This is a genomic window from Roseateles sp. (assembly GCF_044373315.1).
GTDB lineage: Bacteria > Pseudomonadota > Gammaproteobacteria > Burkholderiales > Burkholderiaceae_C > JACDQM01.
Window position 1 is genome coordinate 1 of sequence record NZ_JBILQK010000014.1, and the last position, 56,005, is coordinate 56,005.

The 56,005-nt window shown below is 66.9% G+C and carries 50 protein-coding genes and 1 pseudogene (1 of these 51 cut by a window edge); 30 read left to right on the forward strand and 21 right to left on the reverse strand.

What is annotated here, in order from left to right; all coding sequences use genetic code 11:
* Positions 1-166: 166 nt before the first annotated feature.
* Complete coding sequence (locus tag ACIQ67_RS05510) at positions 167-2,959, reverse strand: TonB-dependent receptor (RefSeq protein ID WP_397533355.1); 2,793 nt, start codon at positions 2,957-2,959, stop codon at positions 167-169.
* A 301-nt stretch (positions 2,960-3,260) separates the two neighbouring features.
* On the opposite strand from ACIQ67_RS05510, the gene ACIQ67_RS05515 reads away from it, so the two are divergent.
* Genes ACIQ67_RS05515 through ACIQ67_RS05550 form a run of 8 tightly spaced genes read left to right on the forward strand, consistent with a single transcriptional unit; the run spans position 3,261 to position 10,684 of the window.
* Entirely contained in the window at positions 3,261-4,517 is a 1,257-nt protein-coding gene (locus ACIQ67_RS05515) for a cyanophycinase (protein WP_397533356.1), read from the forward strand.
* A gap of 39 nt (positions 4,518-4,556) precedes the next feature.
* Complete coding sequence (locus ACIQ67_RS05520) at positions 4,557-5,246, forward strand: ABC transporter permease (RefSeq protein WP_397533357.1); 690 nt, start codon at positions 4,557-4,559, stop codon at positions 5,244-5,246.
* Positions 5,243-5,929: an ABC transporter permease gene (locus ACIQ67_RS05525; protein ID WP_397533358.1), complete on the forward strand. Its 687-nt coding sequence runs from the start codon at positions 5,243-5,245 to the stop codon at positions 5,927-5,929. The genes ACIQ67_RS05520 and ACIQ67_RS05525 overlap by 4 nt, the downstream gene beginning before the upstream one ends.
* Entirely contained in the window at positions 5,930-7,045 is a 1,116-nt protein-coding gene (locus tag ACIQ67_RS05530; protein ID WP_397533359.1) for a succinylglutamate desuccinylase/aspartoacylase family protein, read from the forward strand.
* 52 nt (positions 7,046-7,097) lie between these two features.
* Positions 7,098-7,862: an ABC transporter ATP-binding protein gene (locus ACIQ67_RS05535; RefSeq protein WP_397533360.1), complete on the forward strand. Its 765-nt coding sequence runs from the start codon at positions 7,098-7,100 to the stop codon at positions 7,860-7,862.
* Positions 7,863-7,866: 4 nt separating this feature from the next.
* Positions 7,867-8,862, forward strand: coding sequence for a GlxA family transcriptional regulator (locus ACIQ67_RS05540; protein ID WP_397533361.1), 996 nt, complete (start codon positions 7,867-7,869; stop codon positions 8,860-8,862).
* 17 nt (positions 8,863-8,879) lie between these two features.
* Complete coding sequence (locus tag ACIQ67_RS05545; protein ID WP_397533362.1) at positions 8,880-9,938, forward strand: arginine N-succinyltransferase; 1,059 nt, start codon at positions 8,880-8,882, stop codon at positions 9,936-9,938.
* Entirely contained in the window at positions 9,935-10,684 is a 750-nt protein-coding gene (locus tag ACIQ67_RS05550) for an arginine N-succinyltransferase (protein WP_397533363.1), read from the forward strand. Before ACIQ67_RS05545 ends, ACIQ67_RS05550 begins: the two co-directional genes overlap by 4 nt.
* Before the next feature lie 24 nt (positions 10,685-10,708).
* On the opposite strand, the gene ACIQ67_RS05555 is transcribed toward ACIQ67_RS05550, so the two are convergent.
* Positions 10,709-11,191 (reverse strand): GNAT family N-acetyltransferase, encoded by a 483-nt coding sequence (locus ACIQ67_RS05555; RefSeq protein ID WP_397533364.1) that lies wholly within the window; start codon positions 11,189-11,191, stop codon positions 10,709-10,711.
* A 145-nt stretch (positions 11,192-11,336) separates the two neighbouring features.
* Here ACIQ67_RS05555 and fliB point away from each other — a divergent pair, with 145 nt between their 5' ends.
* On the forward strand, positions 11,337-12,590 hold the full coding sequence (fliB, locus tag ACIQ67_RS05560; RefSeq protein ID WP_397533365.1) for a flagellin lysine-N-methylase: 1,254 nt from the start codon (positions 11,337-11,339) through the stop codon (positions 12,588-12,590).
* A 17-nt stretch (positions 12,591-12,607) separates the two neighbouring features.
* Here the strand turns inward: fliB and ACIQ67_RS05565 are convergent, their stop codons facing one another.
* The 4 genes from ACIQ67_RS05565 to ACIQ67_RS05580 are packed head-to-tail and all read right to left on the reverse strand — an operon-like array spanning position 12,608 to position 15,955.
* The gene (locus tag ACIQ67_RS05565; RefSeq protein ID WP_397533410.1) at positions 12,608-13,153 is read right to left on the reverse strand and encodes a LuxR C-terminal-related transcriptional regulator; all 546 of its coding nucleotides are present in this window, start codon (positions 13,151-13,153) and stop codon (positions 12,608-12,610) included.
* Between the two features lie 2 nt (positions 13,154-13,155).
* On the reverse strand, positions 13,156-13,575 hold the full coding sequence (locus ACIQ67_RS05570) for a PaaI family thioesterase (protein WP_397533366.1): 420 nt from the start codon (positions 13,573-13,575) through the stop codon (positions 13,156-13,158).
* An 8-nt stretch (positions 13,576-13,583) separates the two neighbouring features.
* Positions 13,584-14,708 (reverse strand): substrate-binding periplasmic protein, encoded by a 1,125-nt coding sequence (locus ACIQ67_RS05575; RefSeq protein WP_397533367.1) that lies wholly within the window; start codon positions 14,706-14,708, stop codon positions 13,584-13,586.
* A gap of 14 nt (positions 14,709-14,722) precedes the next feature.
* Positions 14,723-15,955 carry a hypothetical protein gene (locus ACIQ67_RS05580; protein WP_397533368.1) on the reverse strand — a complete coding sequence of 411 codons (1,233 nt, stop codon included), beginning with the start codon at positions 15,953-15,955 and terminating at the stop codon, positions 14,723-14,725.
* Positions 15,956-16,063: 108 nt separating this feature from the next.
* Between ACIQ67_RS05580 and ACIQ67_RS05585 the strand changes: the two genes are divergently transcribed.
* From ACIQ67_RS05585 to ACIQ67_RS05600, 4 genes are all read left to right on the forward strand, one after another.
* Entirely contained in the window at positions 16,064-16,768 is a 705-nt protein-coding gene (locus tag ACIQ67_RS05585; RefSeq protein ID WP_397533369.1) for a CoA transferase subunit A, read from the forward strand.
* Positions 16,769-16,779: 11 nt separating this feature from the next.
* Entirely contained in the window at positions 16,780-17,418 is a 639-nt protein-coding gene (locus ACIQ67_RS05590) for a 3-oxoacid CoA-transferase subunit B (protein ID WP_397533370.1), read from the forward strand.
* A 195-nt stretch (positions 17,419-17,613) separates the two neighbouring features.
* Positions 17,614-19,467 carry a DUF1800 family protein gene (locus ACIQ67_RS05595; protein ID WP_397533371.1) on the forward strand — a complete coding sequence of 618 codons (1,854 nt, stop codon included), beginning with the start codon at positions 17,614-17,616 and terminating at the stop codon, positions 19,465-19,467.
* A gap of 8 nt (positions 19,468-19,475) precedes the next feature.
* Positions 19,476-20,873, forward strand: a complete 1,398-nt coding sequence (locus ACIQ67_RS05600; protein WP_397533372.1) for a DUF1501 domain-containing protein — start codon at positions 19,476-19,478, stop codon at positions 20,871-20,873.
* Between the two features lie 13 nt (positions 20,874-20,886).
* Here ACIQ67_RS05600 and ACIQ67_RS05605 read toward each other — a convergent pair whose 3' ends face one another.
* Entirely contained in the window at positions 20,887-22,983 is a 2,097-nt protein-coding gene (locus ACIQ67_RS05605; RefSeq protein WP_397533373.1) for a hypothetical protein, read from the reverse strand.
* Between the two features lie 64 nt (positions 22,984-23,047).
* Here ACIQ67_RS05605 and ACIQ67_RS05610 point away from each other — a divergent pair, with 64 nt between their 5' ends.
* A complete protein-coding gene (locus ACIQ67_RS05610) occupies positions 23,048-24,868 on the forward strand; it encodes a gamma-glutamyltransferase family protein (protein ID WP_397533374.1) in 1,821 nt (606 codons plus the stop codon).
* Between the two features lie 23 nt (positions 24,869-24,891).
* Here ACIQ67_RS05610 and ubiM read toward each other — a convergent pair whose 3' ends face one another.
* The 4 genes from ubiM to ACIQ67_RS05630 all read right to left on the reverse strand — a co-directional run bounded on the left by ubiM (position 24,892) and on the right by ACIQ67_RS05630 (position 29,144).
* Positions 24,892-26,073, reverse strand: a complete 1,182-nt coding sequence (ubiM, locus tag ACIQ67_RS05615) for a 5-demethoxyubiquinol-8 5-hydroxylase UbiM (RefSeq protein WP_397533375.1) — start codon at positions 26,071-26,073, stop codon at positions 24,892-24,894.
* Positions 26,074-26,179: 106 nt separating this feature from the next.
* Positions 26,180-27,811, reverse strand: a complete 1,632-nt coding sequence (eptB, locus tag ACIQ67_RS05620; protein WP_397533376.1) for a kdo(2)-lipid A phosphoethanolamine 7''-transferase — start codon at positions 27,809-27,811, stop codon at positions 26,180-26,182.
* 347 nt (positions 27,812-28,158) lie between these two features.
* On the reverse strand, positions 28,159-28,656 hold the full coding sequence (locus ACIQ67_RS05625) for a disulfide bond formation protein B (RefSeq protein ID WP_397533377.1): 498 nt from the start codon (positions 28,654-28,656) through the stop codon (positions 28,159-28,161).
* Complete coding sequence (locus ACIQ67_RS05630; protein WP_397533378.1) at positions 28,656-29,144, reverse strand: RidA family protein; 489 nt, start codon at positions 29,142-29,144, stop codon at positions 28,656-28,658. Before ACIQ67_RS05630 ends, ACIQ67_RS05625 begins: the two co-directional genes overlap by 1 nt.
* A 609-nt stretch (positions 29,145-29,753) precedes the next feature.
* On the opposite strand from ACIQ67_RS05630, the pseudogene ACIQ67_RS05635 reads away from it, so the two are divergent.
* The 3 genes and pseudogenes from ACIQ67_RS05635 to ACIQ67_RS05645 all read left to right on the forward strand — a co-directional run.
* Positions 29,754-30,068, forward strand: a pseudogene (locus ACIQ67_RS05635) (DUF4131 domain-containing protein); the annotation flags it as partial.
* Between the two features lie 524 nt (positions 30,069-30,592).
* Positions 30,593-31,012 carry a helix-turn-helix domain-containing protein gene (locus ACIQ67_RS05640; RefSeq protein ID WP_397533379.1) on the forward strand — a complete coding sequence of 140 codons (420 nt, stop codon included), beginning with the start codon at positions 30,593-30,595 and terminating at the stop codon, positions 31,010-31,012.
* Positions 31,009-32,403, forward strand: a complete 1,395-nt coding sequence (locus ACIQ67_RS05645) for a type II toxin-antitoxin system HipA family toxin (RefSeq protein WP_397533380.1) — start codon at positions 31,009-31,011, stop codon at positions 32,401-32,403. Before ACIQ67_RS05640 ends, ACIQ67_RS05645 begins: the two co-directional genes overlap by 4 nt.
* Before the next feature lie 119 nt (positions 32,404-32,522).
* On the opposite strand, the gene mltB is transcribed toward ACIQ67_RS05645, so the two are convergent.
* From mltB to ACIQ67_RS05665, 4 genes are read right to left on the reverse strand one after another with little or no spacing between them, the layout of a single operon-like run.
* Positions 32,523-33,662 carry a lytic murein transglycosylase B gene (gene mltB, locus ACIQ67_RS05650; protein WP_397533381.1) on the reverse strand — a complete coding sequence of 380 codons (1,140 nt, stop codon included), beginning with the start codon at positions 33,660-33,662 and terminating at the stop codon, positions 32,523-32,525.
* A 52-nt stretch (positions 33,663-33,714) separates the two neighbouring features.
* The gene (locus ACIQ67_RS05655; RefSeq protein ID WP_397533382.1) at positions 33,715-35,814 is read right to left on the reverse strand and encodes a transglutaminaseTgpA domain-containing protein; all 2,100 of its coding nucleotides are present in this window, start codon (positions 35,812-35,814) and stop codon (positions 33,715-33,717) included.
* Complete coding sequence (locus ACIQ67_RS05660; protein WP_397533383.1) at positions 35,811-36,794, reverse strand: DUF58 domain-containing protein; 984 nt, start codon at positions 36,792-36,794, stop codon at positions 35,811-35,813. The genes ACIQ67_RS05655 and ACIQ67_RS05660 overlap by 4 nt, the downstream gene beginning before the upstream one ends.
* Position 36,795: 1 nt before the next feature.
* Positions 36,796-37,737: an AAA family ATPase gene (locus ACIQ67_RS05665; RefSeq protein WP_397533384.1), complete on the reverse strand. Its 942-nt coding sequence runs from the start codon at positions 37,735-37,737 to the stop codon at positions 36,796-36,798.
* Between the two features lie 61 nt (positions 37,738-37,798).
* Between ACIQ67_RS05665 and ACIQ67_RS05670 the strand changes: the two genes are divergently transcribed.
* The 4 genes from ACIQ67_RS05670 (at position 37,799) to ACIQ67_RS05685 (ending at position 41,638) form a co-directional block, all read left to right on the forward strand.
* Positions 37,799-38,734, forward strand: coding sequence for a histone deacetylase family protein (locus tag ACIQ67_RS05670; RefSeq protein WP_397533385.1), 936 nt, complete (start codon positions 37,799-37,801; stop codon positions 38,732-38,734).
* 66 nt (positions 38,735-38,800) lie between these two features.
* On the forward strand, positions 38,801-40,078 hold the full coding sequence (locus ACIQ67_RS05675) for a mechanosensitive ion channel family protein (RefSeq protein ID WP_397533386.1): 1,278 nt from the start codon (positions 38,801-38,803) through the stop codon (positions 40,076-40,078).
* An 81-nt stretch (positions 40,079-40,159) separates the two neighbouring features.
* Positions 40,160-41,020, forward strand: a complete 861-nt coding sequence (locus ACIQ67_RS05680; protein ID WP_397533387.1) for a hypothetical protein — start codon at positions 40,160-40,162, stop codon at positions 41,018-41,020.
* A 30-nt stretch (positions 41,021-41,050) separates the two neighbouring features.
* A complete protein-coding gene (locus ACIQ67_RS05685) occupies positions 41,051-41,638 on the forward strand; it encodes a methyl-accepting chemotaxis protein (protein ID WP_397533388.1) in 588 nt (195 codons plus the stop codon).
* A gap of 78 nt (positions 41,639-41,716) precedes the next feature.
* Here ACIQ67_RS05685 and ACIQ67_RS05690 read toward each other — a convergent pair whose 3' ends face one another.
* The 3 genes from ACIQ67_RS05690 to ACIQ67_RS05700 form a co-directional block, all read right to left on the reverse strand.
* The gene (locus tag ACIQ67_RS05690) at positions 41,717-42,748 is read right to left on the reverse strand and encodes an NAD(P)-dependent alcohol dehydrogenase (RefSeq protein ID WP_397533389.1); all 1,032 of its coding nucleotides are present in this window, start codon (positions 42,746-42,748) and stop codon (positions 41,717-41,719) included.
* A gap of 120 nt (positions 42,749-42,868) precedes the next feature.
* Positions 42,869-43,036, reverse strand: coding sequence for a hypothetical protein (locus ACIQ67_RS05695; protein ID WP_397533390.1), 168 nt, complete (start codon positions 43,034-43,036; stop codon positions 42,869-42,871).
* 219 nt (positions 43,037-43,255) lie between these two features.
* Positions 43,256-44,782 carry a fumarate hydratase gene (locus tag ACIQ67_RS05700; protein WP_397533391.1) on the reverse strand — a complete coding sequence of 509 codons (1,527 nt, stop codon included), beginning with the start codon at positions 44,780-44,782 and terminating at the stop codon, positions 43,256-43,258.
* Positions 44,783-44,963: 181 nt separating this feature from the next.
* Between ACIQ67_RS05700 and ACIQ67_RS05705 the strand changes: the two genes are divergently transcribed.
* From ACIQ67_RS05705 to ACIQ67_RS05730, 6 genes are read left to right on the forward strand one after another with little or no spacing between them, the layout of a single operon-like run.
* On the forward strand, positions 44,964-47,786 hold the full coding sequence (locus ACIQ67_RS05705; protein ID WP_397533392.1) for a monovalent cation/H+ antiporter subunit A: 2,823 nt from the start codon (positions 44,964-44,966) through the stop codon (positions 47,784-47,786).
* Positions 47,787-47,794: 8 nt separating this feature from the next.
* A complete protein-coding gene (locus tag ACIQ67_RS05710) occupies positions 47,795-48,133 on the forward strand; it encodes a Na+/H+ antiporter subunit C (protein WP_397533393.1) in 339 nt (112 codons plus the stop codon).
* Positions 48,133-49,764, forward strand: a complete 1,632-nt coding sequence (locus ACIQ67_RS05715) for a monovalent cation/H+ antiporter subunit D (RefSeq protein ID WP_397533394.1) — start codon at positions 48,133-48,135, stop codon at positions 49,762-49,764. Before ACIQ67_RS05710 ends, ACIQ67_RS05715 begins: the two co-directional genes overlap by 1 nt.
* A 2-nt stretch (positions 49,765-49,766) precedes the next feature.
* The gene (locus ACIQ67_RS05720; RefSeq protein ID WP_397533395.1) at positions 49,767-50,303 is read left to right on the forward strand and encodes a Na+/H+ antiporter subunit E; all 537 of its coding nucleotides are present in this window, start codon (positions 49,767-49,769) and stop codon (positions 50,301-50,303) included.
* Entirely contained in the window at positions 50,300-50,590 is a 291-nt protein-coding gene (locus ACIQ67_RS05725) for a K+/H+ antiporter subunit F (RefSeq protein ID WP_397533396.1), read from the forward strand. Before ACIQ67_RS05720 ends, ACIQ67_RS05725 begins: the two co-directional genes overlap by 4 nt.
* Before the next feature lie 10 nt (positions 50,591-50,600).
* The gene (locus ACIQ67_RS05730; protein ID WP_397533397.1) at positions 50,601-50,942 is read left to right on the forward strand and encodes a Na+/H+ antiporter subunit G; all 342 of its coding nucleotides are present in this window, start codon (positions 50,601-50,603) and stop codon (positions 50,940-50,942) included.
* Positions 50,943-50,957: 15 nt separating this feature from the next.
* On the opposite strand, the gene ACIQ67_RS05735 is transcribed toward ACIQ67_RS05730, so the two are convergent.
* Together ACIQ67_RS05735 and ACIQ67_RS05740 are read right to left on the reverse strand one after the other, a co-directional pair.
* Complete coding sequence (locus ACIQ67_RS05735) at positions 50,958-52,034, reverse strand: calcium/sodium antiporter (RefSeq protein WP_397533398.1); 1,077 nt, start codon at positions 52,032-52,034, stop codon at positions 50,958-50,960.
* Positions 52,035-52,039: 5 nt separating this feature from the next.
* Positions 52,040-52,666, reverse strand: a complete 627-nt coding sequence (locus tag ACIQ67_RS05740) for a TIGR00645 family protein (RefSeq protein WP_397533399.1) — start codon at positions 52,664-52,666, stop codon at positions 52,040-52,042.
* Positions 52,667-52,821: 155 nt separating this feature from the next.
* Here ACIQ67_RS05740 and acs point away from each other — a divergent pair, with 155 nt between their 5' ends.
* On the forward strand, positions 52,822-54,783 hold the full coding sequence (acs, locus tag ACIQ67_RS05745) for an acetate--CoA ligase (RefSeq protein WP_397533400.1): 1,962 nt from the start codon (positions 52,822-52,824) through the stop codon (positions 54,781-54,783).
* A 119-nt stretch (positions 54,784-54,902) separates the two neighbouring features.
* Here the strand turns inward: acs and ACIQ67_RS05750 are convergent, their stop codons facing one another.
* Positions 54,903-55,214 carry a c-type cytochrome gene (locus tag ACIQ67_RS05750; RefSeq protein ID WP_397533401.1) on the reverse strand — a complete coding sequence of 104 codons (312 nt, stop codon included), beginning with the start codon at positions 55,212-55,214 and terminating at the stop codon, positions 54,903-54,905.
* Between the two features lie 124 nt (positions 55,215-55,338).
* Here ACIQ67_RS05750 and ACIQ67_RS05755 point away from each other — a divergent pair, with 124 nt between their 5' ends.
* Both ACIQ67_RS05755 and lgt read left to right on the forward strand, forming a co-directional pair.
* Positions 55,339-55,584 carry a TIGR04438 family Trp-rich protein gene (locus ACIQ67_RS05755; RefSeq protein WP_397533402.1) on the forward strand — a complete coding sequence of 82 codons (246 nt, stop codon included), beginning with the start codon at positions 55,339-55,341 and terminating at the stop codon, positions 55,582-55,584.
* Between the two features lie 97 nt (positions 55,585-55,681).
* A protein-coding gene (lgt, locus tag ACIQ67_RS05760; RefSeq protein ID WP_397533403.1) for a prolipoprotein diacylglyceryl transferase crosses the window boundary here: on the forward strand, positions 55,682-56,005 show its beginning. 480 nt of this gene lie beyond the right edge of the window; the window shows 324 of its 804 coding nt (coding positions 1-324); the start codon lies at positions 55,682-55,684; the stop codon falls past the right edge of the window.

The window sequence follows — 56,005 nt, forward strand, 5'->3', positions numbered from 1 at the left end:
GCTCCACGCTTCCTCCCCACATTCGGTCGCCCTCGTGCAGTTGCGCTTCGCTTCGTTCGCTGTGATCAACTTACGGCGGGACTTGCACCCGCAAGAGTGCGCTCATGCTGAGCGCACATGAAAAAGGCCGGACCCTGCGGTCCGGCCTTTCACTCAAACGCAGTGATCAGCGGAACGAGTAGCTGAGGCTGGCATAGAAGGTGCGCCCGCGCGGGTCGGTGTAGGTCGGGTCATAGGTGGCCAGGAAGTACTGGTCCTGGTTCGAGAACGGCGGCTGGGTGTCCAGCAGGTTCTGGATGCCCACGCGCACGCGCATCGACTTGTCCACCTTCCACGAGCCGCTAACGTCAAACAACGAGTAGGCCTTGACGGTACGCGGATCGGCCGGCTTGTTCGTCACCGGGTTGAAGATGGTGCTCTGATCGGCATAGCTGGAGTAGTAGGTGTTGCCCAGCGTCACGCCGAACGGGCCCATGTCCCAGTCGATGCTGGCGCGGTGACGCCAGCGCTGGATGACCTGGTCGTTCAGGAAGCGTCCGACGTTGTTCTCGAAGGGCTCGCCCACGCCGAACTGGCGCTTGTACTCGAGCACATAGGTGCCGCTGAAGTTCAGGCCGAAGCGGCCGAAGGCCGTGTTGGTGCCGCGCCAGCTGGCTTCCAGGTCGAGGCCGGAGGTCTTGAGTTCGCCCTGGTTCTCCTTGCGCAGATCGATGTTGGTGATGAGCTCGCCAAACTCGTCGCGTGTGATCAGCTTGCCGTACTTGGTCTGGTTGTTGATGATGGTCTGAATGCCGATGTCGCTGATCACATCGGTCTTGCGGATGTTCCAGTAGTCGAGGCTTACCGTGGTTGATTTGATCGGCTCGAACACCACGCCGAACGACGCCTGCTTGGACTTCTCGGGCTTGAGGTTCGGGTTGCTGTAGCGGGTGACCGGCGGCTGGCCGGAGCAATCGACCGGCGACAAGCCCGTTTTCACGCAGACCGGATCGGTCGGTGAGGCCGAGGCCGAGCCGTAGCTGATCGGGCGATAGAGCTCGCTGATCGTCGGTGCGCGGAAGCCCGTGCCGGCCGAGCCACGCAGCAGCAGTTGCTTGCTGGGCTGGAAGCGCACGCCCAGCTTGGGGTTTGTGGTGCTGCCGACGCCGCCGTAGTCGTCGTAACGCAGGGCGACCTGGACTTCCAGCTGCTTGGTGAAGGGCGCGTTCAACTCGCCGTAGACGCTGCCGATGTTGCGGCTGTTGCTGGTCGCCACCACGCGGTCGCGCTTGGGGTCGCCACCGAAGTTGCCGAGCGAGTCGCCCGAGGTGCCGCGGTCGCCTGCGATCAGGTTGGTGTTGAGCAGGGCCGAGGGCGTGAACGATGTGGTCTCGCGCCGGACCTCCGCACCGACTGCCGCGCCCAAGGGACCGCCGGGCAGCTCGGTGAGCGTGCTGCTGGCCTTGAAGTCGAAGGTGGTGGTCACGCCCTTGGCCTTGCGGGCGTCGTCCTGCACGCGGATGCTGTCCCACAGGGTGCGGCCTGCGGCTGACGAGGGGCCGAACGGGTTGATGGTGCCGTTGAGCACACCGGCCACCATCTTGTCGTAGAGGAAGTAGCCATCGACGTAGGAGTCGTTGGTCTTGTTGACGGCACGGTTGACAGCGGTCGTGTAGTCCCAATCCGCAAACAGGCCGCTCACTCCAAGGACCAGGCGCTCGGCGTCGCTGGTGACGGTGTTGCTGCGATTGCCGGCCTCATCCGCACGCAGACGCAAGGTCATCAGCTGGGTGTCAGGCAGCGGCAGCTTGTTGCTCAGGTTGGCGTTGATGACCCTGACTGGCACGTCGAACAGCTGCACGGGCACCGGGCTGTTGACATACTTGGTCGTGGCGCGGGCCTTCAGCAGCTCTGCGAACAGCTCGGTGTCGGCATTGAGCTTGAGCACGCCGCGGCTCAGGAAGGACAGCTTCTCGCTCTCGGGATAGATCTCGGTGTCCTGGAGGTAGTCGAAGCTGCAGGCCTGGGGCAGGTTCAAGGGCGCGAACACGGTGCCGGGTGGGTTGCAGGTCGGCGCGGCCGGGTTGAAGGTGCGCTCGACCACGTCCTGGCCGTTGACCTTGTAGCCACCGGCCTTGAGCGCGGCGAGCTGAGCGCGACGCGAGCTGCTGCTGCCCTGAAGACGCAGATTGGCCGGGAAGGTGCGCGAGGACAGATACAGCGGCAGGTTCTGGGCCAGCGGGCGTTCCTTGATGAAGTCGCGGTCTTGCGAGTTCAGCGCACCGAGCTTCTGCACATCCAGCACGCCAAACAGATTGAAGCCGTCCTTCCGCACATCGCCAACGCCACCGCCGACCGATGCGGTGGTCTTCTCGGCGCCACCCTCCTGGGTGCGGGCTGCGTAGAGGTTGACGTCCGCGCCGCGGTAGTCCTTGCGGGTGATGAAGTTGATCACGCCGCCGATGGCGTCGGTGCCGTAGATCGCCGAAGCGCCATCCTTGAGGATCTCGACGCGCTCGATCGCACCGGCCGGAATGTTGTTCAGGTCCACACCTGAGCTGTCGCCCGGCGAGGCGAAGTTCGCCATGCGGCGGCCGTTCAGCAGGATGAGTGTGGAAGAGACACCGATGCCGCGCAGGTTGGCGCCGTTGAAGCCGCGCTGGCCGCCCTGGTTGTCAGTGATGCTGGCGCCGTCGGTCAGGCCGGCAGTGTTGCCGCTGATGTTCTTCATCAGTTCGGCAGCGGTGGTCACGCCGGACTTCGCGATGTCTTCGCGCTTGAGCGTCTGCACCGGCAGTGCGGTCTCGCCGTCGATGCGCTTGATGCTGGAGCCGGTGACCTCGACGCGCTCGAGCTTGGCTTCTTGCGCCAGCGCGGCGCCGCTGGCAAGTGCGGCCAACAGGGCGGCCTGGCTGATCTGGCTGAGTGTGTGCAATGTGAGCGCAGCGGTACGGCGGCTCGGCTGACGGGGCTTGGACATCTTGTGAAGCCTTTGGCGATAAGGGGTGGAGGAGGGTGGATGAGGGGCGGGTATCGAACCGGAGGCCACTCTAGGTTTCAGCGCTTTGACTTGCCTATGGGGTTTCGGCGCGGTGGTCGCTTGCACGCAAGTGCGCGTCGCTTGCAGGCAAGCAGCGGCAGCAGCGCGCCTGAACGGTTTGCTTGAATGCGACATGCGCTTGCATGGCGCGGCCCGATCGGCCTGCGCCTGGGTCCATCCCGCTGGCGGCCGCCTGCCTCGGCTGACAAGATGGCGGCCATTGCCTAACCTCTCGCCGCCCATGTCACGCTCACTCCTGCCTCTTTCCCTCACGCCCCGGCTGCTGGCCCTTGTCCTGAGCCTGGCGGCTGCCGGTGCTGGTGCACAGACCGCCATTCCCATTGGCGGCGCGCTGAAGTTCGACAACGATGCGGTGTGGAAGCGCATCGTCGATGAAGCCGGCGGCCCCGGAGTGCGCTTTGCGGTGTTCGCTACCGCCGCGGGCAACCCGCAGCGCAGCGCCGGCCAGATCATCGAGGCCTTGAGCCGTCAGGGTGCGGTGGCCGAGCACATCCCGGTGGCGCCGCGTCTGAAAGACGTGGACCTGGCCAAGAACCTCAACGACCCGGCGCTGATCGAGCGTGTACGCACGGCGCGCGCGGTGTTCTTCTCGGGCGGCGCGCAGGAACTGATCGTCGACACGCTGCAACCCGGCGGCCAGCCCACCGAGATGCTGAAGGCCATCTGGGAGGTCTATCGCAAAGGCGGTGTGGTGGCCGGCACCAGCGCGGGTGCCGCCATCATGAGCACGGTGATGTTCCGCGATGCACAGGACTCGATGCAGGTGCTCAAGGGCCGGCTGCGCGAGGGCAAGGAGATTGATCGCGGCATCGGCTTCGTCGGCCCCGATCTCTTCATCGACCAGCACTTCCTCAAGCGCGGTCGCTTCGGACGCATGCTGCCGCTGATGCAGGCCAAAGGCTACAAGCTGGGCTTGGGCGTCGAGGAGAACAGCGCCGCCGTTATCAAGGGCGACTCGGTCGAAGTGATCGGCGCCAAGGGCGCGCTGTTGGTGGACCTGGGCGCATCCAGCCATGACGCCAAGCTGCCGGCCTTCAATGTGCGAGGCGCGCAGCTGACCTATCTGGACCGCGGCGATAAGCACGACCTGAAGACCGGTCAGACCACGCCAGCGCCGCAAAAGGCGCGCGACCTGCGCATCAACCCGCATGCGGCCGACTTCAGACCCTACTTCAAGAACAAGCCTTTCTATCCGGACATGCTGGGCGACACCACCATCGTCAACGCGATGGGCCAGTTGCTGGACAGCCCACATGCCGAAGTCACCGGCCTGGCCTTCACCGGCCAAGCGGTGGAGGGCGATGACAAGCCGGATCTGGGCTTCGAGTTCCGCCTGCACAAGCTGCCCGCCACGATGGGCTGGTTCACCGGCGGCTTCGGCGGCGAGGACTACACCGTGGTCCGCATGGGCCTGGACGTCACGCCGGTGCGCATGCAGCGCCCGCTGTACGAACGTCTGTCGGCTGACAAGCGCTGATCGACAGCCGCCTCCACACAAAAGTACGGAGACTGATCCATGTTGCACGGCTATGGCGCCAGCCTGCTGGAGGGCGCCCTGATGACGCTCGTCCTGTCGCTGGCTTCGGTGGCGGTGGCGATGAGCCTGGGCTTGCTGGGTGCGCTCGCCAAGCTCTCGCGCAGCCGCCTCTTGCGCGGCCTGGCGCAGACCTACACCACGCTGATCCGCGCGGTGCCGGATCTGGTGCTGATGCTGCTGGTCTTCTTCGGCGGCCAGGCGCTGATCAATGAAATGGCGCTGCGGCTCGGCCACGAGGAATACATCGACATCAACCCCTTTGTGGCTGGTGTCGCCACCATCGGCTTCATCTTTGGCGCCTACCTGACCGAAACCTTCCGCGGCGCCTTCCTCGCCGTGCCGCCCGGACAGCGTGAGGCCGCCCTGGCCTTCGGCATGGGGCGCTGGCCCGTGTTCGCGCGCATCGTCGCGCCGCAGATGCTGCGCCACGCCTTGCCGGCCCTGGCCAACAACTGGCTGGTGCTGGTCAAGAGCACCGCCATCGTCTCGGTGATCGGCCTCACCGACTTGATGCACCGGGCCGGTCTGGCGGCGGGCGCCACGCGCGAGCCCTTTGTCTTCTACGGCGCCGCCGCGCTGATGTACCTGCTGTTCACCAGCGTGTCGGAGTGGGGCTTCGCGCGTCTGCAGCAGCACCTGGCCATTGGCAGCAGAAAGGGGCAGCTGTGAATTGGGAACTTGTCATTGAGAGCCTGCCTCAGTTCTTCAAGGGCGCGCTGGTCACGGCTGAGCTGTTGCTGCTGGCGCTGCTCATCGGCCTGCTTGCGGCGGTGCCGCTGGCGGTGCTGCGCGTGCTGCCGTCGCCGTGGTGCAGCCGGCCGGTCTGGGCCTTCACCTATGCGATCCGCGGCACACCGCTGCTGGTGCAGCTGTTCCTGCTGTACTACGGCCTGGCGCAGTTCGAGGCGGTGCGTGCCAGCTTTGCCTGGGCGTGGCTGAGCTCGGCCTGGTTCTGCGCGGTGGCGGCCTTTGCGATCAACACCTGCGCCTACACCACCGAGATCCTGGCTGGCGCGATGCGTGCCCTGCCGGCTGGCGAGATCGAGGCCGCCCGTGCGATGGGCATGAGCCGCCTGGTGATGCTGCGCCGCATCGTGCTGCCGGGCGCCTTGCGCCGTGCTTTGCCGGCCTATGGCAATGAGATCGTGATGATGCTGCACGGCACCTCGCTGGCCAGCATCGTGACGCTGATGGACCTGACCGGCGCGGCCCGCTACGTCAACTCCACCCACTACCAGCCGATGGAGGCTTTTGCTACCGCGGCGGTCTTCTATCTTGTGATCACCCTGGCCCTGGTGGCCCTGCTGCGCGCCGCCGAAGCGCGCTGGCTGCAACCGATGATGGCGCGCTGAATGCAAGTCAAACACCACCCGCTGGCGCAAGGCACGCCCGGCACCCGCCGCGAGATCCAGAGCCTGCACTACGGCCCGGTCGGCGGCCGCAAGGCCTTGCTGCAGGCGGCGCTGCACGCCGATGAAGTGCCCGGCATGCTGGTGGCCCAGCACCTGCGCGAGGCGCTGGCGCGGCTGGAGCAGCAGGGCCGCCTGTGCGGCGAGATCGTGCTGCTGCCGGCCTGCAACCCCATCGGCCTGTCGCAATGGCAGCTGCTGGCGCATCAAGGCCGCTTTGATGCCAACAGCGGCGAGAACTTCAACCGCCACTATGCCGAGCTCAGCGGCGCCGCCGCGCAGCGCGCAGCCCCGCTGATGGGGCCGGATGCGCAGGCCAATGTGGCCCTGCTGCGCCGCTGCCTGCGCGAGTGCCTGGCCGAGCAGGCGCCACAGACCGAGCTGGAGAGCCTGCGTCAATGCCTGCTCGATCTGGCGCTGGACGCAGATGTGGTGCTGGACCTGCACTGCGACTGCGAGTCGGTGCTGCACCTCTACAGCGCTACGCCGCTGCGCGCTGACGCCGAACGCCTGGCCCGCCATCTCGACGCCGAGCTTTGCCTGCTGGCTGAAGAGTCGGGCGACCACCCCTTTGATGAAGCCTGCTCGCAGGTCTGGTGGCGGTTGGCACGCCACTTCGATGGCCGTCATCCGGTCCCGCAGGCCTGTTTTGCCGCGACGGTGGAGCTGCGCGGCTATACGGATGTCAGCCATGCGCTGGCCGCACGGGATGCGCAGGGGCTGCTGGCCTTTCTGGCCGAGCAGGGCTTCATCACTCAGGAGGCGGCTGAGCCTGCGCCGCTGCGCCGTGCGGCTCGTCCGCTGCAGGGCTCGATGCCGCTGCATGCGCCGCATGCGGGGCTTGTGGTGTTTGCGCGCCAGCCCGGCGATGAGGTGCGCGCCGGCGACTTGATCGTCGAGGTGATCGATCCGATCAGTGGCCAGAAGACGGCCTTGCTGAGCCCGGTCGACGGTTTGCTGTACGCCCGGGAGCAACGTCGCTACGCCAATGCCGGCCTGCGACTGGCCAAGGTCGCCGGTGAGCAGGCCTTGCGCAGCGGCAAGCTGCTGAGCGCCTGAATCTTCAGCTGCACCCGCGCCAGCGCCCCCACTTCAGAACAAGAGAGATCCGATGGAAAGCCTGATCGTTGAAAACCTGCACAAGCGCTTTGGTGAGCGCGAGGTGCTGCGCGGTGTGTCCTTGGCCGCCAAACCGGGCGATGTGATCACGCTGATCGGCTCCTCTGGCTCCGGCAAGAGCACCTTCTTGCGTTGCCTGAACCTGCTTGAGCAGCCCAATGAAGGGTCCCTCAGGCTGGGAGCCGAGAGCCTGAAGCTGGAGCGCGACCGCGACGGCAGCCTGCGCGCCAGCTCCAGCCGACAACTGCAGCAGTGGCGGGCGCGCCTGGCGATGGTGTTCCAGAACTTCAACCTCTGGGCCCATCGCACCGTGCTGGAGAACGTCATCGAGACGCCGGTGCATGTGCTGGGCGTGCCCAAGGCCGAGGCGATCGAGAAGGCCGAAGCCCTGCTGGCCCGAGTGGGCGTGGCGCATCGCAAGAGCGTCTACCCGGCCCAGCTCAGCGGCGGCGAGCAGCAGCGCGTGGCGATTGCCCGCGCGCTGGCGGTCGAGCCGGAGGTGATGCTGTTCGACGAACCCACCTCGGCGCTGGACCCCGAGCTGGTGGGCGAGGTGCTGAAGGTGATGCGCGATCTGGCGGCCGAGGGCCGCACCATGATCGTGGTGACGCATGAGATGGGTTTCGCCCGCGAGGTGTCCAGCCACACGATGTTCCTGCACCAGGGGCGCGTCGAGGAGCAGGGCGATCCGCGCGAGGTGCTGACTCGGCCGCAGAGCGAGCGGTTGAAGGCGTTTCTTTCAAGCGGGCTAAAGTGAGGCTGTGAACCTGATCGACCCGCCCGTTCTTCGCTGTGCCGTCCTGCTGCTGCCGGGCTGCTCGCTGCTGGCCACGTCGGGGGTGATCGAGTCGCTGCAGCTGGCCAATAGCCTGCAGGACGACGCTGAGTATCTGGCCTCGCCAGTGTCGGTGTATGGCGGCCTGCTGGCCTGCAGCGAGGGCGTGCAGTTGCACACCGAGCCCTTCGACGAGCAGCTCGACTGGCATGCCGTCTTCGTCATCGCTGGCCAGCGCGCCACGCCGCCGCCGGCAGGGCTGCTGGCCGCTTTGCGAACGCTGGGCCAGGGCGCTTGCGTGCTGGCTGGCATCGATGGCGGGTCCTCCGTGCTGGCCGCGGCCGGCCTGCTTGATGGTGAACGGGCCAGCATCTGCTGGCCGCTGGCCGAAGCGATGGGCGATGCCTGGCCGGCCGTGCTGTGGAGTACGCGGGTGTGGGAGATCGGCGGCGCCCAGGTGCCGCGCCTGAGTTGCGGCGGCGGCACGGCGGTGCTGGATCTGATGCCCGCCTGGCTGGCGCGCCGTCATGGCGAACGCCTGGCGCAAGACCTGACCCTGGCGCTGGGCCAGGAACGCGCCCGGGCCCGCGATGAACGCCAGCGCCAGCCGCTGGCCGAGCGCATGGGCGCGGCCAGCCCCAAGCTGGCCGAGGCACTGAGCCTGATGGAAGCCAATCTGGCCGAACCCCTGCCCACCGAGGAAGTGGCACGCCTGGTCGGTGTGTCGCGGCGCCAGCTGGAGCGGCTGTTCAAGCAGCACCTGGACGCGCTTCCATCGCGTTACTACCTGGAGCTGCGGCTGAGCCGGGCGCGCCGCTTGCTGCAGCAGGGCAGTCAGTCCATCCTGCAGATCGGCCTGAGCTGCGGCTTCTCGTCCGGGCCGCATTTCTCCAATGCCTACAAGGCGGCCTTCGGCCATACGCCCCGCGATGAGCGCAGCCAGCGCGCCGCGGCCTGGCGCCGGCCTGAGGGTGAATCCTGATGATGAAGAGGACCGAGATGAATCCGCTTGACCTGCTGCTGCGCCCGGTGGCGCCCGGCGATCTGCCGGCACTGGAGCGCATCGCCGCCGCCAGCGCGCATGGCATCAGCTCGCTGCCCGAGGACAAGGCGCAGCTGCGCCTGCGCATCGAACGCTCGCTGGACGCCTTTGCCAGCCCCGACGATGCAAGCGGCGAAGAGACCTATCTCTTTGTGCTGGAAGACCGGGGCACAGGCCAGGTGGTGGGCACCAGCGGCATTGCCGCCAGCGCCGGCTTCCACGACCGCTTCTACAGCTACCGCAATGAATTCGTCGTGCATGCCTCGGCGGCCTTGGGTGTCAGCCAGCGCATGCACACCCTGCATCTGTGCCACGACCTGACCGGCTACACGCTGCTGACCTCCTTCTACATCGACCCGGCCTATGAGCACACGCTTGCACCGCAGCTGCTGTCGCGCGCACGCCTGCTGTTCATCCAGGAGTTCATCGAGCGCTTCAGCGAGCGCATCGCTGCCGAGAGCCCGGGCCTGTGCGACGAGCAGGGTGCGAGCCCGTTCTGGGATGCTGTGGGGCGGCGCTTCTTCAATATGGACTACGCGCAAGCTGAGCGGGTGGTGGGCGGGCGCAGCAAGGCAGTGATTGCCGACCTGATGCCGCATTCGCCGGTCTATGTGCCACTGCTGCCGGCCGACGCACAGTGGGCCATCGGCCAGCTGCATCCGGTGGCTGAGCTGCCGTTCGCCATCCTGCAGGACGAAGGTTTCAATGCCGACAGCTATGTGGACATCTTCGACGGCGGCCCCACGGTGGAGAGCAGCCTGCCGATGCTGCGCAGCGTGCGCCACTCGCGCCGCCTGACCCTGCATGCCGGTGCCTTGAACCTCGGCCTGGCCAGCTGGCATATCGCCTGCAGCCTGGAGCGCGAAGGCTTCATGGCCGTGCTGGCTGAATTGCCGGTGGCGGCGCAAGAACTGGCCCCCGGCCATGAGCTTGCGCAGCGCCTGGGCCTGGTGGACGGCCAGCGCCTGCGTGTCACGCCGCTGGACCCGATGCCGCGTGAAGGAGAGGGCGCATGAGCCGCATGACGCTTGAGACGGTGCTGTACACCGAGGCCTTGCCGGCTGACCTGCTGGCGCGCCTGCAGGGCTGGGCCGATGCCTTGGGCTGGCAGCCCGACTGGACATTGCAGGCCGGCGAATGCTGGCTGCTGCTGCATGACAGCGCCGCCGGCGCACCGCTGGCCGGCCTGCGCCTGCGCGCCCGCCTGGGCCTGCAACTGCCACGTTACAGCTATCACGTGGGTTGCGCGGTGCATGCCGCGCCCGAGCTGGGCCTGTTCCAGAGCCAGGCCACGCTGCTGCTGGGTAACGACCATACTGGCCAGAGCGAGCTGGCGGACTTCTGTGCCGCGCCCGGCGTCGACAGCGCCGGGCTCTGGCCGCCGTTGATCACGGCTGCGCTGGCGGAGATCGCGCGCCGCCCGCAAGACTTCGGCCGCCGCCTGATCGCCGAGCTGGCTGGATCGCGCGATGCGGCCGGCCGCTCAGCGTTCTGGCAGGGGCTCGGGCAGGTCTTCTATCCCGGCGACCCGCGGGAGGCACAGCAGCGCTGGGGCCTGGCCTGGTGCAGCCATCTGGCCACACTGCTGCCGCGGCAGACGCTGTACCTGTCCTTCCTCGATACCGCGGCGCAGGCCGCACTGGCGCAGGTGGATCAGCGCCTGCAGCCCCTGCAGGCCGCGTTGCAGCGGGCCGGCTTTGCCCACGCCGACCATGTGCGCATCGACGATGGCGGGCCGGTGCTGGAGCGAGTGCTGGCGTGAGGCGGTGACGCGTGCTGGCGCCCGTCAGCGGTCGCCGTCCGCCCGGCGGGCGAGGTTCAGGGAGCGTGTCTCATAGCCCAGCTCCTGGTAGAGCCTGAGCGCGGCCTCGTTGAAGGCCCAGACCGTTAGGCGCACCTCGTGCCCACCGAGCTCGGCCACGAAGGCATGCGCCTGGCGCATCAACTCCTTGCCGATGCCGCGGCCCCGCATCGCCTCGGTGACCGACACCGAGCCGACGCGGCCGAAGCGCATCGGTTGAAGCAGCGAGTGCGCTTCGTTGACCAGCACTACAGTGACGAAGCCGACGAGCTGGCCGTCAAGCTCGGCAACAAAGATCCTGGCGTCATCGCGACCCAGGCAGGCGGCCCAGTGTTCTTCGTCCCGGTCTGGCGCGCCGGCGGCGGCAAACACCTGCGGATGGGCGGCATGGTGGATCGCATTGACCTGCTCGCCGAGTGCGCACAGGGCAGGCAAGTCGGAGGTGACAGCACTTCGATAGCTCAGCATGGGCTGATTCTGCTGCACAGCTGCGTGTCGGCTTGCGCGCCAGGGGCCCTGAGCATTGCCGCCGTTTTCCGGCGCTGTTCCATCCATCGGAGCAGCTTCAGGCGCGCTCCAATGCAGTTTTGTTCGAGCCAAGATTGGGTTCAGCATGGGCAAGTTCAGTCCCGTCGTGCAGGCACCGCGTTACATGCAGGAGTTCAAGTGCGTCGGTTCATCCTGCGTGGAGAACTGCTGCACCGGTTGGCGGGTGGCGATCGACAAGCCGACCTATCAGCAGTACCAGACCGTCAAGGTCGAGCCCTTGGCCAGCATGCTCAAGCAGCATGTGAAGAAGAGCCGGGATTCGGCGTCTGGCGGCTATGCGGCCATCGAGTTGAAACCGACCCAGGCCTGCCCCTTTCTGGACGAGGCGCGTCTGTGCCAGATCCACGCCGGACTGGGCGCGCAAGCCCTGTCGGTGACCTGCAACGAGTACCCCCGCGTCTACACCGAGGACGGCGATGCACAGGGCTTGGTGGCCAGTCTCAGCTGCCCGGAAGCGGCGCGGCTGGCGCTGAGCAGCGCTGACGCGCTGGACCCGGTGGACCTGACGCTGGGCTTTGCCAACCGCAGCCTGGTGCCGGTCCGCCGACGTCGGACCAAGGCCGACCCGGCTGAGGTTGATCTGGTGCGCAAGCATGCGCAACTGATCGGCGGCGCGCTGGAAGCCGTGGTCCGCCAGCCGAATCTTGGCGCGGCCCAGGCTCTGGTCTATGGCGGCGTGCTGCTGCGCCTGGTCGCCAAGCTGGCCGAGCGGCCGCTGCCCGAAGCTGAAGCGGGGCTGGAGCAAGCCTTTGGCCAGTACCTGAACCCGCAGGCGCTGGCCCGTGCGCCGCAACTTGTGAGCGGACTGGCTGTTCCCAAGGAGGTGCAGCTGGATCTGCTGATGGGCGCCACCCGGCGCTATGTCGCCGAGCATGGCGGCCGGCCGTCGTTCAAGGCCTTGGTCGATGACCTGCGCGAGGGCCTGCAACTGGGCGCCGACAGCGACCCGGCGCTGAGCCTGCAGCGCTATGTCGAGGCCGAGCAGCAGGTGTTCGCGCCTTTCGATGCGGCCCACCCCCATGTGTTGAAGAACTATCTGCTCAATGCCTTGATGAGCTCGCTGCTGCCGCGCACCGGGCGGGCCGAGCTGGAAGCCGACTTCATGGCCCTGGCGGTGCGCTTCGCACTGATCAAGTTCTTCCTGATCGGCCTGGCGGCGCGCGCTGATCGGCCTTTCGGCGTTGAGGACTGCATCCGCGTGGTCTATGTGATTGCGCGCAATATCGAGCACAACCGCGCCTTTATGCCCAATGTGCTGGACACGCTGCGCGAGCGTGATGCACTGCGCCTGGAAGTGCTGGCGACTCTGGTGCTCTGAAGGCAGCCAGCGGCGTCTCAGGCGAGCATCTTCTTGATCAGCTCTGGCGTGGTCGCGGCGCCGTATTTCTTCATCAGCCGTGCCCGGTAGACATCCACCGTGCGCGGGCTGATGCCCAGGTGCTTGCCGATCAGCTTGCTGGTCAGGCCTTCGATCAGCAGTGCCGCGATCTCGCGTTCGCGTGGCGTCAGATCGGCGGTGAGCTGGCGACGTGCCGACAGGTCCTCGAAGCTCCAGATGCCCTTGGCATGCGGGTCGGCCGGGTCCAGCGTGCGGCCCGAGACATGGCACCAGAACAGCTGGCCGGCGGCCGGGCCGGCCACACGGCGCATCACGCGGTCATCGGCGTACCAGCCCTGCTCGTCCAGGCTAGCGCTGATGCGCTCGCCGGTGCGTTCGAACTCGGCCGGGCTGGGGTATAGCAGGGCGAAGCTCTGGCCGATCAGCTGCTCGCGCCGGGCGCCGAAGATGGCCAGCGCCTGGCGGTTGCAGTCGAGGATGCGGCGCTGCTCTGACAGCACCAGGCCGATGGGCGCCATCTCGAAGGCGGTGCGGTAGTCCAGGTTCACGCGAGCAGGGCGTAGGTGGTGGTGGCCTGCACGGCCAGCTTGCCGTCCGGGCTGCTGATGTCGATGCTGCCGAAGGCCAGGCTCTTGCCGCGTCGCAAGACCTTGGCGCGCACCAGCACCTGATCGCTGCTGACGGGCCGCAGGAAACTGGTCTGCAGCTGCACCGTTGTCATGGGTTTGAACTCGCCCAGCTCGGCCGTCAGCGCCAGCACCATCGCGGTGTCAGCCGCGGCCATCGCGGCCTGGCCGCACATCACGCCGCCGACATGCACATAGTCGGGCTTGACCGGCATGCTGAGCAGCACCTCGCCCGGCAGCACCTCGATCACGCGCAATTCCATCGCGATGATCCAGGGCGCAAAGATTTCCGGAATCTTGGCCTGCAGGGCGGCCGGTGACATCAGGGCTTGGGTCATGGTGGGGCTCAGGACAGGTAGACGATGCGCAGCGAGCTGTCGACCAGGGACAGGGGCAGAAAGCCGATGGCCTCGACATGACGCTGCAGGTGGCTCTTCACCGCTTCGGCGCTGGCCAGCTCGGTGGGCGGGCGGCGCCGGCCGCCGAACTGCTGGGCCGCCCAGGCGGCGCGGAACTGTGCGGCATCGCGCTTCAGCACGGCCGCCATGAATTGGTTGCGTTCCTGCCCGCCGGCCATCACCGGCTCTGGTGCTGAGCCATCGGCCAGGCGGCTGCGCTGGCCCAGGAACAACTCGGTCAGCGCACTGCGAGAAACCTGCCGCAGCGTGCTGCGGTTGGATACCACCACGGCCAGCGGCGGCGCTGTGAGCGAGGCCACGATCTGATCGACGCGGCCGCTGGCCTGCAACTGTTCCAGCGCCGCCACGAGTTGTCGGGCTTCGACGCGGCCGCGTGGCGACAGGGTGCAGCGGTAGGGCCGGCTGCCAACCGGCAGGCGCCAGGAGGCGATCTTGTCGCCGCCATCCTCGGCGGCGAACCATCCCAGCGACTGCCGGTTGCTGATGCCATAGGGATGCCGGTTCAGCACCAGCTTGCGCAGCATGCGCTCGTCGTCCAGCGCATCGTCGCGCTTGAGCTTGCCGCTGCTGAACATCGTCTCCAGCGTTGTATAGGCTTGGCCTTGCAGCGTGCCTACCACGGTGCCGGCAGGTAGCTGCTCCAGGCTGTCGGCGGTGCTGGCGCTTTCATGTCCGGCCAGCATCTCCTGCACATCGAACAGCGCCGGGCCGAGTGGCAGCGCCTCTTGGCGCGGGGTGCTCAGTGGGCTGAGGTTGCAGGCCATGTCCGCCTCACCGCTGGACAGCGCGGCCTCGACGCGCAGGCGCGGCAGCACGAGGAACTCGACCGTGGTCTTGAGCTGCGTCGCGACCGCGCGGGCGATGTCCACATCGATGCCGCCGACCGGCTGGTTGTCCCGCCACAGCACAAAGGGCGGCGCCAGTGAGCGCGACACCGCGACCCGCAGCGCGCCACCAGTCTCGCCAGCAGCCATCGCAGGGCTGATCGGCAGCAGCAGCGCCAAGCCCAGCACTGCAGCGACTGGGAAGCGCGGGAGGAGGTATTTCTTCATCGCCATGCCTCCGGTCAGAAGACGAAGTCCAGGCTCAGCGTCAGCAGGCTGGCGCGTCCGTTCCATTCGGGCGTGCCGGCCAGCAGCACGATCTCGCCGTTGCGCGGTGTGCTGCTGTCCTGGCTGGCCTTCCAGCGCTCGATCTGCAGCTTCAGCGCAGCCTGATCATGCAGGTCCCAGCGCAGGCCAGCGAGGAGAATGTGGCGACCGAAGGGTCGCTGCAGCGACCGGTCCAGCTGCGCCAGGCCAGCGGCGACCGACGTGGGCGTCCCCGGCACGGCCTGCAAGCCCAGGGTCGGCTCGTCAAAGCGCGATGCACCGATGGCTGCATAGGGTGTGAAAGCCCCCAGGCGGTGGGAGAGCTGGGCATACCAGGCCGTGGTCTTGGGCAGGAAGACGGAGTTGCCGCTGCGGCGCATTGCCTCGGCCATCAGCGTCCAGTCGCCGCGTTCCCAGATCAGCCCCAGGTTCAGCAAGCCGCCCTCCACATTGCGGGTGCTGGCCCGTTGCGGCAGCACGCTGGCGCAGTTGCTGCAGGGGCTGCCCGCCTGACTCAAGGCGGCAAGCTGCGCATCGAGAGCTGCATCCAGCAGATTGAAGCGGAATGCAGCCAGGCCGACGCGCAGCGACAGGCCCTCGCGTTGCCAGCGCAGGGCGCCGGTGCTGGCGCTGCGGGTGTCGACCTTGCCACGGGGCAGCGTGACGCTGGCCTTTCCGCTGCCCAGATCCAGGCTGAGGTTGCCGCCCAGTGCGTCGCGGGTCCAGCTGGCATTGACGCCGTCGATCGGTTCGCTGCCGTTGAGGCCGTAGACCGCCGACATCGGCCGCACCGCGGTATGGGCATACCCGACGCGCGTGGTCTCCGAGTGCAAGTACACCGGCAGCGGCTGGCGCCCCAGGCGCAGCGTCCAGTCGGCTGTGGGCCGCCAGGCGGCATAGGCCCATTCGTTGCGGGGGCGGTAGCGGCTGACGAGGTCGTCTCGCGTCTGTACCTGCCAGACCAGCTCGATCTGCTCATGCGCTTCCCAGCGCACCTGCAGGCCCAGCACCGAGTCGCCATCCCAGCGCCACTCACCATCGCGCGAACTGTTCTTGACGCGCTCACCCGGCCGCACCGCCACCAGGGCTTCGTCGCCGCGGTAGGTGGAGAGGCTGCCGAAGCCGCCGATCTGCAATCCGTCGGCCATCGCTATCGGCGTGGCTGCGAGGCACAGCAGCCCAAGGAAGAAGCCTTGCAACGCTTTCATGCACCGCTCCCTGGGCAAAACCCAATGTGCTTAGGCGATTCTACGTAACGCTTTACGTAGGCCGCAAAGGTACGCTGTCACCTGTCCGATGGACTGACGGAGACACTGATGAACAAGGTATTTGCCAGCGCTGCCGAGGCGCTGAAGGATGTGGTCAAGGACGGCCAGCTGATGGCGGTCGGCGGCTTCGGCCTGTGCGGCATCCCGGAGGCCCTGATCGCCGCGCTGCGCGACAGCGGCGTGAAGGATCTGACCGTCATCTCGAACAACGCCGGCGTCGACGGCTTCGGCCTGGGCCAGTTGCTGGAGACGCGCCAGATCAAGAAGATGATCTCCAGCTATGTGGGCGAGAACAAGGAGTTCGAGCGTCAGTACCTGGCCGGCGAGCTCGAGCTGGAATTCACCCCGCAGGGCACGCTGGCTGAGAAGCTGCGCGCCGGCGGCGCCGGCATCCCGGCCTTCTTCACCAAGACCGGCGTGGGCACCATCGTGGCCGAGGGCAAGGAGCTGCGCGAGTTCGACGGTGAGACCTATGTGATGGAACGCGCGCTGCAGCCCGACATCGCGCTGGTCAAGGCTGACGTTGCCGACCGCTCGGGCAATCTGCGCTTCAACCTCACTGCGCGCAACTTCAACCCGGCCGCCGCGATGGCCGGCAAGCTTTGCATCGTCGAGGTCGAGCGCATCGTCGCCACCGGCGAGATCGCGCCGGACGATGTGCACCTGCCGGGCATCTATGTGCACCGCATCGTGCACAACCCGACGCCCGAGAAGCGCATCGAGAAGCGCACCACCCGCGCCCGCAAAGTCTGAGGAGAACAACCATGGCCTGGACCCAAGACCAGATGGCCGCACGCGCGGCCCAGGAGCTGCAGGACGGCTTCTACGTGAACCTCGGCATCGGCATCCCGACGCTGGTAGCCAACTTCGTGCCCGACCATATCGAGGTCTGGCTGCAGAGCGAGAACGGCATGCTGGGCATCGGCCCCTTCCCCTATGAGGACGAGGTGGACGCCGACCTGATCAATGCTGGCAAGCAGACCGTCACCACCATCAAGGGCTCGTCGATCTTCGGCAGCCACGACAGCTTCGCGATGATCCGCGGCGGCAAGATCAATCTCTCGATCTTGGGCGCCATGCAGGTCACGGCCAAGGGCGACCTGGCCAACTGGATGATCCCCGGCAAGATGGTCAAGGGCATGGGCGGCGCCATGGACTTGGTGGCCGGCGTCAAGCGCGTGATCATCCTGATGGAGCACGTGGCCAAGAAGAAGGACGGCACCGAGGACCTGAAGATCCTGGCCGAGTGCACCTTGCCGCTGACCGGGCAGGGCGTGGTCGACCGCATCATCACCGACCTGGGCGTGATGGACGTGACGCCTGAGGGCCTGAAGCTCGTCGAGCTGGCCGACGGCGTGACGCGCGAGTTCATCCAGAGCAAGACGGGCGTGCCCTTGCTCTGACACGCACTCGGACTCGGGTCAAGAAAGGCTGACGGCGACGTCAGCCTTTTTTTCTTACGCACTCGAAAACGCTGATGTGGCGTTCCTGTGTAGTGATTGGCATCAGACGTAACGGCGTGCACGCTTTGGGTGAAACTGACGCAAAGCATGGCTACATTGCGGCCATTGCTGTCCCACAAGCCCTGAGGTCCCGCCGTGAAACACAGCCTTCAAGACAGGCCAGCCGTCGACGTCCTGCTCGACCCTGCTGCCCCACCACCTGAGGCCGGGGGGGGCTTGCGGACCTCATCGGCAGACCAGCCGGCTGAGCACACGGCCGGGCCGCTGGGTGGCGCAGCGCTGCTGGCCTCAGCCTCGGCCGCTTTGCTGGCGGCCTGTGGCGGCGGTGGCGGCGGCGGTGATGCTCCAGCGCCGGCCCCCGCACCTGCACCTGCGCCAGCACCAGCACCAGCACCAGCACCAGCACCATCACCAGCACCAGCGCCAGCGCCAGCGCCAGCGCCGACACCGGCGCCAGCACCGCCGCCTGCGTCAGTCACCGATGCAGAGGCTGCTCGTTTCCTGGCGCAAGCCGGTTTTGCGGCGACCAGCAGCGAGATCACGGCGCTCAAGTCCAAGGGCTTGTCGGCCTGGCTTGACGAACAGTTCGCGATGCCTCGCACCCAGTCGCATTACGACTGGATGGTGGCCAAGGGCTATGCGGTCGAGGCCAATCGCGATGGCTTCAACGGCACGGACAACACGCTGTGGCGCAAGCTGATCGGTGCGCCCGATGTGCTGCGGCAGCGGGTCACTTTGGCGTTGTCCGAAATCTTCGTGGTCTCGATGGCCGGGCTGCCGGTCAACTGGCGCGGATTTCTGACCGCGTCCTATGTGGACTGGCTGGAGCAGCATGCCTTCGGCAGCTATCGCCAGCTGCTCGAAGCGGTCTCGCTGTCGCCCGCGATGGGCGTGTACCTGAACATGCGTGGCAATCGCAAGGAAGAGCCCAGCACTGGTCGCGTCCCTGATGAGAACTATGCGCGCGAGGTGATGCAGCTGTTCACCATCGGCCTGGTGGAGCTGAACCTGGACGGCACACCCAAGCTGGGTGCCAATGGCAAGCCACAGGACACCTACACCCAGACGCAGATCACCGAGCTGGCACGGGTGCTGACCGGTTGGGAATTCGACAACGCCTTGCCGGATGACCCCGGCTACGCACGCCGGCCGATGGTGCATGTGGCCAGCCGCTTCTCGACTGGCGCCAAGAAGGTGCTGACAGCGGACATTCCGGCCACCGCCGATGGCCCGGCAGCGCTCAAGACTGCGCTGGATACTCTGGCCAACCACCCCAATGTCGGCCCTTTCATCGGCCGTCAGCTGATCCAGCGCCTGGTCTGCTCCAACCCCAGCGCGGCCTATGTGCAGCGTGTCGCCAGCGTGTTCAACAACAACGGCGCCGGCCAGCGCGGCGATCTGAAGGCGGTGGTTCGCGCCATCCTGCTGGACAGCGAGGCGCGCACCGTGTCTACGGCACCCTCGGGCGGCAAGTTGCGCGAGCCGGTGCAACGCTTCCTTCAGTGGGCGCGCAGTGTCGGCCTGAACTCGCCGACCGACAAATGGGATGTGGGCAATCTCTCAGACCCCTCCACCCGTCTGGGACAGAGCCCCTTGCGCGCCCCGTCGGTGTTCAATTTCTTCCGCCCCGGCTATGTGCCGCCGAACTCGGTGCTGGGCAACAACGGCATCACCGCGCCTGAGTTCCAGCTCTGCAACGAGAGCACGGTGGCCGGCTACTTGAACTACATGCAGAGCGTGATCGTCAACGGCGTCGGCGAGCTCAAGCCCAGCTACAGCGCCGAACTGGCGGCGGCCAATGACGTGCCGGCCCTGGTGGCGCGCTGGTCGCTGCTGCTGGCGGGTGATGGTCTGAGCGCCGCGACGCGAAGCACCATTGCCACCGCGGTCACCAGCATTGCCGCCACCAACGACACCGGACGGCTCAACCGCATCTACGCGACGCTGTTGATGATCCTGGCCTGTCCTGAATACCTGATCCAGAAATGAGGCGCACCATGACGAGCAAGCCAAGAATCGGACTGGCCGCGCTGCAGCGCCGTGAGTTCCTGCGCCGCGGTGCCGCCTTGGGCATCGCCGGCACCGCCACACCCTGGGCCTTGAACCTGGCCGCCATCGGTGAAGCCGCGGCGCAGACCGCGCCCAGCGACTACAAGGCCCTGGTCTGCGTCTTCCTCTACGGCGGCAACGACTACGGCAACACCCTGGTGCCTTATGACCAGGCGTCCTACAACAGCTACGCGCAGATCCGCCAGACCATTGCCACGCCGCGTGCTGATCTGGCTGCTACCTTGCTGTCGCCGGCCACCGCGCTGGCCGACGGCCGGCAGATGGCCCTGGCGCCGCAGATGAGCCGGCTCAAAGGTGTGTTCGATGCCGGCCGGCTGGGCGTGCTGCTCAATGTCGGCCCGCTGGTGCAACCCACCACGCTGGCGCAGTACAGGGCGCAGAGCGTGCCGCTGCCGCCCAAGCTGTTCTCGCACAACGACCAGCAGAGTGTCTGGCAGGCCTCCAACCCTGAGGGCGCCACCACCGGCTGGGGCGGGCGCATGGGGGATCTGTTCTTGAACTCCAACGCTACCAGCACCTTCACCTGCATCAATGTCTCGGGCAATGCGGTCTTCATGTCCGGCCAGCAGGCGGTGCAGTACCAGATCTCCACCAGCGGCGCGGTGGCCATCAACGGCGTGACGCGGCCGCTTTTCGGCTCGCAGGCTTGCGCCAATGCGTTGCGCACGCTGATCACCGACAGCCGCAGCCACTGGATGGAGCAGGAGCTGAACCGCGTGGTGAGCCGCTCAGTCAATGCGCAGGCCTCGGTCAGCTCCGCGCTGGCCAGCCTGCCGGCGCTGGCCACGGCCTTTCCGGCCAACAACAGCCTGGCCACCCAGTTGCAGATGGTGGCGCGGCTGATCGGCTCGCGCAGCAGCCTGGGCGCCAAGCGCCAGGTCTTCTTCGTATCTCTCGGCGGTTTCGATCTGCACGACTTCCTGCCACAGCAGCATCCGGGCTTGCTGACCAACGTCAGCGAGGCGATGGGTGCCTTCCACGACGCGCTGGTCGAGCTGGGCGTGATCAACAACGTCACAGCCTTCACCGCCTCGGATTTCGGCCGCACGCTGACCAGCAACGGCGACGGCTCCGACCACGGCTGGGGCAGCCACCATCTGCTGATGGGCGGCGCGCTGAAAGCACGAAGCATCTTCGGCAAGTTGCCCGCGGTGAGCGTCAACGGCCCGGACGATGTGGGGCAGGGCCGGCTCTTGCCCACCACGGCTGTGGACCAGCTGGCCGCGTCGCTGGCCACCTGGATGGGCGTTAGCGCCAGCGATCTGCCGCGGGTGCTGCCGCAAATCAGCAATTACACCCAGCGCGACCTCGGCTTGTTCGCTTGAGGCGCTGCGGCCGTCAACGCGCCAGCAGCCCGTCGAACTGACGCGCGGCCTTGGCGCGCCGGGCCTGCTCCTGGCGGCCGAACTGGTCCTGCTGCAGCGCTTCTTCATTGAGGCGTTCGCGCACAGTCATCGGCCGGGCCTGGCCGGCGGCAAGCGCGGCCTGATCAAGGTTCTGACCCCAGCTGAGGCCGCGCCGCAGCTGGATCGGCGCGGCCAGCTTTGAGGCCGAATCTGCCGCCAGCCAGGGCATCAGGTCGGCCAGCACCAGAGCCACGCGCGGCTTCACCGCGGCATCTCCGATGCGCCCGCGCTGGCCCCAGGTGACGATCAAATCAGCGCTGGGCGAGCCCTCCGGCTGACGCGGCGTGATCGCGTAGTCGCGCAACACACCGTAGCGAAGCTGCATCAGCGCTTCTTCCAGCAGCATCGCGGCATCTTCACGCGGCACGCTCTGGCTGGCAGGCAGCGAGTAGCTGTAGTCGTCGGTGACGCGGTCGAGGCTGAAGAAGCGTGTGATGTCGTCCGGCGTGTAGGCGTTCTGCACCGCTGTTGCGGTCTCGCCGAAGAACAGCACGCGGCCAAGCGCCACCATCTCCTGCGAGAAGAAGGGCAGCTGTTGCTGAAGCTGTTGCGAAGCAGTGCTGGCCGGCACCGCTTCATAGACGCGCAGATTAGAGGGCAGCGAGGCATGCACGCGCGGCGGCAGGAAATCGGCCGCATGCGCCAGCTCGTGATAGAGCAGACGCCCCAGCTCGAAGCGCAGCTCGCTAATGTCGCGGCTGCCGCGCTCCCTCACCGGATAGGCCTTGACCGCATGGCTGTTGTTCAGCACATAGCGCCAGGGCGAGCTGTAGGAGAGGGTCTTGCCGTAGGCGCTGCGCGGATCGGGCGATTCGCTGAGCGTGTCGCGCTGGGCCGGGGTCAGCCACAGAAACGATGCGTCCAGATAGATTGCGCCGGTGGCGCTCCAGTAGAAGGCCGGCCGCACGCGCGAGCCGATCACCACGGCGGTGGTGGCGTTCAGCATACGGCGGAAGTCGCCGTTCGGATCCTGCTCGCGCAGGAAGCGCTCGAACACCTCGCCCATCCAGTCGTTGGACACCAGTACCCGCTGCATCACCTGCTCGACGCTGGGCGCAGCGCCGCCGGTGGACTGCCCCAGCAGCGGCAGGCGTCCCAGGGTGCAGAGATTGTTGGGCGAACCGCCGCTCAGGCCCGGGTGGTAGATGCAGTCGGACAGCGCCGCGGCATGCGGGCTGGTGTCAACATAGGGGTAGACGCGGCTGCTCGGGCTGTCGGCGCCGAACAGCGGGCTGGCGGCAGCATTGGGTGGTGTCTGCACCAGCAGGCGGAACTCATCGCTGAAGCTGCGACCATCGGCCAGCGTCAGTTGGGCGCGCAAGCTCAGCAAGCTGTCGCCGCTGACGCTGGGCGCCTTGAATATCAGCAGACTGTCATCGATCTTGTCCAAGCTCGGCGTCGGGCCGCTGAGCACGCTCCACTGATAGCGCGCGCCGCTGAGCTGAGCTTCGCTGAGGCCGCGCGGCCAGGCGCGCAAGGACAGGCTGCCGCCGCTCCACACCGAAGGCTCGCCGCGCACCGTCATGCCGGCACTGCTGTCCTCTGCCTTGGCGTTGAGGCTCAGTTCGCCGCTGAAGGGGCGGCCATTGGCATCGGAGAAGCTGACCGACAAGCGATAGGCGCCGGCGCTTGGCGGCTCGATGCTCAAGGCCGGCGAGCGGGCCGAGCTCAGCGCCAGGGTGGGGCCGGACAGCTGGGCCCAGCGCGGATTCACCAGGCGGCCGCTGCCGCAGGCCAGCAGGCTGATCTCGCTGGCGCGGCCGGTCAGCGGCTCGCTGTCGAAGGCCAGCCTTGCCACCGAGCCGCTCTCGCAACTCTGGCTCAGTGGTGGCACGCTCGGCGCGGGCGGGGTGGGGGGCACCGGCGCCTCGGCGCCTGAACCTCCGCCGCCGCCGCAGCCGGCCAGCACAGCACTCAGGAGCAAGCCCAGCGCGGCCACGCCTCGCGTCGCGCGGCCGCCAAGGCCACGGGGCTTGGTGCATTCGTGGTCATGTGTCGTGGCGCTTTGGTGGGGGGGCAGCTCTCTCACGCGGGTCTCCGGCTTGACGGTGCAGGAAGTTTCCCATGGCGGAGGGGCTGGTTACCATCGGACGATGTCATTCGCTGATCACTCACTCCGTCGCCCGCGCCTGTGCTTGCTGGCGCTTGTTGTCACCCTGACCGCGTGCAGCACGCCGCCGCCCGTGCCCCCATCAGCCGCGCCGCTGCAACCCGAGGGCGCCAGCGGCTACCAGGCCAAGCCGGGCTGGCAGTTCCAGCGTCAGGCGGTGGCGGCGGCCAATCCGCTGGCCACTGAAGCGGGCGCGCAGATCCTGCGCCAGGGAGGCAGTGCGGTGGATGCCGCAGTGGCCGTGCAGATGGTGCTAACCTTGGTTGAGCCTCAATCCAGCGGCATCGGCGGCGGTGCCTTTCTGATGCATTGGGACGGCCAGCGCGTGCAGGCCTTCGATGGCCGCGAGACCGCGCCGGCCGCCGCGGACGAGGCCCTGTTCCTGCAGCCGGACGGCAAGCCCATGCCCTTCATCAAGGCGGTGGTCGGCGGCCGCTCGGTGGGCGTGCCCGGCGCGGTTCGCATGCTGGAGCTGGCCCAGCGTCAGCATGGCCGCCTGCCCTGGGCGCAGCTTTTCGAGCCCGCCATCCAGTTGGCCGAGCAGGGCTTTGAAGTCAGCCCGCGTCTGCATACCTTGCTGTCGACAGAGACGGCGCTGAAGCAGGACAAGCAGGCCTTGGCCTACTTCTTTGATGCCGAAGGCAAGCCCTGGCCGGTGGGCCACCGGCTGCGCAATCCTGCCCTGGCGGCAGTGCTGCGTGCGATAGCCCAGCGTGGCAGTGCGGCCCTTCATGAGCCCGGCACCATCGCCGCTGATCTGGTCGGCCGGGTGCAGAACCATGCTGGCAACCCCGGCCGGCTGACTCAGGCCGATCTCAGCGGCTATCAGGCCTTGGAACGCGAGGCGCTGTGCCATGTATGGCGCGCACGCTGGCGCATCTGTGGCTTTCCGCCGCCTTCCAGCGGCCATCTGACGCTGATGCAGATGCTCTACCTGATGGATGCCAAGGGTATGCCGACCCAGCAACTGGCTGGCGGCGTGCCGACGGCCGAGATGCTGCACCTCTACACCGAGTCCGCCCGCCTGGCCTTTGCCGACCGCGCGCAGTACATCGGCGACCCGCGCTTTGTCGCCGCGCCGGGTGGGCGCTGGGACAGCCTGCTGGACGCAGGCTATCTGCGCAGCCGCGCCGCCTTGATCGGCGAGCAAAGCATGGGCAGCGCCAAGGCCGGCCAGCCCGGCACGCTGCGCCAAGCCTGGGCACCGCAGGCCGAGCAGCCCGAGTATGGCACCAGCCACATCAGCGTGATCGACGCGCAAGGGCGTGCGGTGGCGCTGACCACGAGCATCGAGGCAGTGTTTGGCTCGCGCCTGATGAGCGATGGCGGCAGCGGCCTGCCCGGCGGCTATCTGCTGAACAACCAACTGACCGATTTCGCGCTGGCGCCGCGCGATGCGCAGGGCGTGCCGGTGGCGAATCGGCTGGAGCCCGGCAAGCGTCCGCGTTCATCGATGAGCCCGACCCTGGTGTTCGACGCACGCGACGGCCGCCTGTTGATGAGCCTGGGCTCGCCGGGCGGCCCCGCCATCATCCACTTCACCACCAAGACGCTGCTGGGCACGCTGGCCTGGGGGCTGGATGCTCAGCAGGCCGTCAACCTGCCCAACTTCGGAAGCTTCAACGGACCGACGGTGCTGGAGGCAGGGCGGTTCCCGGCGGCGACCGTCGACACGCTTAAAGCCCGTGCCCATGTGGTGCAGCAGATCCATATGCCCAGCGGCCTGCAGGCGATCGAGCGCAAGTCGCCAGGCTGGTTCGGCGGTGCCGACCCGCGGCGCGAAGGGGTGGTGCGTGGCGACTGAGGTTTTAGCGCGGCTGCAGCGCCTCAGGCCCGCAGGCCGCCTGGCCTGGCCGTCAGCTGCTGGGCGATGGCCGCCTTCAGTGGCGGTAGCGCTTGCGCCAGGCGCAGCACGCCTTGGCGCAGCAGACGTGCCGGCCTGCGCTCGTCGGTGAACAGCTTCACCACCGCATTGGTGCCTTGATATATCGGCCAGGTGTCGCGTCGATGGCCCGTGGCGTAACGCTGAAGCGGCGCGTCGGCGCCCAGGCTGTAGCGGCTGCCAGCCAGCTCGGCCGCCAGGCGCTGCACGCCGTACAGACCGAAGTTGTAGCCATGCGCGGTGACTGGGTGCATGCCCACCGCGGCGTCGCCGACCAGCGCGAAGCGCCGCGCGGCGAAGCGGTGCGCATAGGTGGCCACCAGCGGGTAGTGGTGGCGCGGCCCGGCCAGCTTGAGCGCACCCAGGCGGTTCTGGCTGTGCTGCTGCACCCAGTCCAGCCATTGCCCCTCGCTCCAGCCGCGCTGCAACTCGGCCTGGTCGGTGGGCAGGGTCAGCACCAGCGAGCTGAGCTTGGGCGAGACGCCGCCCAGCGGCAGCCAGGCCATGGTGTGGCCGTGGTGGAAACATTCCAGCGCCTGGTCCTGATGCGGCTGCTCATGCTCGATGCGGGCCAGCAGCACGCTGCGGCCGAAGTCGCGCATCTCGGCGCCGATGCCGGCCAGGCGGCGCAGCGCCGAGAAGCGGCTGTCGGCGGCGATCACCAGCGGGGCGGAAAGGCGCGCGCCATCGGCCAGCATCAGCGTGGCTGCGGCTGAGTCGAGGCTCAGCGCCACCACCCGGGCTTCACAGCGCAGCTGCACCAGCGGCCGACGCTGCACGCCCAGCCAGGCGATGTGGCGCAGCCAGTGGTTGGGCACCAGCGCGCCGAGGTCGCTGCGGGCGTCGGCAAAGTGCAGCGAGTCGGACGCTCTGCCGTTGAAGACGCGGGCCTGGCACAACGGCGAGATGGCCTGCGGAGGCAGGTCTTGCCAGGCACCAAGCTGCTGCAGGATGGCCATGCCACGGTGCGTCAGTGCGATCTCGCGGCCGTCCTCGGCCGGGTCGGCCAGCTCGCGTTCGCTTGCGGATTCCAGCACCGTGCTGGCGATGCCGGCGTCGGCCAGCGCGCAGGCCATGGACAGGCCGACAGGGCCGCCGCCGACGATCAGGGCTTCAACTTTTCTCACAGATGCGCCATGCAAGGGACAGGGCGTTCAGGCTAGCACTCGGGTGTTCGTGGAAGCTTGATGCAGCTCAGTCCAGCTCAAGCCGCAAGCGGGCTGCGCTCGTGGATCAGTGGCAAAGGTTGTCCGATGGCGTGATGCCGCCGTCCTTTGAAGCGACCGACAGGCAGCCGAGCATGCTAGCGAACAACTGCTGGTGTTTCGCAGTGTCGCCCGAGGCCGCACGTTCGCGTAGGCGGTCGAAGGCACTGCGGTGCACGGGATCGCTCAGCATCGGATCCGAGGCCCAGAAGATGAGTGGAACGCGGCGCTGCTCGGGTGGCGCGATCGCCCTCGGCGTGCCATGAAAGTGCAAACCGTCCCCAATCGACTCGCCATGGTCGGATGTGAAGACGACGAGAGCCTTGCGGTCTCGCAGGTGATCCAGCATCTGGGCCACAACGTAGTCGCCGTACAGCACCGAGTTGTCGTAGGAGTTGATGAGTTGCTCGCGACTGCAAGCCTGGTTGGGGTTCAAGCACTCTGGAGTCCAGCGGGCAAAACTGCGCGGATGTCGTTGGCTGTAAAGAAAGTGGGAGCCTTTCAAATGCAGGACGATCATGTGACGGCCGTCCGGATGACGGCGAAGAGAGTTCTCGACTTCCGGCAGCAGCAGGCCATCCAGTGGCTGTGTATGTCCGCTCTGGGCGTCGGCGACGATGAGCTCGCGCATCTTGTAGTAATCGGGGCCGACGCGATGGTAGAAGCCGACCTCGCTCTGCATGGCGAAGAGTTCGGTGGTGAACCCGAGTTCACGAAATACGCTGAAGACCTTCTGCTCATCGATCCGGTCCGGCGCAAAGCCTTGGCCGGGGACAACGCCTTCAGGCCGCACGAACATGCAGGCCAGGGACAGGCGAGTGGATGTGTCACACGATTCGGCCCGGAATGCCACCAGGCTGGGCTCCTTGGACAGGCGAGGCGTCGTGTCTCGCTCGTAGCCCAGCAGTCCGAGGTGGTCATGCCGCGTCGTCTCTCCGATGACCAGCACCACCGTCACTTCATCCAGCGGCGTGCGCTCCTGGTAGGTGTAGTGCTCCGCCGGATCACTCAATCGATGCTCGCGCATGGCCCCTGTGGCGCGATTGGCGGCGGTCATGCTCAGACCGGAGAGCCAGTTCGTCGGCACATATCTGTGGGCTACCAGGCCTGATGGGCTCACGGCTGGCTTCAGGCCGTGGTGCTGCTCGGCTTGATGCCGGACAGCGGCATCACTGGCGAACGCCAGGCCCAGCGCAGCGCCCAGCAGGACCAGGCGATGAAGCCAGGAACGCCAGCGACCCAAGCTCTGATGGCCGGGCTTGTGCCGCACTGCGAAGCGCCACCAGGCCAGCAGTGGCGCAACGCCCAGCAGGAGCAGCCACACCACCAGTTCGTATCCCAGTTTTTCGCGCGAGAGAGCTTGATCACTCGCCAGCACCGCTTGCACGATGCCGTAGCCGATGACAACGTCATACCGCACCATGTAGTAACTGGCCGCGACGGATAGCAGGGTCAGGACCGCACCGCTGACCAGCAGCACGGCGCGTCCCAGGCATGAGAGCGTGACAGTCAAGAGCAGGCAGACGGCCAGAACCAGACCGGCTTCGGCCGCGAGCGTGGTCGCCCAGGTCCCGCCACGGGCACCGGCTTCAGTCAGGGCAAAACCGCGCTCGACCAGCTCCGGGGCATTGAGGCACAAGGCCAAGTAGAGCGCCAGCACGACGGCTGCAGCCAGCGAGCTGGGCTCCAGCTTCGAATAGGCAGCTGGGGTCAGGGGAACTGGTTTCATACGTCGACGGCGCGGCCTGTCATCGGAGGGCCTCAAGCTTACCGGGCGATGAATCTCCGCAAGAGCCTTGCGGGCAAGTTCGTGACAGCCGCGGTAAGAAAGGCTGCGGGCGCAAGCCGAAGCTTCTTGTCGCCGGCATCAATTTGCGAGGGCGCCTGTCGGGCGGCTTCGACTCAGCTTGCCCGTGCGCCTTGGCCCAGCCCGCTCGTCGTCAGTGCCACCTCACAGCCGGTACGCCATGCTGCTCCACGAGCGGGCGGCGGGCCGCCCGGCTTGCTTCAGTAGCTCTTGCTTCGCAGTGCAGAAACAGCGAGCACCGCCAGCGCCGCGTACAGCAGCCCGCTCCAGATCTCGTAAGGCAGGCCCAGCAGCCGGTAGGCCGCGGCCTCGGCGCAGGTGGCAGTGACCATGAAGACGTCGGGCCAGAGTTCTTCCAGATTCAGCGCCACCAGCAGCCGATCGGCAAAGGTCATGTCGCAGGAATCCAGCTTTGCGGCGACCTCGTGCTGATAGTAGGCGGCCACCAGCCCGGCCAGTGTCAGCAGCAGGATTAGCCCCAGCGCCGCATTGCGCAGCGGGCGCTGTTTGCTCGCCAGCCAGCCGAGACCGGCCACCGCGGCGATTAGCAGGTAGACGCCGCGTTGCATCACGCACCAGGGGCAGGGCTTGACGCCAAAGCCATGCTGGGCAAGCAACGCAGCACCGACCGACAACAGACAGGCGAGGCAGATGAAGGCCAGCACGCGCGCCGGCAGGCGGTTCGCAGGCAGGAACATCAGGCCGCTGCGTCCACTTCGGCAATCAGCTCGATCTCCACGCAGGAGCCGCGCGGTATCTGCGCCACGCCGAAGGCGCTGCGGGCGTGGGCGCCGACGGCCGGGCCGAAGACTTCGCCCAGCAGCTCGGAGCAGCCGTTGGTGACCAGGTGCTGCTCGGTGAACTCGGGCGTGCTGTTGACCAGGCTCATCACCTTGACGATGCGCTTGACGCGGCCCAGGTCACCGCCCACGGCTGCCTGCAGCGTGCCCATCAGCTCGATCGCGATCGAGCGCGCCGCGGCCTGGCCGGTGGCGGTGTCAGTATCCAGCCCCAGCTTGCCGACCCAGGGCGTGCCGTCCGGCTTCTTGGCGATGTGGCCGGAGAGGAAGACCAGGTTGCCGGTCTGGACGAAGGGCACGTAGGCAGCGGCCGGCACCGAGACGGGCGGCAGGCTGATGCCGAGGGACTGCAGGCGCTGATAGACCGGATGGGAGGCTTGGCTCATGGGGCTACTCGGACAAGAAGAAAACGGTTAAAACACAGTGGCGGGCATCCTACACCGTGACGCGGCGGCGATTGCGGATACGGCGCGGGTGTCGGGGACCACGGTCGTTCACGCTTGAGCCACGGGAGGGCCATGGCTGAGGACTCCTAGCGCGCCCACCACTGGACGGCGCTGGGTCTGGCCTGGTTGGTCCTGCTGCGGCAATGCGCCGCACTGCCTTCGCCCGCCGTGCAGTTGGGTCTGCTGTCACTGGCCCTGGGCGCCCTATGCTCGGCCTGGCGTTGCGCCCGTGCCTGCCTGCGCTGTGCCCGCCGTGGCGCTGGCGTTGCCGGCCTTCAGCCAAGGCGCCTAGCGTGCCGAGCAGCGTCTGGCCGTGGCGCTGGATCCGGCCGGGGAGGGGCGCGATCTGTGGGTCGAGGGCCGGGTCGCGTCGCTGCCGCAGGCGGTGCAGGGACAAGGTGGCTTTCCGGGCTGGCGTTTCGAGTTCAAGCGCGAAGGCCCGGAGAGCGACCCGCAGCCGGGCGCTGCCCAGCCCGCTGGCGTGCCCGAGCGCCTGCTGCCGAGAGCTAGTACTGCGCGGGCGGCAGCGAGCAGGCGCAGCCGCGCTGGCAGGCTGGCGATCGATGGCGCCTGCTGCTGCGACTGCGCCAGCCCAATGGCCTGGGCAATCCGCAGGGCTTTGACCATGAACTGCATCTGTTCGAGCAGGGCTTGCTCGCCACCGGCGTGGTGCGGCAGACGACGCTGCTGGAGGCGAGCGGGGCGTGGCGGCAGGGCCGGGCGCGGCGGTGGCAGCGCGATGCGATCCACCAGCAGGTTGGCGATGCTTCCAGCGCCAGTGTGCTGGCTGGCCTGAGCCTGAGTGACCAGGCGGCCAGCCGCATCGAGGAGTTGCTGCCCCACCAGTGCCAGCCTAGAGCCTGACGCCGAAGAAGCTGGCGCCAAACGGCAGCGCGACGACGAAAGGATCGATCACATGCGGCTGACGACGACAGCACCATCACTCTCAACCAAATCGTCGCGCGACATATGGTCGCGATGCTCGCCCGTCGGCCGAACTCGGTTCAAGGTGTCGCGGCTAGCCGTACGGTCTTCAAGATTGACGGACTGGACGCTCACTGTTGGGCAGCGCGGCCGTAGCGGCGATCAGTAGGAGAGCCACACTCTTGCCCGCACTGGCGCCGACGAGGTCAGAGCGCCCGATGAGAGCTTGCGCATCAATGATTGGAGTGGTGTTCATTCGCTCATTCCCGGGAATGAGCCAGATACAGCCGCTCCCTCAACTGAATTCAAGTGGGTAGTTGGCAGTGCGTCAGCCTTCGCGCGTCTTTCGTTCGATATGGCAATAAAGTAGCTCCAACGATAAAACTAGCACGTTGATGCCATTTATCGTTGCGTCCGTTGTAGAGCTAAAGTAGTATCTACACAGAAAATACTACTTTGCTACCATGAAAACTATTCGCGATGTCTCAGACGCACTTCGGGATTCGGTGACGCACCAAGCCATTCGTCAGGCCGACCTCAAAGCACTTGCAGGCATTTCCCAGCGAACTCTGACGAATGTTCTCAGTGGGAAGCAGGACTTCAAGGTGAGTACGCTCCTCGCGCTTTCCGACCGATTGGGATTCGAGTTGGTCCTTGTTCCCAAGGGCGTGTCTGCAGCTGTTGAAGCCGGCCCAACCGCCGCGCCAATAGTGAAGTCTCGAGTTGAAGCTGCACTTGAGCGCGTACGTAGGGCCGCTGAGCCAGGCAGTATTCGGGAGCAAGCCAACTCTCCCAAGGACATGCGACAACGAATGGCCGCGGCGTTTGGTCGGGAGCCGCTTGCTCAAACTCCAACTAGCTGGTCGACCCGCAAAGCCAAATGATCATTCGGCCGCTGGGAATCTTTCTGCCAATCGGTGCTCGAGTCGGAGTCCTCTTTCAGTACCGGCTATCAGACGATGCTGTCACGACGCGATTTGTGGCGGACGAAGCGTTCATTGGACTTGCGTCGCAACCCACGCTGTCAGCTTTGTACTTGGCTAACACGCCTGCGGAGCAGGAAACGTTGTGGAGAGATGTCCGCTCGACGGTCATGAACGGGAGCTACTCAAACAAAAATGGATGGCTGCTTCCAGCGTTCTTCCAGAACTTGCTCCCTGAGGGAGTGTTCAGGGACCGCATTGCTGAGACCCGGGGGTGTGACCCGAAGGACCACTTTGAGATGCTGGCAGCCTGCGGGAAGGACTTGCCTGGAGGGCTATATGCGCTCCCAGTGGACCTGTCGCATGAGGAGATGCAACGCTACGTGACAGAGGACAGCGACGCCCTAGAGATGTCGGTCGTTGCACAGCCTCTCGACGAGGGCGTCTCCTTGTCTGGCGTCCAACCAAAGGTTGGGGCCAACTTTCACGATGGGCGCTACGTTGGGCGAACCAAGAACCAAGACACGCGCATCATCGCGAAGCTTCCCGTTGTGAATCAGCCTCTTCTTCCAGAGGTGGAGGAGCTTTCACTCAGGCTAGCGCATGCCGCGGGAGTCGACACTTGTTCGGCGCGTCTTGCGCCGCTAGAGCTGCTCGCAATCGAGCACGGGTACGACTTGGGAGAAACGGATTCACAAACACAGTTCCTTGCTGTGCAGCGCTTTGACCGGACACCTGATGGACGAGTTCATTGCGAGGACATTGCGCAGGTGTTGGGCGTCATGCCGGAAGACAAGTACGGTGAGCTCAACGGAGACGAGCGGACGACGTACTTGGACGTCGCGGCTGTCCTCCACTCGTTTGCGAGCATGGGGGAGGAAGCTGTGCACGAATTGCTTCGTCGAATCGTCGTGAATGAGCTCCTTGGCAATCCCGACATGCATCTCAAGAACATTGGAGTCATTTACCGCGATGGGGTGACGCCGACCTTGAGTCCCGCGTACGACATCGTTGCGTATGCGGCATTCAGCAAGAACACCGGGCACGCACTGCGCCTGCTCCCTAGGAGCCTATATCCGTCGAGGGAGCATTCCCAGGAGGGACTGCCGAGTCCGAAGCAGAAGCTGTCGCCGGCAGTTGTTCGTGCCATGTGTCAGGCTCTGAACATCATTGAGGCACCAGCAACAGCTGCAGTTCGTGAGACCGTGAAGAAGGCGTTCAAGTCGTGGCCACAGATGATTGAAGAATCCGCCATCACAGCTGCGCAGAAAGCGAGGCTACTCGAGCATTTCCGCAGTCACACGATGATTCAATCCCTTCAGCATCGCGCAGAAAGGCACAAGTCATTTTGAACGGAGAGTGGCAATCCTCGTGCGCCCGCTGAGCGCCGGTGAGGGAGGGGGCTGCCCCGACGACGGTCCTGGAGACAGTGATGCAGATAGCCCGGCGCCAGTGCAGCAGCGCCTGCGCTTCAGGACGGCTTGGCCGCGATGCGATAACGCCGCAGCTCACGGCCCAGCTCGATCACCGCCATCGCGTAGTAGGACGACCAGTTGTAGCGCGTCAGCGCGTAGAAGTTGCTGGTGCCGGCCACATAGCTGGGCGCGGCGCTGCCGTTCTGCAGCTCCACCAGGGCCAGCGGCCCGGGGTGTTCACGGCCGCCTTCTGAAAGCTCGGCGCCGGCTTCGGCGAACTGCGCTGCGCTGAAGCTGGGCAGGATGTCGGGCGCCAGCAGGCGCGCGCGGTCGGCGGTGTCGACCGGCGCTGCCACCGTGTAGTGCGTTGGCATGCCGGGCTGCCAGCCATGCTGGGCGAGGTAGTGGGCCACCGAGCCGATCGCGTCCACCGGGCTGTTGATCAGGTCCACCCGGCCGTCGCCGTCGAAGTCGATCGCATGGCGGTTCCAGCTGCCCGGCATGAACTGCGGCCAGCCCATCGCGCCGGCATATGAGCCTTTCAGGCTGAAGGGGTCCAGCCCCTCGCGGCGCGTCAGTTTCAGGAACTCGGCCAGTTCGCCACGGAAGAACTCGCTGCGGTCCCGGCGCCCCTTGGGGAACTCGAAGGTCAGCGTGGCCAGCGCATCGATGACGCGGAAGTTGCCAGTGATCTGGCCGTAAAAGGTCTCGACACCGATCAGCCCGGCCACCAGCTCGGCTGGCACGCCGAAGCGCTGTTCGGCGCGCGCCAGCGCCTCGGCGTGGCTGTCCCAGAAGGCCAGGCCCGCCTGCAGGCGGCGCGGTTCGATGAAGCGGGCGCGGTAGGCGGCCCAATCCTTGGCGGTGCCGGCCGGCGGCGGCATCATCAGGCGCTGCACCAAAGGGATGACGCGGGCCTTGGCCAGCATTTGGCGCAGCGTCTCTTCATCGAAGCCATCGCTGGCGGCCAACTCGGCGCTGAAGCGGCGCAGCGCCTCGCGGTCACCCAGCGGCTGGCTCGGCAGCTCGCGCTTGGCTTCGCGTTTGACCACGCGTTTGGTTTCGCGCTTGGGTTCGCGCTTGGCCTTGGTGGTGCTGGGCTTGGGGTCCTTGTTCGGGGCGTTGGCTTCGCTCGGTGGCGCGGCCAGGGTCAGCGCCAGCGCGGCGCACAGCAGGGGCAGGAATCGGAGGGACATCGGCTACTCGATCAACAGATGGCCTGCAGCATACGTCCAGCGGCCGCCGGGCTCAGACGTCGCTGCGCAGCGTGCGAACCGTCGCTCGGAAATCACGCATCCAGCGCTGACGCGTGTGCCAGCTCTGCGGCTCGGCGCGCTGCGCGTAGCGCTGCTGCTCCAGCCTGTAGAGCAAGGCTGAAGCCGGCGCGGCCGGGGCGTGGCCAAAACGCTGCTCCAGCAGTGCGGCCCACTGGCGCGGCCCCTGGTGCGCCTGCGCCGGCAGGCCGAGCTGCTTCAGCTCACGCAGCACGGCCGCGCGCTGTCGGCTCCAGGCGTCGTGCGGCCGGGCCTGCCAGGCAGCCCAGCCGGCGCCGACCCCGGCCAGCAGCGCGATCAGTGCGGCGCTGAGCTGGCCCAGCGCCTGCCAATCCGGGCTGCTCCAGCCCAATCGTTTGAGCAGGTCGAACTGGTCGCTGCGCGAGTAGTTCAGCACCGTCTGCTGCCAGCGGTTGTTGAGCGTCTCCCAGCCGCGCCGCAGGCTGCGCCACAGCGCCGGGTTCATCTGCGTGAAGGCGCCGGCCAGCGCACCCTGCGGCGGCGACAGCACGCGGCTCAGGTCCACACGCTCGGGCGCGACCGCGGCGGTCGGGTCCACGCGCTGCCAGCCGCGGCCTTCGATCCAGACTTCGGCCCAGGCATGGGCTTGCGCGTTGCGCACCACCAGATAGCCATCCTGCAGCTCCGGGTCGGCGCCCTGGAAGCCGGTGACGATTCGCGCCGGCACGCCCAGCGCCCGCATCACCACCACAAAGCCGGCTGAGAAGTGCTCGCAAAAGCCCAGACGGCGTTCCAGCCAGAACTCGTCGATCAGGTGCTCGCCCGTCTCGCCATAGCGGCCCGGGGTCAGCGTATAGATGAACTCCTCCTGGCGCAGATGCTGCAGCACGGCCGCCACCAGCGCCTCGGCCAGCGGGCCATTCTCCAGGCCATCGAAGCGTGGCTGGCTGCGCAGGGCTGCGGCCCAGGCCAGGGTGCCGGGGTTGCGGCCCTGTGGCAGCGCCAGCTCAGGCTGCAGATCCAGCGGGCTGGCGTCGACGCCGCTGCGGTGCTCCAGGTAGGCGACTTGCTTGCTCAGGCGCAGGCGCTCGGTGATGGGGCGTGGCGCCAGCCATTGCAAATCCAGGCTGCGGCGCAGCGTCAGGCCGTCGGCCAGCAACTCGCTGCCCGGCGCTTGCGGGCTCATTTCCAGCAGCGGCAGCACTGACAGGCGCAGCGGCTCCAGCGTCAGTTCGTAGCGCAGCGCGGTGCCCTCCACCTGGGGTGCGGCGGCCTGGGCCTGCGCCGGCGTGATCGGCGCAGCGGCCGCGATGGCGGCCTGCGGGCTGCCCAGCGCGCGCCAGCGCCGGCCGTCAAAGCGCGTCAGCACCGGGCCGCGGAAGTACAGCGCAGCGGCGGGCGGCGGCGGGCCTTCGAAGCGCAGCCGCATCGCGATGCTGTCATCGTTGGCGATCTCGGCCATGGCGCCGAACTCCATCTCGCTGGACAGACCGGTGCGGCCCACCGAATCGCTGGGCACACCCCACAGCGGCGCGATGCGAGGGAACAGCACGAACAGCAGCGCCAGCACCGGCAGGCCGATGGCGGTGGTGCGGGCTGCCTGGCCGGCAGCCAGCCGCAGGCTGGGCTGGCCCACCGGCATCTGGGCCAGCACCAGGGCCGTCAGCAGGGCCCAGACCGACAGCAGGGTCCACAGCGCTGTCAGCAGCGACTGCGAATACAGATACTGGGTCAGCACCAGAAAGAAGCCCAGGAAGAACACCACGAAGGCGTCGCGCCGCGCGCGCAGCTCCAGCGTCTTCATCGCCATCAGCATCACCAGCATCGTGATGCCAGCCTCGCGGCCCAGCAGCGTGCGGTGGCTGAGCAGCGTCAGCCCGGCCACCAGGGCCAGCATCAAGCCGAGGCTCCAGCGCCCGGGCAGGGTCTGGCCTCGCCAGGCCAGCCAGCCGCGCCAGCCCAGCATCGCCACCGTCATCGCCGAGCACCAGGCGGGCAGGTGATCGGCATGCGGCAGCACGGTGCAGGCGATGGCGAACAGCAGGAAGAGCGTGTCGCGCGTCTCGCGCGGCAGATGGGTCAGGCGCTGGCGCCAGGCTTGCAGCGCGCTCATCGCCGCGGCTCCGCCAGTGCCAGCAGTTCCAGCGCGGCGTGGCGCTGGGCCGGGCCATGCTCGGGCGGTAGCTCCTGGCCGGCCAGCCGCAGGCCATAGGGCAGCAGGCGCGCATCGGCGGCCAGCACCCAGGCGCACAGGCGCGAAAGCCGCTGCTCAAAGTCGCCACCGCCGGCGTCCATCAGGTCCAGCCAGAGCCGGCGGCTGGCCGGCGCCAGGGTGTCGCGTACCAGCAGCGGCGTGTCGGCATCGCCGCTTTGCGCCGCTTTCTTCCACAAGACCTGGCGCAGGCTGTCGCCACGGCGGTAGGGACGTACACCTTCAAAGTCAGGCCCCGGCAGGCGGACACCGGCCGTGGCCTCGCCGCTATCGCCTTGTGCGGCCTGGGCGGGCAGCGGCGGTGCGTCGGACTCGGGCTTTGGATAAACCCAGGCCTTGGCTGCCGGGCGCCACACGCTCCAGGCCCGGAACAGACCCAGCGGAAAGCGCGTCTCGATGCGCAGGCCCGGCACCTGCCGCAGGCCGCGTTGCGCGGCGGTGTAGCGCAGCTGCAGCAGCGCATGGCCTTGGGCCGGTACGTCGCACCAGGCCAGCTCGGTCGGCCCGCCGGGCTGCTGAACGGCGATGCCGATGCCGAAACGCGCGCGCGATGGGTTGTGCAGGCGCACCTCGAGCGTCAGGTCCTCGCCGGCGAAGCCTGGGTTGGGCGCCTTCAGGTCCAGGCTCAGGCCCTTCAGGTTCGAGTGCGTGGCGTGCATGGACGCAAAACCGGCGCCGGCCAGCAGAAAGGTCAGGCCGTAGCCCAGGCTGAGCTGGTCGTTGATCGAGGCCAGCAGCAGCAGCAGCAGCGTGACGCAGAAGAACAGACCCGGCCGGCTGGGCAGGATGTAGATATTGCTCTGCCCCATCTGATGGGTGTCGCGAGCCGGGTGGCGGGCCTCCCACCAGGCCTGGGCGCGGCGACGCAAGGCCTGCAGCATGTCAGGGCAGGGGGATGGCTTCGATCATGGCGCGCACCTGCTCGCGCGCACCGCGGCCGGCACCGGCGCGCGGCCGCAGCCTGTGGGCGATGGTCTGCGGCAGGATGGCCTGGATGTCGTCCGGCGAGACATAGTCGCGCTGGTCCAGCAGCGCGCAGGCGCGGGCGGCGCGCAGCACCGCCAGGCCGGCGCGCGGGCTCAGGCCTTCGACGAACCATTGGCCCGAGCGGGTGGCGGCCAGCAGGGCCTGCAGATAGTCCAGCAGCGGCGGCGCGGCATGGATCTCGCGCACGGCGGCCTGGGCCTGCAGCAGCTCGGCCGGCGTCATCACCGCCTGAAGCGCGCGGATCGCGTCGCGGCTGTCCTGGCCCATCAGCAGTTCGCGTTCCGAGGCTTCGTCGGGGTAGCCCAGCGACAGGCACATCAGGAAGCGGTCCAGTTGCGATTCGGGCAGCGGATAGGTGCCCAGCTGCTCGCTGGGGTTCTGTGTGGCGATCACGAAGAAGGGCTGGGGCAGGGCATGGGTGCGTCCGTCGACGCTGACCTGGTTCTCTTCCATCGCTTCCAGTAGCGCGCTCTGGGTCTTGGGGCCGGCGCGGTTGATTTCGTCGGCCAGCAACACCTGTGCGAATACCGGACCGGGGTGGAAGGTGAACTCGCCGCGATCGCGTTCGTAGATGCTGACGCCGAGCAGGTCCGACGGCATCAGGTCGGCAGTGAACTGCACGCGCGAAAACCGCAGGCCCAGGCTCACCGAGAGCGTGTGCGCCAGCGTGGTCTTGCCGACACCGGGCAGGTCTTCGATCAGCAGGTGCCCACCGGCAATCAGACAGGCCACGCAATCGCGGATCTGTGCGGGTTTGCCCTTGATGATCGTGCTAATCTGGCGTTGCAGGCGCTGAAGCTGGTCCGCCAAACGGGTCTGGTTTTCTGGTCGCGTCATGCAGAGCACCTTAACGCAAAACGAGATGCCGGGTTCGAGACAGACCCCGACAGCCCCACGCATGTCGACTGCCTTCATTAGCCATCCTGACTGCCGCCGCCACGAGATGGGCCCCGGCCATCCCGAGTGCCCCCAACGCCTGGACGCGATCGACGATTGGCTGATCGCCTCCGGCCTCGATATTGCGCTGACGCGTCATGAGGCGCGCAATGCGCGGCTGTCGGATGTGGAACTGGCCCACACCCATGGCTATGTGGCCGAGATCCGCGATCTGCTGGAGCGGCTGGCCTCGACCGGCGAATCGCGCGCCGTCGATCCTGACACGATTGCCTGCCCCCACACCTGGGCGGCGGCACTGCGGGCTGCCGGTGCGGCGGTGCAGGCCACCGACATGGTGATCGACGGGCAGGTGGAAAACGCTTTCTGCTCGGTGCGCCCGCCCGGCCACCATGCGACGCGTGACCAGAGCATGGGTTTCTGTTTCTTCAACAACATCGCCATCGCGGCCCGGCATGCGCTGGATGTGCGCGGCCTGAAGCGGGTGGCGGTGGTGGACTTCGATGTGCACCACGGCAACGGCACCGAGGACATCCTGGCCGGCGACGACCGCGTGCTGATGGTGGGCATCTTTCAGGACCCGCTCTATCCCTACAGCGGCGCGGTGCCCAAGGGCACGAATATGGTCAACGTGCCGATCCCGGCCTACACGCGCGGCAATGAGATCCGCGAGATGGTGGAGGCGATGTGGATGCCGGCGCTGGAGCGCTTTAAGCCCGAGATGATCTTCATCTCGGCCGGCTTCGACGCGCACCGCGAGGACGATATGGCGCAGCTGGGCCTGGTGGAAGCCGACTACGAATGGTTCACGCAGCGCATCAAGGATGTGGCAGATCGCCATGCCCAGGGCCGCATCGTGTCCTGCCTGGAAGGCGGCTACAACCTGGGCGCGCTGGCGCGCAGCGTCGGCGTTCATCTGCGGGTGCTAGCCGGCGTGTAAGACTTCCGCCGGTCCATCCTGCTGCCAGGCCCGGTCGGGCCTGGTTTCGTTTCGAGTCTTCGCCCCATGAACCATTCGCTCACATTTGAAGAATTCCTGCAGCTCGGCAACACCTTGCTGCGTCCCTCCGCGTTGATCGAACTGGCGCTGGCACTGGCCTGCCTGGGCCTGGCCTGGCTGCTGGTCTGGCGGCTGCGCGGGCATCAGGAGCGGCCGCTGTCGGTGCTGTTCGGCACGCATGTGATCGATGGCGCCTTGTTCCCGCTGCTGGCCCTGCTGCTGGCCTGGCTGGCGCTGCGCGGCCTGCCGCTGCTGGGTGTGAAGCCGGCCGTCTTCAAGCTGGTGATCCCGGTGTTGGTCTCGCTGGCGGTGATCCGGCTGACGGTGCGGGTCTTGAGCGCGGCACTGCCGAACTCGGGATGGATGCGCCTGGTGGAGCGCACGGTGTCCTGGCTCGCCTGGGGCGGCTCGGTGCTGTGGATCACCGGACTGTTGCACGAGTTGCTGAAGGAAATGGAGTCCATCACCTGGAAGATCGGTGGCAGCCGCGTCAGCCTGCTGGCCTTGCTGGAGGGCGGGATGAATGCCGTGCTGGTGATGGTGGCGGTGCTGTGGATTTCTGCTGCGATCGAGGCCCGGCTGCTGCGCAACGTCACCACCGATCTGTCCTTGCGCAAGATCGGCGTCAACCTGACGCGTTCGCTGCTCTTGTTTGTCGGCCTGCTGATCTCGCTGACCGCAGCCGGCATCGACCTGACGGCCCTGGGCGTGCTGGGCGGTGCGATGGGCGTCGGCATCGGTCTGGGCCTGCAGAAGCTGGCGGCCAACTATGTGTCGGGTTTCGTGATCCTGGCGGAGCGCTCGCTGCGCATCGGCGACATGGTGCTGGTCGACGGTTTCGAGGGCCGCATCAGCGACATCAAGACCCGCTATACGGTGATCCGGGCGCTCAATGGCCGCGAGGCGGTGGTGCCCAACGAGATGCTGATCACCCAGCGGGTGGAGAACGCCTCGCTGGCGGACGCCCGCGTGCTGGTCAGCACGACGGTGCAGGTGGCCTATGGCACCGACCTGGATCTGCTGATGCCGATGATCGTGGCGGTTGTCGCCAGGGTGCCGCGGGTTCAGAGCGAGCCCGAGCCAGCCGTGCAGTTGCGCGCCTTTGGGGCCGATGGGCTGGAGCTGAACATCGCCTTTTGGGTCGAGGATGCTGCGATGGGCGTGGCGGGTGTGCGCTCGGATGTGAACCTCGCCGTGCTGAGACTCTTCAACGAGCGGGGAGTGGTGATTCCCTATCCGCAGCGTGTTCTGCATCACGCTGCCGGCATGACTGGCGGTGCTTAGTTCCTCTGTTCCTTTGAAGCCCTGGGGCGCTTGAGCCTAGGATCAGCAGGTTTTTCCTGAGTCCTGCAAGCGGAGCGTGCCATGAGATTCATGCAAAGGGTGATGCTGTCAGTCGCGGTGCCTGCGGGCCTGCTGGTCGTGCTGAGTGTGGGCATCGGCATCGGAACGGTGTCGATGGAGCGTCAGCTGAGCGCCTACTTCGCCCAGGAGGACGCGCTTGCCAGCGAGGCTGGCGAGATGCTGGCCCAGGGGCTTCAGATGGGCCAGGCCTTGCGCAATATCGTGCTGGACCCGGCCAACAAGCGCGCCTACGAAAACCTCGACAGTGCCGCCAAGGCCTACGAGGACGCAGCCCAGGGCGCTAGCGCTGCCGCCAAGCCCGAGCAGCAGCTCAAGCTCAAGGCCATGGCCGTGCTGCGCGCCCGGCTGGCCGACGTGCAGAAGCAGGTCAAGGACCTGGCGCAGCAGGATGCCGCGGCGGCTGCGCAGATGCTCAACAAGCAGGAGACCCCGGCCTGGCGCGAGTTGCGGGCCGAGCTGGTCGAGCTGAAGAAGGTCAGCACCGCTAGCAAAGAGTCTGCTGCAGCGGAGGCAGCGGCGGCGATGGATAAGGCTCGCCTGATCGTGATCCTGCTGGCGGTGATCAGTGTGGCGGCCAGCATCTTCAGCATTGTTCAGCTGCGGCGCTGCATTACGCGTGAGCTGGGCGGCGACCCGGCAGCCGCGCGCGAGGTGCTCGAGCGTGTGGCCAGCGGCGATCTGCTCGTCGAGGTGCCGGTTCCGCCGGGTGACACCCATAGCATGATGGCGGCGCTGCAGCGAACCCGAGACGCGCTGCGCGCCCTGGTGAGCGACGTCAATGCCGCGGCCCAGTCCATCGCGCTGGCGTCCAGCGAAATTGCGGTCGGCAATCAGGACCTGTCCAACCGGACTGAATCGTAAGCCAGCAATCTGCAGCAGACCGCCTCGTCGATGGAAGAGCTGTCTTCCACCACGCAGCACAACGCGGAGTCGGCGCGCCAGGCCACCCAGCTGGCCGAGGCGGCCAGCCGCGTGGCTGCCGATGGCGGTACGGCCGTTGGCCAGGTGGTCAGCACCATGCAGGCGATCAGCGGACAGAGCCACAAGATCTCCGAGATCACCTCGGTGATCGACGGCATCGCGTTCCAGACCAATATCCTGGCGCTGAACGCAGCGGTCGAGGCCGCGCGGGCCGGCGAGCAGGGCCGCGGTTTTGCCGTCGTGGCGTCAGAGGTGCGCGGCCTGGCCCAGCGTTCGGCCCAGGACGCGCGCGAGATCAAGAGCCTGATTACCGAGAACGTCGAGAAAGTCGGCGCTGGCGAACAGCAGGTGGCTCAGGCCGGCCGCACCATGGGTGAGCTGGTGGCCCAGGTGCAGCGCGTCTCCAGCCTGATCAGCGAGATCTCCACAGCCACCGGCGAGCAAAACGGCGGCATCCAGCAGATCGGCCAGGCCGTCAATCAGCTGGATCAGATGACCCAACAGAATGCGGCGCTGGTCGAGCAGAGCTCGGCGGCGGCGCACAGTCTGAGTCAGTAGGCCGAGCGCCTGACCGCCTTGGTGAAGGTGTTCCGCGTCTCCTGAAGCGGGTCGGACCCGTTCAGGGAAAGGCCCAGCTCAGCTGAAGTCGGCGTCCAGCACCACGCGGTAGCGGGCGCGGCCGCTGCGCAGATGCTCGACGGCTTCGTTGACGCGACTCATCGGAAAACGCTCCACCTGGGGCAGGATCTGGTGCCGGGCTGAGAACTCCAGCATCCGGGCCAGCAGCGTCGGTGACGGCGTTGGTGAGGCCGACAGGCTTCGCTGCCAGCTCAACAGCGAGCCGCTCCTCAGATTCATCTTCTCCGTCACCACGCCGACCAGGTGCATGCGCCCCTTGGGCGCCAGTGTGTTGATCAGCGCATCCCAGTCCAGGCTGGCGCCGGCGGTGACCAGCAGAAAATCCAGGCTGCCGGCAGCGGCCTTGAGTTCGGCGCGGTCCACGCTGGAGATAGTGCGGTGCGCGCCCAGCGCCAGCGCTTCCTCGCGCTTGGCCGGCGTGGAGGTGAAGGCCGTCACCTCACAGCCCCAGGCGCGAGCGAACTTCACCGCCAGGTGGCCCAGGCCGCCGATGCCGACCACGCCGACGCGCTCGGTCGGCTTCACTTCCTTCAGCACGAAGGGCAGGAATACCGTTCCGCCACCGCACATCAGCGGGCCTGCAGCGGCCGGATCCAGCGCGTCGGGGATGGGCACGGCCCAGCTCCAGTGCGCCCGCAGGCGGTCGGCAAAACCGCCGTGCCGGCCGATGATGGTGGGCTGTCGCGTACCGCAGAGATTCTGCTCGCCGCCAAGGCAGAACTCGCAATGGCTGCAGCTGCCGCTGTGCCAGCCGATGCCGACGCGCTGGCCGAGCTGCCGGCCCTTGGCGCGTGAACCCATGGCGGTAATCACGCCGACCACCTCGTGGCCAGGAACCACGGGGTAGCTGCTCGGAAACCATTCGCTGTCGATCAGCGCGAGGTCGGAGTGGCAGATGCCGCAGTGCTCGACTCGGATCTCGATGTCCTCGTCGCCCAGCGGGCCGGGATCGAAGCTGAAAGGCTGCAGAACGGAGTTGGCGCTGAGCGCTGCGAAGGCACGAATGCTGCTGCTGGTGGTGGTCGTCATCTGGCGGTCCGCTTGGCTGGCTGGATGTCGCCCGATGCTAGTGGGCGATCTGCCGGTGCGCTGTCACCTTGGTGCCCTGCCGTGCGTCGCCCTGCGGAGAAAGGCCGCCCCGTTTCTTCCTCAGGCCTGGCGGCGATGGTCGTAGCGCCACCAGGCAGTGAGCGCTGCGGCCGCCATCAGCAGCGTGGCGCTGAAGGCTGCCGGCGCGCCAAGCAGGGCCAGACTCATCAGGGCTGCCAGCGCGTACAGAGCAGGCAGCTTTTCATACCAGTACTTGGAAATCCACATCGATACGCCCTCCCATGGCGGTCACGGAGGGCCTGGCTGCGCCTCCTTCGATGGCCGTTCACCTTGTGGCCTCCGTGTCTGCATGATCGCCAGCCCGGGCGGCTTGTGGAATCCCCCCTCGGAGGGCGCTCAATCACGGGGGTAGTTTGGCGGCCCGGGGTCGTGCCCCGTGTCATGGGCAGGCGATACCCCGCGCCCGCGTGGCGTTTGGCTGCGCCCTCAGGCCACCGACACCGGAATCTTGCCGATCTTGGCCTGCCATTCCTTGGGCCCGGTGATGTGGGCGCTGGTGCCGCCGGCATCGACGGCCACTGTCACCGGCATGTCGACCACGTCGAACTCATAGATGGCTTCCATGCCCAGGTCCTCGAAGCCCACCACCTTGGCATGCTTGATGGCCTTGGACACGAGATAGGCGCTGCCTCCCACTGCCATCAAATAGGCCGACTTGTGCTTCTTGATGGCCTCGATCGCCACCGGGCCGCGCTCGGCCTTGCCGATCATCGCGATCAGGCCGGTTTCGCTGAGCATCATCTCGGTGAACTTGTCCATGCGGGTGGCGGTGGTGGGGCCGGCCGGGCCGACCACCTCGTCGCGCACCGGATCAACCGGGCCGACGTAGTAGATGACGCGGTTGGTGAAGTCCACCGGCAGATTCTCGCCCTTGGCCAGCATGTCCTGGATGCGCTTGTGCGCGGCATCGCGGCCGGTCAGCATCTTGCCGTTCAGCAACAGGGTCTGGCCGGGCGTCCAGCTGGCCACCTCGGCGGGGGTCAGTGCGTTCAGGTCCACGCGCTTGCTCTTGTTGTAGTCCGGTGCCCAGTGCACATCGGGCCACAGGTCCAGGCTGGGCGGGGTCAGGTAGCTGGGGCCGGAGCCATCCAGCACAAAGTGCGCATGGCGGGTGGCCGCGCAGTTGGGGATCATCGCGATCGGCTTGCTGGCGGCGTGCGTCGGGTAGGTCTTGATCTTGACATCCAGCACCGTGGTCAGGCCGCCCAGGCCTTGCGCGCCAATGCCCAGCGCGTTGACCTTCTCGTACAGTTCGATGCGCAATTCTTCGAGCTTGTTCTGCGGGCCGCGGTCGAGCAGCTCATACATATCGATGTCGTCCATCAGCGCTTCCTTGGCCAGCAGCGCTGCCTTCTCGGCCGTGCCGCCAACGCCGATGCCCAGCATGCCCGGCGGGCACCAGCCGGCGCCCATGGTGGGTACGGTTTTCAGCACCCAGTCGACGATGTTGTCGCTGGGGTTGAGCATGTAGACCTTGCTCTTGTTCTCCGAGCCGCCGCCCTTGGCCGCGACGATGACATCCAGCTTGTCGCCGGGCACCACCTCCATGAAGACCACCGCCGGCGTGTTGTCCTTGGTGTTCTTGCGCTCGAAGATGGGGTCGGCCAGCACCGAGGCGCGCAGCTTGTTGTCAGGGTGGTTGTAGGCGCGGCGCACGCCTTCGTCCACGGCTTCCTGGATGGAGCCGGGGAAGCCTTCCCACTTCACATCCATGCCGATCTTCAGGAACACATTGACGATGCCGGTGTCCTGGCAGATCGGGCGACGTCCTTCGGCGCACATGCGCGAGTTGGTCAGGATCTGCGCGATCGCGTCCTTGGCCGCAGCGCTTTGCTCGCGTTCGTAGGCGCGGGCCAGGTGGGCGATGTAGTCGGCCGGGTGGTAGTAGCTGATGTACTGCAGGGCGGCGCTGACGCTGTCAACGAGGTCGGCGTACTTGATGGTGGTGGTCATGTCGAAGCCCGGTTGCGGGGAGGGTGGCAATGCTGAGGTGATTCTAATGAGCCTGCCTTTGCCGGACCTTTCGCCGCAACTTGCGCTTCAGTTGCCTCTTGCATGAATAGAATCGGCCGCCGCTCACAGGTGATCACCGACGCCTGAGCAGCGCATGCAACCCCTGACGCGACCTGTAGCAATGAGTCTGCTCCTTACCGTGGTTCTGCTGCCGCTCTTGCTGGGCACCGGCCTGTGTGCCTGGCTGGGCCGATCTGGCGGCATGCGGCAAGCGCCCGCCTTGGCGGCGGGGCTAACCACCGTCATGGTGCTGGGCCTGCTGCTGTGGGTCGCGCCGGCCGTGTTCGGGGGGCAGGTCTTGCTGTTCCAGGCGGACTGGGTGCCGGCCATCGGCCTGAACCTGGGCCTTCGCCTGGATGGCCTGGCCTGGATGTTCGCGGCGCTGATCAGCGCCATCGGCCTGCTGGTGGTGATCTATGCCGCCTTCTATCTGGACCGCAAGGACCCGCCGGGCAAGTTCTTCGCGCTGCTGATGCTGTTCATGGCGGCGATGCTGGGCATCGCGCTGTCGGACAACCTGCTGCTGCTGGTGGTGTTCTGGGAGCTGACCAGCATCTCCTCCTTCCTGCTGGTGGGCTACTGGGGCCACCGTGAGGACGCGCGCAGCGGTGCGCGCATGGCACTGGCGGTGACCGGCGGCGGCGGTTTGGCGCTGCTGGCCGGCGTGATCGTGCTGGGCCAGATCGGCGGCAGCTACGAGCTTTCGGTGCTGCTGAGCCTGGGCGATGTGGTGCGGGCGGACAGCCGCTACCCGCTGGCCCTGGCGCTGATCCTGCTGGGCTGCTTCACCAAGAGTGCGCAGCTGCCCTTCCACTTCTGGCTGCCGCAGGCGATGGCGGCGCCCACGCCGGTGTCGGCTTATCTGCACTCGGCCACCATGGTCAAGGCCGGGCTGTTCCTGCTGATGCGCCTGTATCCGGTGATCGGCGGCCCGGGGCTGTTCGAAACCGTCGTCGCCAGCGTCGGTCTGCTGACGATGGTGTTCGCGGCCTTCGTGGCCATCTTCAAGCACGACCTGAAAGGACTGCTGGCCTACTCGACCATCAGCCATCTGGGCTTCATCACCTTCCTGATTGGCCTGGGCAGCCCGATGTCGGCGGTGGTGGCGGTCTTCCATGTGCTCAACCACGCCAGCTTCAAGGCGGCGCTGTTCATGAGCGCGGGCATCGTCGACCATGAGACCGGCACCCGAGATCTGCGCCGGCTGGGCGGGCTGTTCGGGCTGATGCCCTGGGTCGGCTCGCTGGCCTTGCTGGCCGCCGCGGCCATGGCCGGCCTGCCTCCCTTCAACGGTTTCATCTCCAAGGAAATGATGCTGGAGCAGGCGCTGAACGCCAGCTTCTGGGGCAGCGCCTCCTGGGCGATTCCGGTGCTGGCCACGGTGGCCGGCCTGTGCTCGATGGCTTATTCAGCACGCCTGGTGCATGACACCTTCTTCAGCGGGCCGCCGCGCGATCTGCCGCAGCCGCATCCGCATGAGCCGCCCTGGGGCATGAAGGCGCCGGTGCTGCTGCTGGTGCTCGTGGCGCTGGCCGTGGGTCTGGCGCCGATGTGGGTGGCCGGCCCGCTGGTGACGCTGGCGGCGTCCAGCATGCTGGGCGCGCCGGCGCCCGAGTTCTCGCTGGCGCTTTGGCACGGCTTCAATCTGCCGCTGCTGATGAGTGCCGTGGCGGTGGGCGGCGGCGCGCTGGTCTATGCATTGCTGCGCCGCGGCGGGCGCCTGCATCGGCATGAACCAGGGGCCTTCAGCGGCAAGCGTGTGTTCGAGTCGCTGATCGACGGACTGTTCGGCGCCGCCGGCCGCGTAACGACGCTGCTTGAGAACGGCTCGCTGCAGCGCTATATCGCCTGGATGCTGTTGCTGGCGCTGGCGCTGGCGGCCTGGCCGCTGCTGCAGCAGGGCTCTGCCTTGCAGGCCGGCCAGCGGACGCTGCTGCCGGCACCGCCGCTGGCACTGGCGGTATGGCTGCTGCTGCTGGCCCTGTGCCTGGGCGTGCTGGTGCTGCACCGGCAGCGCCTGATTGCGGTGCTGCTGGTGGGCGGCGTCGGTCTGGTGTGCTCGCTGGCCTTTCTGGCGCTGTCGGCGCCGGATCTGGCGCTGACCCAGCTGTCGGTCGACATCGTTTCCACCGCGCTGCTGCTGATGGGCCTGGCCTTGCTGCCGCAGACCAGCCCGCGCGAGAGCAGCACGCTGCGCCGCGGCCGCGACGCGCTGATCGCCCTGGCCTGCGGCGGCGGCGTGGCTTGGCTGTCCTGGCTGGTGCTGACCCGAGACCATGACTCGATTGCCTGGTACTTCTTGGAGAACGCGCTGAGCAAGGGCGGCGGCACCAACACGGTCAACGTGATCCTGGTCGACTTCCGCGGCTATGACACCTTCGGCGAGATCACCGTGCTGGGTATTGCCGCGGTCGGTGTGCTGGCGCTGCTGGACGGCCTGCGCACACGTCGACCGGCACATGATCCGGAAGGCCGGCCCTGGAGCTATGCCCAAGAGCCGCTGATGCTGCGCACGGTGGCGCGCCTGGTGCTGCCGCTGGCGCTGCTGCTGTCGGCCTATATCTTCTGGCGCGGCCACAACCTGCCCGGCGGTGGCTTCATCGCCGGCCTGGTGACGGCGGTGGCGCTGGTGCTGCAGTACATGGCGCGCGGCCAGCAGGCGGCCGAGCAGCTGATGCACGCGGCCAGCGGCCGGCGTTATGTGCGCTGGATCGGCCTGGGTCTGGGCATCGCCTGGCTGACCGGGGTCGGTGCCTTCGTGTTCGGCCGGCCCTTCCTGACCAGTGCCTTCGGCCATCCGGTGGTACCTCTGCTGGGCGAGTTGCCGCTGGCCACCGCGGGTCTGTTCGATCTGGGCGTGTACGTCACCGTGGTCGGCTCGACCCTGCTGATGCTGTCAGTGCTGGGCTCGGCCAGCAAGGAAGGCGTGCGGAGCGCAACATGATGCTTTCAATGGAATTCCTGCTCGCGACCGGCATCGGCCTGGTGACGGCCTCCGGCGTCTACCTTCTGCTGCGTGGCCGCAGCTTCTCGGTGGTGCTGGGCCTGTCGCTGCTGGGCTATGCGGTCAATATCTTCATCTTCGCGATGGGCCGGCTCTGGACCTCGGCAGCGCCCATCCTGGGACAGGGCCAGACCCTGGCCGATCCGCTGCCGCAGGCTCTGGTGCTGACGGCCATCGTGATCGGCTTCGCCACCACCGGCTTCGTCATCGAGTTGGCGCTGCGCAGTCGGCATGACAACGGCAGTGACCATGTGGACGGCGCCGAGCCGCGCGAGGGCCAGCGGTGATGTTGAAAGACGTGCTGATGAGCCATCTGCCGGTGCTGCCGGTATTGATCCCGGCCTTGTGCGGGGTGTTGCTGTTGCTGCTGGGGGACCATGTTGGCAGTGGCCTGGGTGCGCATGACCAGCACAAGCTGCGCTGGGCCCGGCGCCTGTCGCTGAGTGCCGTGAGCTTGAGCCTGGTGGTGGCTGTGGTGTTGCTGCTGCGCGCGAATGCGGGCGAGCTGATGGTCTACCTCGTTGGCGACTGGCCGGCGCCGTTCGGCATCGCCCTGCTGGTGGACCGGCTGGGGGCGCTGATGCTGCTGCTGTCGGCCTGCGTGGCGCTGCCGGTGCTCTGGTACGCCAGCGGCGGCTGGGATGCGCACGGGCGTTATTTCCATGCGCTGTTCCAGTTCCAGCTGATGGGGCTGAACGGCGCCTTCGTCACCGGAGACCTGTTCAACCTCTTCGTGTTCTTCGAGGTACTGCTGATCTCCAGCTATGTGCTGATGCTGCACGGGCAGGGCGGGGCGCGCTTGAAGGCCGGCCTGCACTATGTGGTGCTCAACTTGCTGGCCTCGGCGCTGTTCCTGATTGGCGTGTCGCTCATCTACGCCAAGACAGGCACGCTGAACCTGGCGGATCTGGCGCTGCGCGTGCCCGAGGTGGCCGAGCCGGATGCTGCGGTGCTGCGGGTCGGCGCGCTGATCCTGCTGGTGGTGTTCGGCTTCAAGGCCGCGCTGATGCCGATGGCGATGTGGCTGCCCAATACCTATGCCGCGGCCAGCGCCCCGGTGGCGGCGCTGTTCGCCATCATGACCAAGGTGGGCGTGTACGCCATTCTGCGCGTGCATGGGGTGGTGTTCGGTGAAGGCGCTGGCGCCAGTGCGCTGACGGTGGAGCCGGTGCTGCTGCCGCTGGCACTGGGCACCAGCGTGGTGGGTGTGCTGGGCGCGCTGGCTTCGCGCACGCTGGCCCGGCTGGTGGCCTGGCTCACCGTGGCCTCGGTCGGCACGGTGCTGGCGGGCATCGGACTGTTCGGCAGCGCAGCCTGGGGCGCGGCGTTGTACTACATGCTCAACAGCACGCTGGTGATCGCGGCGCTGTTCCTGCTGGCCGAGTTGGTGGCTGCGCAGCGCGGCGCCGCCGAGGGTCAGCTGGTGCCGGCCTCGCCGGTGGCCCAGCCCACGGTGCTGGGCCTGATGCTGCTGCTCGCGGCAGCCTCCACCGCGGGCCTGCCGCCGCTGCCGGGCTTCATCGGCAAGCTGATGTTGCTGGAAGCGGCCAGCACGCATGCCTGGGCAGCCGGAGTCTGGGCGGTGATCCTGGGCGTCGGTTTCCTGAGCCTGGTGGGGCTGGCGCGTGCCGGCAGCATCCTGTTCTGGCATGTCAGCGACGAGCGCCCCGCGGGCGCGGCGTCCGGCCATAGCGTCAAGCTGCTGCTGGCCAGCGCTGCCTTGCTGGCCGCCAGTGTGGCGATGAGCGTGGGTGCCGCGCCGCTGCAGCGATATTGCGCGGCGGCGGCGCTGCAGCTGCAGGACCGCGCGGCCTATGCCGCTGCGGTGCTCGGCGCGGGCGCGCCGACCAGCACCCGGCCCTATGACGGCCGCCTGGGCAGCCCGCAAGGCACGCAAAGCACAAACAAGGAGCGCTGAGCATGGCTGAACAAGACAGGAAGCCGCTGAACGCCGCAAAGCCGCTCGTGGCGAGCGCCGGTTGGTTCGATCATCCGGTGCTGTCGCTGCTGCTGGCGGGGGTGTGGCTGCTGATGCAGGGCAGCCTGGCCGTGCCGCAGTTGCTGTGGGCGCTGGCCTTTGCCTTGCTGCTGCCTCGGCTGCTGCAGGGATTCCTGGGCCCGGCCGGGCGGCTGCGGCGGCCCGGTGTGGCGCTGCAGTTGTTCGGCATCGTGATGTGGGACATCGTGGTGTCCAACCTGACCGTGGCCAAGCTGGTGCTGTCTCCGCGGGCCGAGCCGCAGCCGGCCTGGGTGCCGGTACCGCTGGCGCTGCGCCACCCCGGCGGAATCACCTTGCTGGCCAGCATCATCACCATGACGCCGGGCACGGTGTCCTGCGTGGTGGATGAGGGCGCGGGGCAGATCCTGGTGCACGCACTGGATTGCGATGACGCCGCGGCCATGGCCGCGCAGATGAAGGCGCGCTACGAGCAGCCGCTGATGGAGATTTTCGGATGAGCACTTTGCTGAGTTCCATCCTTCCGATGGCTCTGGATTTCGCCACCGGCGCGGTCGGGCTGGCGCTGCTGCTGTGCGGCTGGCGCCTGCTGTTCGGACCGGAGCCGACCGACCGCGTGCTGGCGCTGGACACCATGTATGTGAACGCGCTGGCGCTGGTGGTCTTGCTGGGGCTGCGCTGGCAGACCGGGCTGCTGTTCGAGGCGGCGCTGATCATCGCGCTGCTGGGTTTTGTCTCGACGGTGGCGCTGGCGCGCTATCTCAGTCGTGGCGATGTGATCGAGTGAGGCTGCACTGATGCACGAAGACCTGCACTGGACGATTCAAGCGCTGGCAGCCCTGCTGCTGGTGGTGGGTGGCGTGTTTGCGCTGGTGGGCGCGATCGGCATGCTGCGCTTTCGCGACTTCTACATGCGCCTACATGCGCCGACCAAGGCAAGCACGCTGGGTGTGGGCGGCGTGCTGCTGGCCAGCCTGGTGCTGGACTGGGCGCAGGGCAAGGCCGGCCTTGAGGCCCTGTTGATCACCTTGTTCGTGTTCGTCACGGCACCGGTGTCGGCCAATCTGCTGGCGCAGGCGGCGCTGCATCTGCGCCTGCGCTCGAAGGCGCCGGTGCCGCCGGAGCAGCCGCACCCCTGAGGGGAGGCTGCCGGATCAGTTGCCGCTGCTGCTGCGGCCCCGCATCAGCGAGGCCACCATGGCGATGATGGTCAGCGGCAGCACGAAGCTCAGCATGACGCCGCTGTAGGCCTCAAGCGCGTCGTGCTGCTGGGCACGCAGGATCAGGAAGGCGCAGTAGGCGACGTAGTAACCCAGGAAGACGGCACCTTCCCAGCGGGCGATCTCGCGACCGCTGAGCATCACCGGCAGGCAGACCAGCGCGGTGGCCAGCATCACCCAGTAGTCGAAGTTCAGTGCGGCTGCCGCGACCGGCATGCCTTCGGGGGCCACGGCGGCCACCAGGCCCAGGCATCCCAGGATGTTGAAGATATTGCTGCCCACCACGTTGCCGATGGCGATGTCGCGCTGGCCCCGCAGTGCGGCCATGATCGAGGTGGCCACCTCGGGTGCAGAGGTGCCCGCGGCGACGATGGTCAGGCCGATCACCAGCTCGCTGACGCCCAGGCCGCGGGCGATCTCCACCGCGGCTTCCACCAGCCAGCGTGCGCCCAGGATGAGCAGCGCAAGCCCGCCGAGGATCAGCAGCACCTGCACGCTCCAGTGGCGGTCCCAGCGCGAGTCAGGCGGCAACTCGCTGGTCAGCTCGGCCTGCACCTCGGGGCTTTCGTGCGTTGGGCTGCGCACCAGATGCACGATGTAGGCCGTCATCACCAGCATCATCAGCACACCCTCGCCACGGCTCAGGTGGCCGTCCAGCATCAAGGGCAAGAGCAGCAGGCTGGCGCCGATCATCATCGGAATTTCCTGGCGCACGATCTGCGCATGGACGCTCAGCGGCACGATGAGGGCAGAGACCCCGAGGATGAACAGCACGTTGAAGATATTGCTGCCCAGCACATTGCCCAGGGCCAGATCGGCTTGGCCTTGCAAGGCGGAACCCAATGACACGGCCACTTCAGGCGCACTGGTGCCGATCGACACGATGGTCAAACCGACCACCAGAGGCGCGATGCCCAGGCTCAGCGCCAGCTTGCTGGCGCCACGCACCAGCAGTTCAGCCCCTGCCACCAGCAGGACCAGACCGACCAGGAGGAGGGCAGCGCTGGCCATGGTTTTTAGTGCTTGCCGGCTTGGCTGTGGCTCATCAAGCGGTCCGCCGCAGCAATCGCCAGTGCCGAGAACAAGAAGGCGACGTGGATCACCGTCTGCCAGAGCAGCACCTTCTCGGTGTAGTTGTCGGCGTTGATGAAGGTTTTCAGCAAATGGATCGACGAGATGCCGATGATGGCGGTAGCCAGCTTGACCTTCAGCACGGAGGCGTTGACATGGCTGAGCCATTCGGGTTGGTCAGGATGGCCTTCCAGGTGCATGCGCGAGACAAAGGTCTCGTAGCCGCCGACGATCACCATGATCAACAGGTTGGAGATCATCACCACGTCAATCAAACCCAGCACCACCAGCATCAGGATGGTCTCGTTGAGCTTGGCGATCGGCTCGTAACCAATGATGTTGCCCAAAGCATCCTTGATCGGCGTGGCTTTGTAGCCGATGCTCTTGACCAGCATGGACAAGGCATCCTGGTTGCCGAACGCGGCCTCGACCAGATGCACCAGTTCGGTCCAGAACTGGAACACATAGACACCCTGCGCCAGGATCAGGCCCAGATACAACGGCAGCTGCAACCAGCGGCTGGCGAAGATCAGGTTGGGCAGGGGCCGGAGCCGGCGGGTGGGTTCGCTCATAGGGTTAATCCGAAATCGTCTGAAAGCCAGGACTGCGATTCTAGGCGGCACACTGCAGCCCACCTATGACGCGCGCAAGAGTAAGCGGTTCGTCAGAGACGGCAAGCACAGTTGCACGCAATTTCACAAACCCGGTGAACCGAGGAGACAAGTCCATGAGTCAGAGCAAGCAATACCTGCCCAGCCCGGAGTGGTCGGCCCATGCCCACGTCAAAGGCATGGCCGGCTACCAGGCGCTTGTGGACGAGGCCGAACGAGATTACGAAGGCTTCTGGGCCCGGCAGGCGCGCGAGTTGCTGAGCTGGAAGACCCCGTTCACCAAGGTGCTGAATGACAGCGATGCGCCGTTCTTCAAGTGGTTCGAGGATGGTCGGCTGAACGTCTCCTACAACTGCCTGGACCGCAATGTTGAAGCCGGCCTGGGTGACAAGACTGCCATCATCTTCGAGGCTGATGACGGTGCGGTGACCCGGGTCAGCTACAGCGAGCTGCTGGCCAAGGTCTCGCAGCTGGCGAACGCGCTGAAGGCGCGCGGCGTCAAGAAGGGCGACCGCGTCGTGATCTATATGCCGATGTCGGTCGAAGGCGTAGCTGCGATGCAGGCCTGCGCGCGCATCGGCGCCACGCACTCGGTGGTGTTCGGCGGTTTTTCGGCCCAGAGCCTGCGCGACCGCGTTCAGGACGCCGGCGCGGTGATGGTGATCACCGCCGACGAGCAACTGCGCGGTGGCAAGCAGCTGCCGCTGAAGTCCATCGTCGACGAGGCGTTGGCCGACAACTGCTGCCCGACGCTGAAAGATGTGATCGTCTACAAGCGCACCGGCGGCAATATCGCCTGGGTGGCCGGGCGCGATCTGTGGCTGCATGAGTTGCTGGCCGGCCAGTCGAGCAGTTGCGAGCCGGAATGGGTCGAGGCCGAGCATCCGCTGTTCCTGCTCTACACCTCGGGCTCCACCGGCAAGCCCAAGGGTGTGCAGCACAGCACCGGTGGCTATCTGCTGCATGCGGCGCTGACCACCAAGTGGACCTTCGACCTCAAGCCCGACGATGTGTTCTGGTGCACCGCCGACATCGGCTGGGTCACCGGCCACACCTACATCAGTTACGGCCCGCTGGCCCTGGGCGGCACCGAGATCGTGTTCGAGGGCATCCCGACCTACCCGGACGCCGGCCGCTTCTGGCACATGATCGCCAAGCACAAGGTCACGATCTTCTACACCGCACCGACGGCGATCCGCTCGCTGATCAAGGCGGCTGAAAGTAATGAGGCGGTGCATCCCAAGAGCTACGACCTGTCCAGCCTGCGCCTGCTGGGCTCGGTGGGTGAGCCCATCAACCCCGCCGCCTGGGAGTGGTACCACCAACATGTGGGCGGCGGCCGCTGCCCCATCGTCGACACCTTCTGGCAGACCGAGACTGGCGGCCACATGATCACGCCGCTGCCAGGTGCCACGCCGCTGGTGCCGGGCTCGTGCACGCTGCCCTTCCCGGGCATCACCACCGCCATCGTCGATGAGCTGGGCAATGATGTGCCCAACGGCCAGGGCGGCATCCTGGTTGTTAAGAAGCCCTGGCCTTCGATGATCCGCACCATCTGGGGCGATCCCGAGCGTTTCAAGAAGAGCTACTACCCGGCGGAACTCAAGGGCTACTACCTGGCCGGCGATGGCGCGATCCGCGATGCCGAGACCGGCTACTTCACCATCACCGGCCGCATCGACGACGTGCTGAACGTCTCAGGTCACCGCATGGGTACGATGGAGATCGAGTCGGCGCTGGTCAGCTGCACTGAGTTGGTGGCGGAAGCCGCCGTGGTTGGCCGCCCCGACGACACCACTGGCGAGGCGATCTGCGCCTTTGTCGTGCTGAAGCGCCCGCGTCCGAGCGGCGACGAGGCCAAGGCCATTGCCAAACAGCTGCGCGACCATGTCGCCAAGGAGATTGGCCCGATCGCCAAGCCCAAGGACATCCGCTTCGGAGACAACCTGCCAAAGACCCGCAGCGGCAAGATCATGCGGCGTCTCTTGCGCTCGGTCGCCAAGGGCGAGAGCGTCACCCAGGACACCAGCACGCTGGAGAATCCGGCCATTCTGGAACAGCTGGGGCAAGCCTACTGATCCAGGAGTGTGCGGGTAGGGCGGGGCCGTTCAGGCCCCATCAGATGTGAAGCTCAATGAGAAACAGGCCCCGCGAGGCCTGTTCTTTCTTGAGCGAAGCAGCGGGCTGCTTCAGGCGCTCACTTGGTGGCCAGAATCCAGGCAGCGAGTTGCTTGGCTTCGTCGGCGCTGACTTGTGGGTTCGCAGGCATGGGCACCGGACCCCAGACGCCCGAGCCGCCCTTGACGATCTTCTCGGCCAGCTTGGCGGCCGCGCCCTTGTCCTTCGCATATTTGGCAGCCACGTCCTTGTAGGACGGGCCAACCAGCTTCTTGTCGGCGGCATGGCAGGCCATGCAGTTCTTCTTCTGAGCCAGGTCTGCGCTCGCGAAAGCGGCCGGCGCGGCCAGTGCGGTGGCCAGTGCGGCCAGTGCAAACAGGGAGGACTTCATGACTTCCTTTCGAGGCGGTGGACGGGTGTAGAGGACAATGAACAAACGGGCGCGTTCATTGTTGAAACGGTCAACGGGATTGTACGGTTGACCCCGGTGGCGCGCGGGACTCAGGAGTGGCTTGATGTGGTTCATCGTGATCGGTGTCGTGCTGGTTCTCCTCAAGCTGCTGAGCGTTGCGCCGGTGGCCGACTGGAGCTGGCTGTGGGTGCTGTTGCCGTTCGGGCTGGCGGTGCTGTGGTGGGCTTGGGCCGACAAGAGCGGCATGACGCAGCGCAAGGCCATGAAGCGCATGGATGAACGCAAGGAAGCGCGGCGCCAGAAGGCGATGGAGGCGCTGGGCCAGGGCGACAGGCAGCGCCGAAAGTAGCGGCGCCATCTGGCCTGGGCGTTGACCGGGCTGCGGTAGGCATGCCACTGGCGCCCACTATGATGCGCGCCTCTAGCTCACGCTCAGGATCACCGTCATGTGGGTTCATCCCCAGTTCGACCCCATCGCTCTGAAGATCGGTCCGCTCGCCATCCATTGGTACGGACTGACCTATCTGGCCGCGTTCGGCCTCTTTATGTTCCTGGCTGGCCGCCGCGTCGCGCAGCCCTGGAATGCCGCCGCGGGCTGGAGCCGCCGCGACGTCGACGATCTGCTCTTTTTTGGCGTGCTCGGTGTGGTGCTGGGCGGGCGCCTGGGCTATGTGCTGTTCTACAAGCCCGCCTACTACCTTCAGCATCCTCTGGAGATCCTCGCCGTCTGGCAAGGCGGCATGGCCTTCCATGGGGGGCTGCTGGGCGTG

Coding starts and splice junctions, on each gene's coding strand:
- ACIQ67_RS05725 (WP_397533396.1), top strand. CDS start 50,300: ATGAGCACTTTGCTGAGTTCCATCCTTCCGATGGCTCTGGATTTCGCC.
- ACIQ67_RS05625 (WP_397533377.1), bottom strand. CDS start 28,656: ATGTTCCTGCCTGCGAACCGCCTGCCGGCGCGCGTGCTGGCCTTCATC.
- fliB (WP_397533365.1), top strand. CDS start 11,337: ATGGGCAAGTTCAGTCCCGTCGTGCAGGCACCGCGTTACATGCAGGAG.
- ACIQ67_RS05685 (WP_397533388.1), top strand. CDS start 41,051: ATGGAAGAGCTGTCTTCCACCACGCAGCACAACGCGGAGTCGGCGCGC.
- ACIQ67_RS05750 (WP_397533401.1), bottom strand. CDS start 55,214: ATGAAGTCCTCCCTGTTTGCACTGGCCGCACTGGCCACCGCACTGGCC.
- acs (WP_397533400.1), top strand. CDS start 52,822: ATGAGTCAGAGCAAGCAATACCTGCCCAGCCCGGAGTGGTCGGCCCAT.
- ACIQ67_RS05645 (WP_397533380.1), top strand. CDS start 31,009: ATGATCATTCGGCCGCTGGGAATCTTTCTGCCAATCGGTGCTCGAGTC.
- ACIQ67_RS05590 (WP_397533370.1), top strand. CDS start 16,780: ATGGCCTGGACCCAAGACCAGATGGCCGCACGCGCGGCCCAGGAGCTG.
- ACIQ67_RS05690 (WP_397533389.1), bottom strand. CDS start 42,748: ATGACGACCACCACCAGCAGCAGCATTCGTGCCTTCGCAGCGCTCAGC.
- ACIQ67_RS05630 (WP_397533378.1), bottom strand. CDS start 29,144: ATGAGCCAAGCCTCCCATCCGGTCTATCAGCGCCTGCAGTCCCTCGGC.
- ACIQ67_RS05720 (WP_397533395.1), top strand. CDS start 49,767: ATGGCTGAACAAGACAGGAAGCCGCTGAACGCCGCAAAGCCGCTCGTG.
- ACIQ67_RS05610 (WP_397533374.1), top strand. CDS start 23,048: ATGTCATTCGCTGATCACTCACTCCGTCGCCCGCGCCTGTGCTTGCTG.
- ACIQ67_RS05550 (WP_397533363.1), top strand. CDS start 9,935: ATGAGCCGCATGACGCTTGAGACGGTGCTGTACACCGAGGCCTTGCCG.
- ACIQ67_RS05570 (WP_397533366.1), bottom strand. CDS start 13,575: ATGACCCAAGCCCTGATGTCACCGGCCGCCCTGCAGGCCAAGATTCCG.
- ACIQ67_RS05730 (WP_397533397.1), top strand. CDS start 50,601: ATGCACGAAGACCTGCACTGGACGATTCAAGCGCTGGCAGCCCTGCTG.
- ACIQ67_RS05600 (WP_397533372.1), top strand. CDS start 19,476: ATGACGAGCAAGCCAAGAATCGGACTGGCCGCGCTGCAGCGCCGTGAG.
- ACIQ67_RS05715 (WP_397533394.1), top strand. CDS start 48,133: ATGTTGAAAGACGTGCTGATGAGCCATCTGCCGGTGCTGCCGGTATTG.
- ACIQ67_RS05665 (WP_397533384.1), bottom strand. CDS start 37,737: ATGACGCGACCAGAAAACCAGACCCGTTTGGCGGACCAGCTTCAGCGC.
- ACIQ67_RS05680 (WP_397533387.1), top strand. CDS start 40,160: ATGAGATTCATGCAAAGGGTGATGCTGTCAGTCGCGGTGCCTGCGGGC.
- ACIQ67_RS05555 (WP_397533364.1), bottom strand. CDS start 11,191: ATGCTGAGCTATCGAAGTGCTGTCACCTCCGACTTGCCTGCCCTGTGC.
- ACIQ67_RS05585 (WP_397533369.1), top strand. CDS start 16,064: ATGAACAAGGTATTTGCCAGCGCTGCCGAGGCGCTGAAGGATGTGGTC.
- ACIQ67_RS05530 (WP_397533359.1), top strand. CDS start 5,930: ATGCAAGTCAAACACCACCCGCTGGCGCAAGGCACGCCCGGCACCCGC.
- ACIQ67_RS05755 (WP_397533402.1), top strand. CDS start 55,339: ATGTGGTTCATCGTGATCGGTGTCGTGCTGGTTCTCCTCAAGCTGCTG.
- ACIQ67_RS05695 (WP_397533390.1), bottom strand. CDS start 43,036: ATGTGGATTTCCAAGTACTGGTATGAAAAGCTGCCTGCTCTGTACGCG.
- ACIQ67_RS05710 (WP_397533393.1), top strand. CDS start 47,795: ATGGAATTCCTGCTCGCGACCGGCATCGGCCTGGTGACGGCCTCCGGC.
- ACIQ67_RS05535 (WP_397533360.1), top strand. CDS start 7,098: ATGGAAAGCCTGATCGTTGAAAACCTGCACAAGCGCTTTGGTGAGCGC.
- mltB (WP_397533381.1), bottom strand. CDS start 33,662: ATGTCCCTCCGATTCCTGCCCCTGCTGTGCGCCGCGCTGGCGCTGACC.
- ACIQ67_RS05700 (WP_397533391.1), bottom strand. CDS start 44,782: ATGACCACCACCATCAAGTACGCCGACCTCGTTGACAGCGTCAGCGCC.
- ACIQ67_RS05705 (WP_397533392.1), top strand. CDS start 44,964: ATGAGTCTGCTCCTTACCGTGGTTCTGCTGCCGCTCTTGCTGGGCACC.
- ACIQ67_RS05640 (WP_397533379.1), top strand. CDS start 30,593: ATGAAAACTATTCGCGATGTCTCAGACGCACTTCGGGATTCGGTGACG.
- ACIQ67_RS05660 (WP_397533383.1), bottom strand. CDS start 36,794: ATGCTGCAGGCCTTGCGTCGCCGCGCCCAGGCCTGGTGGGAGGCCCGC.
- ACIQ67_RS05575 (WP_397533367.1), bottom strand. CDS start 14,708: ATGAAGAAATACCTCCTCCCGCGCTTCCCAGTCGCTGCAGTGCTGGGC.
- ACIQ67_RS05510 (WP_397533355.1), bottom strand. CDS start 2,959: ATGTCCAAGCCCCGTCAGCCGAGCCGCCGTACCGCTGCGCTCACATTG.
- ACIQ67_RS05515 (WP_397533356.1), top strand. CDS start 3,261: ATGTCACGCTCACTCCTGCCTCTTTCCCTCACGCCCCGGCTGCTGGCC.
- ACIQ67_RS05740 (WP_397533399.1), bottom strand. CDS start 52,666: ATGAGCGAACCCACCCGCCGGCTCCGGCCCCTGCCCAACCTGATCTTC.
- ACIQ67_RS05655 (WP_397533382.1), bottom strand. CDS start 35,814: ATGAGCGCGCTGCAAGCCTGGCGCCAGCGCCTGACCCATCTGCCGCGC.
- ACIQ67_RS05545 (WP_397533362.1), top strand. CDS start 8,880: ATGAATCCGCTTGACCTGCTGCTGCGCCCGGTGGCGCCCGGCGATCTG.
- ACIQ67_RS05670 (WP_397533385.1), top strand. CDS start 37,799: ATGTCGACTGCCTTCATTAGCCATCCTGACTGCCGCCGCCACGAGATG.
- ACIQ67_RS05520 (WP_397533357.1), top strand. CDS start 4,557: ATGTTGCACGGCTATGGCGCCAGCCTGCTGGAGGGCGCCCTGATGACG.
- ACIQ67_RS05580 (WP_397533368.1), bottom strand. CDS start 15,955: ATGAAAGCGTTGCAAGGCTTCTTCCTTGGGCTGCTGTGCCTCGCAGCC.
- ACIQ67_RS05675 (WP_397533386.1), top strand. CDS start 38,801: ATGAACCATTCGCTCACATTTGAAGAATTCCTGCAGCTCGGCAACACC.
- ACIQ67_RS05735 (WP_397533398.1), bottom strand. CDS start 52,034: ATGGCCAGCGCTGCCCTCCTCCTGGTCGGTCTGGTCCTGCTGGTGGCA.